Here is a 55,155-nt window from a genome sequence, read left to right as displayed (position 1 = left end):
GCGGTCGGTCGCGCCGCAGGCCGCGATCGGGCTTCTCCGGTATCGCTTCCGGGGCTGGAACGAGGACGGCGACGCGGCCGCTGATCTGCGGACCGTTCTGGACGAGCTGCCGCCGGTGATCTCGCGGGTGTTGCTGATCGGGCACTCGATGGGCGGGCGAGCGGTGGTTGCCGCGGGCGATCATCCGCGGGTCGCGGGCGTGCTCGGGCTGGCGCCGTGGCTGCCGCCGGACGAGCCGCTCGTCATGCTGCGCCCGCCCGTCACGTTCGTCCACGGGACCGATGAAACGATCACCTCGCCTGCGGGTACGGCGGCGTACGCGCAGCGGCTGCGGGCGGCTGGGGTGGACGTGACGACGTACTCCCTTGCCGGGGAAGGGCATGCGATGCTCCGGCGGGCGAAGGACCGGGACCGGCTGGTGACCGAGTTCGTCGAAGGGAAGCCTGCCGGTGGCGGCGACGAGCACTGGCCGGCAGTGCGCGATCAGGCGGCGCGCGATCGGGCGGTGCGTGGTCAGGTGGTGTCGGCGGTCGGCGATATCTTGTCGGCTCGGCTCCAGCTGCTAGTGAAGGAACGCTTCCGGGCAGAGTGAGGTTAGTGGCGGGCCTCCGGGGAGTCGCGGCAGCAGACGCAGCACCTCGTCCACCGGCTTGTCACCCGAAGACCCGCTCGCGAGATCGATCATATGTTCGAATGTACGTCGAGCGCAAGTCCGGGTTGTTCCGCGCGATGGCGGCCGGGGGTGGTGCCGACGACGGCGGCGAAGGCTGCGATGAAACCGCTCGGGTTCGCCCACCCGCAGGCATGCGCGACGTACGTGGTGTCGTGGCCGTCCGCGAGCAGGACGAGGGCGTGGTAGATCCGGAGCTGCGTGCGCCATTCGTAGTACGTCATGCCGAGCTCGGTGCGGATCAGGCGGCTCAGCGTACGGGCGCCGGCTCCGGCCTGGCGCCCCAGCTCGGCGAGTGGAGTGTTGTCGGCGGGGTCCTCGCGGAGGCGCTTCGCGATGCTGCGCAGGCGGTCGTCGTGCGGTTCTGGTAGCTGCAGTGGCTGCTCTGCGGCTTCGTGGAGCTCGTCGACGAGAACGTGTTGGAGACGGGCGCGGGCGGCGGGCTCGAGCTCGCGGCTCGTCAGGGCGAGGACGACCTCGCGGGCGAGACCGGAGGCCAGGAACACTGCCGGGCGGTCCGGGATGCGTTCGGCCAGTTCTGCGGGCAGGAACACGATCCGCATGTCGGTATCGCCGTGAGCGCGGTGCTGGTGGGTGAACCCGGCAGGCGTCCAGGCGATGCGGTTGGCGGGCACGATCGACGTACCCCGATCGGTTTGCACAGCCAGGACGCCGCGTGCGGCGTACACCAGATGTCCCTCTTCGTGGGTCTGGATCGTGCTGATACCGCCTGAGGCCCAGTGATGGGCGCCGGCGGACGGGAAGAGCTCCGAGCGGAGAGGTTGGCGGCCAACGGGCATAGTCTGGCATTTTATCGGTGGTCGGCCACACCGGTCTGCGGCGAGGGTGGACGCATGACGATGCGTGCGGCGGTGTGTGCCCGGGCGGGCGGTCCGGAAGTGCTGGAGATTCGCGAGGTGCCGGTGCCGGCGGTGCGGGACGGCTGGAGTCTGGTGCGGGTGCACGCGGCCGGCCTGAACCGGTCGGAGCTGCGGACCCGGCAGGGGCATTCGCCCACGGTGCGGTTCCCGCGGGTGCTCGGGATCGAGTGTGTCGGCGTCGTGGCCGAGTCGACCGATCCCGCCGTACCGGAAGGGACGACCGTCGCGGCGGTGATGGGGGAGATGGGGCGGGCGTACGACGGCGGCTATGCGGAGTACGCGTTGTTGCCTAACGCAACGTTGATGCCGATCGCCACGACCCTTCCGTGGGACGTGCTCGGCGCGCTGCCCGAGACGTACCTGACGGCGCAGGGCGCGCTGGACGCGCTGGGCATCGAGAAGGGCGGTCGCCTGCTGATCCGGGGCGGTACGTCGTCGGTCGGGATGGCGGCTGCGGCGATCGCGGCCGGGTACGGGGTCGAGACCGCGGTGACGACGCGCCAGGCGGGCAAGGCCGACGCGCTGACCGCGGACCATGTGCTGGTCGACGACGGCGGGTCGCTGCGGGAGATCTGGCCGGACGGACCGGAGTACGTTCTGGACCTGATCGGCGCGCGGACGGCGGTGGACTCGCTACGGCTCGTCCGCCGGGGTGGCACGGTCTGCGTCGCGGGATCGCTCAGCGGATGGTTGATCCAGGACTTCGAGCCGATCGCGATGATCCCGTCCGGGACCCGGCTCACGGCGTTCCACAGCGAGACGATGCAGGGTCGCGCGGACGTGCTGCAGCGGATCGTCGGCGAGGTCGAGCGCGGCGTCTACCGGCCGAACGTCGACCGCGTCTTCGAGCTGGACGAGATCGTCGCGGCGCACCGGTACATGGAGGGCGATCAGGCGACCGGGAAGCTGGTCGTCACCCTGCGGCACGAATAGGCGACGGCGTCGCGGCCGATGCGCGTGACGATCAGGGTCGCCGACGTCGAGCCCTTCGGTGCGAGCTTCTTGCGCAGCTGGGCCGGATCGAGGTCGACGCCGCGCTTCTTGATCTCCAGCGTCCCGATGCCCTCGGTGCGGACCCAGGAGCGCAACGCCTTCTCCTTGTAGGGCAGCTCTTCCAGCACTTCGTACGCCGAGGCCAGCACTGTCGGGACGTACGTCGACGCGGTGACGTAGGCGATGCGGGGATCCAGCAGCCAGCCGTCGACCGTTGCGGCGACCGCCGTGACCAGACCGGCCCGGACGACCGCTCCATCGGGTTCGTAGATGTACTTGCCGACCGGACCGCTGTCCGCCTCAGGTGCATCGGCAACGCTCGCGCCACCGGGCAGCAGCGTGGCCCGTCGCGGCGTACCGCCGTACAGCGCACCGGACCAGAGCGCGGCCTCTTTGACCTCACCGGAGTCACTGATCCACTCCGCTTCCACACCTTCGGGGATCGCATCGTGCGGGATGCCCGGCGCGACCTTCACACAGGCGGTCCGCTCCAGCAGCCCGGTCACGAACGACCACGGCGGTGAGTACGCGTTGTGGTCGAACACGCGCCGCCCGTCCGCCCGGCGCGCGGGGTCGGCGAAGACCATGTCGTACGGCGTGACGTCGGTAGCCTCCGCGTCTCCGACCAGGACCTCGCCCGGAAGCTCGAACGCGGCGAGGTTCGCACGGGCGACCGCCGCGGTCTCGGGGTCCCGCTCGACGCCGGTGACTCGCAGGCCGGCACGGGCCATCGTGATGAGGTCGCCACCGATCCCGCAGCCTAGGTCGACCACGGTGTCGATCTGTGTTGCTGCGACACGTGCGGCGCGGTGGGTGCTCACCGTGGTGCGGGTGGCTTGCTCCAGGCCGTCCGGGGTGAAGTACATGCGCTCGGCATCCGGACCGAACTTGGCGACGGCGCGGTGCCGCAGCGCGGCCTGGGTCACCGCAATCGTCACAAGCGTTGCGTCGTACCGGCGTCTGAGCTTCTCAACCAGCTGGAGCTCTTTGCCGGGGCGGTACTCGGCGCAGGCAGCTGCCAGTACCTCAGCGCCCGGTCCGTCGAGCAGCGCGGTGACACTCACCCCGCAACCTTAGAGGGGACTCGAACAGCTCCTGCTCCAGCTGCGGGTTGCCATCGAGTACAGCCGCCAGTTCATCGCGGAGCGCGTCTTCGGGCCGTAGATGCCGTCCACGACCAGGTGGTGCCTGCGCTGGACGGCCCTGACGACCGCGCGGGTGTTGCTGCCGTAGATGCCGTCGACGGCGAGCTTGGTGCCGTAGCAGAAGTTCAGGTTGCGCTGGAGGACCTGGATCGCGGTCTCCGGATCGCCTGTCCGGCTGGAGCCGCGGTACGGGTCGTCGCCGTACATCAGGTTGCAGGTGGTGCTGGTGCTGCCCAGGATCGACGGCATCGGGATGCCCCAGCTGCGGTTGACCGGAACGAGGCGGGCGGACCTGCACTGCGGCAGCGCGGCTGCTGCCTTCAGCTCGGCGGCCGTGGCCTCGTGGGACACCGGCTCGTCGACCGGCACGTCGGCCACCGGTGTCTCGGACGCCGGCGTTGCTGCCGGCGGTGACGGGTGCTTCGACGCGTTGGCGGCGACGGCTCCGACCGCGACCGCGGCGACGGCGGCCAGCAGCGCGACAGTCCGGCCGGACAGCTTGGGAAGCGCCATGAGCACATTCTGTACCTGAGCGGTCACCGGAACTACGTCTCACGCTGAGAATCCTTTGGCACTCGAGTTGACCGAGTGCTAATCGCGGCCTAGATTCGGTGTTGGCACTCTCGACACGAGGGTGCCAGCGGTCCGGCCTCTGACCCCCGCGACGGCAGGGGAGCGCGACCACATGCCACAGACAAGCGAATTCGACCGTGGAGGTCAGCAAGTGTCGGTCACGATCAAGCCGCTCGAGGACCGCGTCCTCGTCGCGCCGCTCGAAGCCGAGCAGACCACGAAGTCCGGCCTGGTGATCCCGGACACCGCCAAGGAGAAGCCGCAGGAGGGCGAGATCCTCGCCGTCGGCCCGGGCCGGATCGACGACAACGGCAACCGCGTCCCGCTGGACGTCGCCGTCGGCGACAAGGTCATCTACTCCAAGTACGGCGGCACCGAGGTCAAGTACGACGGTCAGGACTACCTGATCCTGGGCGCCCGCGACATCCTCGCAGTCGTCAGCAAGTGACGAACGCCCGCTGTTCCTGACTGACACCGCCCCGGAGCCCTTGGCGCCGGGCGGAGTGGGTCCGGGACAGCGGGTTTCGCTCCTGCAACGAGACATACGGAAAAGGACTGGTTTTCTTCATGCCGAAGATCCTCGAGTTCGACGAGAACGCGCGGCGCGCGCTGGAGCGTGGCGTCGACAAGCTCGCGAACACGGTGAAGGTGACGCTGGGCCCGAAGGGCCGCTACGTCGTCCTGGACAAGAAGTGGGGCGCCCCGACCATCACCAACGACGGTGTGACCGTCGCCCGTGAGGTCGAGCTGGACGACCCGTTCGAGAACCTTGGTGCGCAGCTCACCAAGGAGGTCGCCACCAAGACCAACGACATCGCCGGTGACGGCACCACCACCGCGACGGTGCTGGCGCAGGCGCTGGTGCACGAGGGCCTCCGGGCGGTCGCCGCCGGCGCCAACCCGATGGGCCTCAAGCGCGGTATCGAGGCGGCCGTCGAGGCCGTGTCGGCCAAGCTGGTCGAGACCGCGCGGCCGGTCGACGACAAGGGCGACATGGCCCACGTCGCGACCATCTCCGCCCGGGACGCCGAGATCGGCGGCCTGATCGCGGACGCGTTCGACAAGGTCGGCAAGGACGGTGTGATCACCGTCGAGGAGTCGAACACCTTCGGGACCGAGCTCGAGTTCACCGAGGGAATGCAGTTCGACAAGGGCTACATCTCGCCGTACTTCATCACCGACGCCGAGGCCGGCGAAGCGGTGCTGGAGGACCCGTACATCCTGATCCACCAGGGCAAGATCTCCGCGATCGCGGACCTGCTGCCGCTGCTGGAGAAGGTCGTGCAGTCCGGCAAGACGCTGCTGATCATCGCCGAGGACGTCGAGGCCGAGGCGCTGTCCACCCTCGTGGTGAACAAGATCCGCGGCAACTTCACCTCCGTCGCCGTCAAGGCGCCGGGCTTCGGTGACCGCCGCAAGGCGATGCTGGAGGACCTGGCCGCGCTCACCGGCGCGCAGGTCGTCGCCCCCGAGGTCGGGCTGAAGCTCGACCAGGTCGGCCTCGAGGTGCTCGGTTCGGCGCGCCGGATCGTGGTCTCGAAGGACAACACGACCGTCGTCGAGGGTTCCGGCAAGGGCGAGGACATCGAGGGCCGGGTCAGCCAGATCAAGTCCGAGATCGAGCGCACCGACTCCGACTGGGACCGCGAGAAGCTGCAGGAGCGGCTGGCCAAGCTGGCCGGCGGCGTCTGCGTCATCAAGGTCGGCGCGGCCACCGAGGTCGAGCTCAAGGAGAAGAAGCACCGGATCGAGGACGCGGTGTCCGCGACCCGGGCCGCGATCGAGGAGGGCATCGTCGCGGGTGGCGGTTCCGCTCTCGTGCACGCGTCCACCGTGCTGGACAAGGACCTCGAGCTCGACGGTGACGAGGCCACCGGTGTCCGGATCGTCCGCAAGGCGGTCGTCGAGCCGCTGCGCTGGATCGCCGAGAACGGCGGCTACGAGGGCTACGTCGTGACGTCGAAGGTTGCCGAGCTCGAGTCCGGCAGCGGCTTCAACGCCGCCACCGGTGAGTACGGCGACCTGCTGGCGCAGGGCGTCCTGGACCCGGTCAAGGTGACCCGGTCCGCGCTCGCCAACGCCGGCTCGATCGCCGCACTGCTGCTGACCACCGAAACCCTGGTGGTCGACAAGCCCGAGGAAGAAGAGCCCGCCGCAGCCGGCCACGGCCACGGCCACGGCCACTGACCCTCAGCACCACCAGCACGACAGCACAGCACACCAGCACCGCCCGGCAGCCCAACTGCCGGGCGGTGCTCTGCTATCTGGAGACACCCCGCCCGCCACACCCGCCGACCGCACGCCCACCACAGCCCGGCCGACTGCACGCCCACCACAGCCCGGCCGACTGCACGCCCACCACAGCCCGGCCGACTGCACGCCCACCACAGCCCGGCCGACCGCACGCCCACCACAGCCCGGCCGACCGCACGCCCACCACAGCTCCGTCGGCCCTCCCCTCATTTGCCTGGCTGACCCACGAATTTGCCTGGTCTGCCAGGCAAATGAGGGGTTCTACACCGTGGACGTGGGTGTGGAACCCCCGAATTGGTGGGTGGACCAGGCAAATGCGGCCGGGGAGGGGCGACCTCCCAGGGACATGCACCGGTGTTCGGTGATCGCGGGCCGCGGGCCGCGGGCCGGGGGTCGGCGGCGGTCTGGGGAGGTTTGCTTCCCGGATCGGGCAGGGAATCCTCCCCAACCCTCCGGTTGTCGAGAGGGGATGTCGCGAGGGGGGAGGGCTGGTTGGTGGGACGGGGTGGTGGGATGGGTGGGTGTTGATTCGGGTGCGGGGTGACGGGGATCTGGGTGTTTGTGTGGAGTTGTTGCGGGGTGTGCATGAGCGGGCGGGGTATCCGATCAACTGGCCGGCGGAACCGGCGCGGTGGTTGACGCCCGAGGCGGCTCTGGGGTGTTGGGTTGCGGTGAGTGGTGGGCGGGTTGTGGGGCATGTGGTGTTGACGGGGGTGGGGGACGGCGCCGAGGTGGAGCGGTTGTTCGTGGATCCGGAGGCGATGGGGCAGGGGATCGGGCGGCGGTTGCTGGAGCACTGTGTGACAACGGCTGCCGGGCTCGGGCGGGCGCTGGCGCTCGAGGTGGTCGACAACCGCGGCGCCGCCGTACATCTGTACCGGCGGGCGGGGTGGCGCGAGGTCCGGCGTACGGCGATCGATTGGGGCGGGGAACACGCTTCCGAGCTGATCCGTTTCGTGGCGCCGGGGAGTGAACTCGCCGGTAGTGACAGATCGTGATGAAAACATGCGCTTGACCACGAACTGCCACTAGGCAACGAGAGTTGAGCGCCGTACCATCTTTCAGGCTGACCGGTCCGAACACGAGGGGGCGAGGGGTGACAGAGGTCCGAGTACCTGACACCCACGACCGGGTCGAGCTCAGGGATCTTGCCGCGCTGGCCGGCGACGGGGACCGCACAGCTCTCAACGACCTGCTCACCAGGGTGCGCGCAGTCGCGCATCGTTACGTACGGTCCCGTTTGTGGACCTATCCCGGCGGCGCCGACATGGTCGACGACGTCGCACAGGAAGTTTGTGTCGCGGTGTTCGGCGCGCTGAGCCGGTACCGTGACGAGGGGAGGCCTTTCGAGGCTTTCGTCTACGGCATCGCGGCCCGCAAGGTCGCCGATGCCCAGCGTGCGTTCGCGGTCGCCGACGTCTCGACGCCGGACCTGCCGGACGGCGCGGACGAGTCACCGACGCCGGAGGAGCGCGCGGTTCGGCAGTCCGAGGTCCAGCACATCATGGGCCTGCTGGACAAGTTGCCGGAGAAACTGCGGGAGATCCTGCGCCTTCGCGTCGTTGCGGGGTTGTCAGCCGAGGAGACCGGCCGGGCACTGGGGATGACACCGGGGGCGGTGAGGGTCGCACAGCATCGGGCGTTGAACACGCTCAGGGGGTTTGTGGGGCATGAAACACAGCTGGAACGAGGACGAGTGGGGGAGGGGCATCATGGCTGACCGTTTCGACCTGGACGCGATCGAGGCCGATGACGCACTACTCGATCTGCTCGCTGCCGGTGGGGAGTCCGCCCGTACGGCGGGCGACCACGACCCGGCCGTCGCACTGCTGGCCGATCTACGGCTAGCGGTCGAGGTCGAGGACGAGCTGCCGGTGGAAACCATCGACGATCCGGAGAGCTTCCTGGCGCGATGCGCCGCGCTGAACCCGATCACCGACCCGTTCGCCCGCAAGGTGGCGACCCGCGGTCTGGCGTTCGGTGTCGCCGCGGTGGCCGCGCTGTCGGTGTCCGGTGTGGCCGCGGCCGTCACCGGTGACCCGTTGTCGCCGTACGAGAAGGTCATCGAGAAGATGGTCGACGCGGTCCGCCCGCAGACCAGCTTCCCGAAGGAAGAGCTCGACGGGCTGCCGATCGTGGATCGCAGCACGATCGTCAAGGTGGGCAAGGACTTCAAGGAGAAGGCCAAGGCCCAGCGCGCCGCCGAGAACGGCAAGGACGGCTCGGCCGGCGACGACCCGCAGGCGCAGGAGATCAAGGGAACGCCGGAAGTGGTCGTGCCGCCGGGCGACAAGCCGGTGGCGGCTCGGGAGTGGGGCTACCCGCTGCCGACCGACAAGCAGAAGACGATGGATCCGGTCAAGCCGACGACGACCGAGGTGACGCCGGAGCCGACCGACACCACGACGACGAAGCCGGCCGATCCCGAGACGTCCGAGCCGACCGACACCACGACGACCGAAGTGCCGCCGGACACGCCTCCGGACACCCCGCCGTCGACCCCGACGGACCAGCCGACCGACACGCCGACTCCGACGCCGACGGACACCACGACGCCGCCGACCGTCGACAACGGCACGGGCGACAGCACCGGTGACAACAACACGTCGACCGGGGAGCCGACGGCCACGCCGACGTCGACGCCGAGCGCGGGATCCGGCGAGGGGCAGTCGAGCGACGGGGACACCTCGGGCTCGGACAGCACCACGACGCCGGGCGGCGACACCGGCGGCGCCGGTGGCTCGGACACCAGCGGTTCGGACACGTCCGGCTCGGATTCGAGCGGTGACGGCGACACGCCGAGCAGCGAGATCACGCAGGTTCCGGCCGAGGTCAAGGAACTGGTGGACGCGGTCGAGTCGATCGTGTCGCCGGTGCTGCCGACGCCGAGCGGTGACCCGGTCACGAACCAGACCGCCGAGCGTTTCTTCGGCGTGCCCGACGCGACGGCGAAGTCGATCACGACCAGCAAGGCGACGGCCAAGAAGGCGACGCCGAAGAAGGCAGCGGCCAAGTCGACCGGGAAGCACGCGGGCGGCAACGTCAGCACGGGCTCGGTCCGCAAGACCTACCCGAAGGGCAAGCACTCCAGCGGCGCGTACCCCGAGGGTAAGCACGCCGCCATCGCCCGGACGTACGGTTCCACCACCGACGCCAGCCTGCTGCAGATCCTGGACGTCGTGAACAAGCCGATCAGGTAACCGGCCGATCACCGACCGCCCGCCGCGCAACCGCGGCGGGCGGTTGCCTGTGCGGTGGCCGGTGTGGGGCCTGTGGACGGCGGATTCGGGGCCTGCGGGCGGCGCGGATAGGATGGGGTTCCGTTGTCGCCGTACAAAAGGTGCTCGTTTTCCCCATGGACATCACCCCAGCTGGAGTTCCCGACAAGTTCGCCGTCCTCGGCCTCACCTTCGACGACGTACTGCTGCAGCCGAACGAGTCCGACGTCATCCCGTCCGAGGCCGTCACCCGGTCCCGGCTGAGCCGCAACGTCGAGGTGAACATCCCGCTGGTGTCCAGCGCGATGGACACCGTCACCGAGGCCCGGATGGCGATCGCGATGGCACGCCAGGGCGGTCTCGGCGTCCTGCACCGCAATCTCTCGCTCGAGGACCAGGCCCAGCAGGTCGACCTGGTCAAGCGCTCCGAGTCCGGCATGATCGCGCAGCCGATCACCATCGGCCCGGACGCCTCCATCGGCGAGGCCGACGCGCTCTGCGCGCAGTACCGGATCTCCGGCGTCCCGGTGGTGGACGGCGCGGGCGTCCTGGTCGGCATCGTCACCAACCGCGACATGCGCTTCGAGACCGACCTCTCCCGGCCGGTCCGCGAGGTGATGACCAAGCAGCCGCTGATCACCGGCCGGCAGGGCATCGCCGCCGACGACGCGATGGCGCTGCTCAGCAAGCACAAGGTGGAGAAGCTGCCGCTGGTCGACGACGCCGGCAAGCTGACCGGCCTGATCACGCTGAAGGACTTCGTCAAGCGCGACAAGTTCCCGCTGTCCACCAAGGACGGCTCCGGCCGGCTGATGGTCGGCGCGGCGATCGGCTTCTTCGGCGAGGCGTACAAGCGGGCCATGACGCTGGTCGAGGCCGGTGTCGACGTGCTCGTGGTGGACACCGCGCACGGTCACTCGCGGGCCCAGATCGAGATCATCCGCAAGCTCAAGGCCGACCCAGCCACCCGTGGCGTCGATGTCGTCGGCGGCAACGTCGGCACCCGCGCGGGCGCGCAGGCGTTGGTCGAGGCTGGCGCGGACGGCGTGAAGGTCGGCGTCGGCCCGGGTTCGATCTGTACGACGCGAGTGGTGTCCGGTGTCGGCGTGCCGCAGGTGACCGCGATCTACGAGGCGTCGCTGGCGTGCAAGCCGGCCGGTGTCCCGGTGATCGGCGACGGCGGCCTGCAGTACTCGGGCGATATCGCGAAGGCGCTGGTCGCGGGTGCGGACACGGTCATGCTGGGCTCGCTGCTCGCCGGGTGCGAGGAGTCGCCGGGCGACCTGGTGTTCATCAACGGCAAGCAGTTCAAGGCGTACCGCGGGATGGGTTCGCTCGGTGCGATGCAGTCCGGCGGGCTGCGCAAGTCGTACTCCAAGGACCGCTACTTCCAGCACGACGGCGGCTCCGACGAGAAGCTGATCGCCGAGGGCGTCGAGGGCCAGGTGCCGTACCGGGGCCCGCTGGCGGCCGTCGCGCACCAGCTGATCGGCGGCCTGCGGCAGTCGATGTGGTACACGGGCGCCCGGACCGTGCCGGAGCTGCAGGAGAAGGGCCGCTTCGTCCGGATCACCTCGGCCGGCCTGCAGGAGTCCCACCCGCACGACATCCAGATGACGGTCGAAGCGCCGAACTACTCCGGCCGCTGACCTACGCCTGCGGCCGCCCGCCACCCGAGCAAGCAGGTGGAAACCCTTTCACATGACAAGGGTTTCCACCGTGGCATGTGACAAGGTGGTTATTACCGCCTATTGCAACAGGTGGTAATAACAGGTGGTGCTGACCGGTGGAGGCTCAGGTGACCGACGAGGTGCCGTTGCGGTGGATCGAGGTGCGTGGTCTCACCTCGATCGGTCACGCCCACCTGGACCTGTCGAGCCCTGTGACGTTGCTGGTCGGACCCAACGGAGCCGGTAAGAGCAACGTGGTGGATGCCTTCGAGATGCTGGGCCGGGTGATCGACCGCCAGCTCAACGAACACCTGATCAGGAGCGGTGGGTTCGCCGCGATCCTGCGCCGGCCCAGCGATCCGGCCCTGACTCCCGAGGCGATCGAGCTCGAGGTCTGGGGCGACTGGCAAGGGAGCACCTGCAACGGATACAAGGTAGTGATCGAGCCCACGCCTGACGACTCCGCCCTGGTCCGTGAGACCACGATGTTCCATGACCGGTCGAAGTATGCGCGCCCGCACGAGAGCGCGCTTGCAGCGGCGCGGGAGAGCCGCCTGCGCGCCGAGGCAGCCGGCGACGCGAAGGCCTCCTACGTACTTCGCGTCGTGGCCGGCTGCCGGGTCTTTCACTTCGACGACACCAGCGCCGACGCTCCCCCGAAGCGGCGCGTCGACTCTGCCGACAACCTCACGCTGGCGCCCGATGCCCACAACATCGCTGCCGTCCTACTGCGGCTGCGGTCCGACGACCCGTCGCGTTACCGGCGCATCGTCCGGGCTGTGCGCACGGTCGCGCCGTACTTCGACGACTTTGTTCTGGAGCACGAAGGCGGCGCGATCAGGCTGCGTTGGCGTGAGCGCGGCCTGGATTCTGTGTTTTCGGCGGAGAACCTCAGCGACGGCACGCTGCGCTTCGTCTGCCTGGCGGTCCTCCTCCTGCAGGACAACCTACCCGGGACGATAGTTCTCGACGAGCCCGAGCTCGGGCTGCACCCGTTCGCCATCCATCAACTCGCGGCGCTCCTGCGGCGGGCGGCCAAGGGTCGCCGCGTTGTCGCCGCGACCCAGTCGGTCACGCTGCTGGAGCAGTTCAGTGTCGAGGAGGTCGCGATCGTGGAACGTTCCTCGACCGGTACGACGATCCAGCGGCCGGATCCGCGCGCGCTGGAGGAGTGGTTGTCGGAGTACACCCTGGGCGAGCTCTGGGAGAAGAACATCCTGGGTGGACGCCCGCGCCCGGACGATTCGCCGCGGGTGGTCCGCGGCTGATGGAGTTTCGCCAGATGGCGGTGCTGGTCGAAGGGCAGACCGAGGCGGCGTTCGTACAAGAGATCCTGGCCCCGTACCTGCAGTCGTACGGCGCCTATCTGACGCCCGTGATCGTCAAGACCTCTCGCCTCGCGGACGGGACCACCTTCAAGGGTGGCGGGATGGTGTGGAAACACTACGAAAGAGACCTTCGCAAGCTGCTGGCTGCTACTCACTACCGCTGTGTCTCGATTCTGGTCGATTTCTACGCCTATCCGCGGAACGGTCCCGGCGCCGCCTGTTGCGATCGGCCGCACCAGCCTCGGCAGTGTGCCGAGACCCGCGTCCGGGAGATGGAGAGGGCGATTGCGGACCCGCGGTTCGTCCCGTACGTGGTGCTGCACGAATTCGAGACCTGGGTGATCGCCGCGGCATCAGAGTCCGGTTCTGTTCTCGGCGACGTCGCGGTCGCGGAGAAGTTGCAGGCCGAGGCGGACGCGGTGGCCGGCGACGTCGAGCTGCTGAATGACTCCCGGCAGACTGCGCCATCCAAGCGCGTCCAGCGGTGCTGGCCCGACTACGACAAGGTCACCGACGGGATCGAAGCCATTCGGGAAGCAGGGCTGGAGGCGGTGATCGCGCGGTGTCCGGGCCTCAGGTCCTGGATCGATCAACTGCTGGCCCGCTGAGATCCCACCCGCCCCAAGGTCGGTAGGCTGCTCCTATGACCGAGATCGAGATCGGCCGCGCGAAGCGTGGGCGGCAGGCGTACGCGTTCGACGACATCGCGATCGTGCCGTCGCGCCGGACGCGGGACCCCGAGGAGGTCTCGGTCGCCTGGCAGATCGACGCGTACCGGTTCGAGCTGCCGATCCTGGCCGCGCCGATGGACTCGGTGATGTCGCCGGCCACCGCGATCGCGATCGGGAAGGCCGGCGGTCTGGGCGTCCTGAACCTCGAAGGTCTCTGGACGCGGTACGAGGACCCGACCAGCCTGCTCGAGGAGATCACCAGTCTCGAGACGCAGCAGGCCACGCACCGGCTGCAGGAGATCTACGCGGCGCCGATCAAGCCCGAGCTGATCTCCCAGCGGGTCCAGGAGATCCGCGACTCCGGTGTGACGGTGGCCGGCGCGCTGTCGCCGCAGCGCACGAAGCAGTTCGCGAAGCATGTCGTGGATGCGGGGGTCGACCTGTTCGTCATCCGCGGTACGACGGTGTCCGCCGAGCACGTGTCCGGGCAGGCGGAGCCGCTGAACCTGAAGCAGTTCATCTACGACCTCGACGTACCGGTGATCGTCGGAGGTTGTGCGACGCACCAGGCGGCGTTGCACCTGATGCGGACCGGTGCGGCCGGCGTACTCGTCGGCTTCGGCGGCGGCGCGGCGCACACCACGCGGAAGGTGCTCGGGGTCGCGGTGCCGATGGCGTCGGCGGTCGCCGATGTGGCCGCGGCGCGGCGGGACTACATGGACGAGTCCGGCGGCCGGTACGTGCACGTCATCGCGGACGGCTCGGTCGGGCGGTCCGGTGACGTGGCGAAGGCGATCGCCTGCGGCGCGGACGCCGTGATGGTCGGTTCGCCGCTGGCCCGCGCGAGCGACGCGCCGGGTGGCGGGTACCACTGGGGTGCCGAGGCCTGGCACCAGGACCTGCCCCGCGGCGAGCGGGTCGAGGTCGGCGTCACCGGCACGATGGAGCAGATCCTGTTCGGCCCGTCCTGGGTCCCGGACGGCACGATGAACCTCGTCGGCGCGCTCAAGCGCGCGATGGCGACCACCGGCTACACGGAAGTCAAGGAGTTCCAGCGGGTCGAGGTCGTCGTCGGTTGAGCACCGGGGTCCTGCTCCTGCACGGTTCCAGCGGTACGCCGGACCTGGATCGCGCTCGGCTGCTCGAGGCCGAGGGGTACGACGTACTCGCGCCGCGCTGGACAGTCACGCATGAGGTCCCGCTGGAGTCGTTTCCGCTGGACCCGCTCGCCCATAACGACAGGCTGGTCGTGATGGGCACGTCATGGGGCGCCGAGGCGGCGTTGCTGCTCGGCGCGCTCGACCACCGCGTGGACGCGGTGGTCGCGTTCGCGCCGAGCGCCTACGTCTGGGGCCGGAACCTCGAAGACGGTAGCCAGCGGTCGGCGTGGACCTGGCAGGGCGAGCCGCTGCCGTTCGTACCGTTCGACCGCGACTGGAAGCCCGACAGCGATCCGCCGAGCTACACCGGCCTGTATCGGCAGAGTGCGGAAAAGGCGACGGAGCAGGCGCGGATCCCGGTCGAGCGGATCCGGGGCGAGGTCTTGCTGGTGGCCGGTGGTGACGACCAGGTCTGGCCGGCGGTCGAGTTCGCCGAGGAGATCACGCGCCGCCGCGGCGACCGCCCGACGCGGACCGTGACGGTCGAAGAAGCCGGGCACCGTGCGGTGCTGCCGGGGGAGGACCCGAAGACCGCGGGGCAGCGGATGGCGCGCGGCGGGACGGACGAGGCGGACCGCGACCTTGGCGTCCTGGCCTGGTCCGAGATCCGACGGCTGCTCGCGGACTAGGCCCTGAGACGACGTGCTTCGAGTTCACCCGGTTTGACGGGTTCTGGAAGGATTGCCGCATGGGATTGTTCAGCCGTCGAAGCAGCCAGGACACGGACAATGTTGCCCTCGCCGCGGCGCGAGGCCGGCTGTCCCCGGACGACGTCGATCAGGTGCGGTTCCTGATCACCACGAAGAAGGCGGTGCACGCGGTCAAGCTGATCCGCGACCGCACCGGCCTCGACCTCAAGCAGTCGAAGGAGCTGGTCGACGACATCCGCCTCGGGCGGTACGTGCCGCCGACGACCGGTACGCCGCTGGTCCGGCGCCCGGGCACCAACCTGGCCGAGCGCACCCGCGCCCTGAAGGCCGCGGGCGAACTCCACCAGGCGACCGCCCTGGTCGTCTCCGAGACCGGCATGACCGAGACCGAAGCCGGCCTGTTCGTCGGCGCCCTCCGCGCCGATCTCCAGGACTAACGCGTCCATCCCGGGTCGCGGCCGAAGGCGGCGAGCAGAGCCTCGGTGGGCTCGGTGAAACCGTCGAGGTGATCGCCGACCATCCCGGCCGAGCGGTACAGCTCCTCGCGTTTCGCGAACCAGTCCGCGACCTCCTCGACGAGGTCGCGGTCCATCCGCGGCGGTACGTCGATCGCGACGGCCAGGTCCCACCCGTGGATCAGGTGGTCCGCGGCGAGTTGCCGCAGGTACTCGTGCGGATCCTCGTCGCCGTACGACAGATGCACCTTGTCGATCGTCCAGGTCGCCGCGACCTCCGCCTCGCGGGCCGCGTACGACGCAGCGCCGACCGGATCGTCCGCGAGCAGGTCGCCGTCGAGGCTGTCGCCGACCTCGGCGATCGTCTTGCCCGCCATCAGCGGCACGGTCCAGCGCTCCTCGCCGACGACATGGTTGACCAGCGCCCGGACGTCCCAGTCCGAGCACGGCGTCGGCGCCGACCACCGATCGGGCGGCACCTCCGAGACCAGGTCCGCGAAGTTCGCGACCGTGCGATTGTGCATGTCCACAACGTCCATGAGCCTCCCCCTCTCAGCGCCAGCGTCCGTCCGAGAGGGAGGCGCGTCAAGCAGACGCCCTCTTACCAGCCGTCAACGGCCGAGCTGGAGTTGCTCCGCGGCCTCGTGGGCGTGGTACGACGCGGTCAGGTCGCCGGTGGCGGCCAAGAGGTTGCCGTGGTGCCGGTAGCAGGCCCCGGCCAGCTCCTTCATCAGCTCATTGTCGTCGGCGTACGGGATCAGCGCGGTCGCCACCTCCGCGCACCAGCCGCCGAGGTCGAGTGCGATGTCGGTCCGCCCGGCCTGGAAGTACGCCTCGGAGATGTCGAGCAGGAGCTGCGCCCAGATCGGCACGTACGTCGCCGTCTGGAATCGCATCCGGTGCGACTCCCGCTCGGACGAGATCGCGAACAGGTAGTGCGCCTCCAGCCCCAGCGTCAGCGCGGCGTTGCCGTCCTGAGACAGCAGCGGCTTCACCAGTTCGGCCAGCTCGGTCGCGCGTTGCGCCGCGGACTCAGGGTCCGTCCGGCCCGACACGGTCGCCAGCGTCATCCCGGGCGCGGGCTCGCTCAGCGCGACGAGCCGGTGGTACTGCTCGAACGGCCCGAGCTTGATCTCCGCGTTCTCCAGCGCCGCGACCAGCGTCAGCGGCAACCCGCGGTCCAGCTCCTCGACCACGCGGGCCGCCGTCTCGGCGTCGGTGTCGTACGCCGTTCGCAGGCAGGCCTCGCCCTCCAGGCGGCCGACGATGCCGAGGTGCTTGCCCTTGCGGACCAGGGCGGCGACCAGCGTGCGCATGTCGGTCGCCGAGTCCGAGTCGGCGAGCGTGTCGGCCGTGGTCAGCCCGATCTCGTCGGCCTCCAGCGCGAGGTCCAGCCGTCCCTCGGCCGCGTGGACATCGGCCGACACCGCGGTCGCCGTACACAGGTAGCGGGCGTACGACAGCGACTGCGGGCTCTCGTTGATCTGGTCCGCGAGTTGCAGGAACAGCTGGGTCGCCGCGTCCGCGGACGCGACCGCCAGCGCGGGGTCGCCGTACCGTCGCAGGATCAGCGCGTTCATCGCGAGCACCCGGGCGAAGTCCGGCTGGTGCTTGAGACCGTCCTCGCCGCCGACGAGCTGGCCGTACGCGATCACCGCGCCGTCCATCTCCAGTACGGCGGTGGCGCCGTGACCGCGGTGCGCCTGGGTCATCGCGCGCCGGGCGCGGACGTCGGCCAGGAAGCAGGTGGCGTCCAGTACGCCGGCGTCCTGGAGCTCGGTGTACCCGAGTTGCGCCTCGTGCAGTGCGGCGAGCGCCTCCTCGTGCCGTCCGGACGCGTTCAGCGATCCGGCCAGCTCGTACTGGGTCGCGGCCATCAGATGCTTGGCCTCGTAGTGGTTCGGGTGCCCTTCGGCCCGCTCCCTGGCCAGTTCGATGACCCGCTGCTGGTACGGCCCCGCCTCGTCGGCCCGGCCCTCCTCGATCAGCACCTGGGCTGTCTGCAGCGCCTCACCGAGCTCGTCCTCAGGAGGCGTCCAGAGCCCCCCGCTGTCCACCATCTTGACGTTCCACCCCTTCGCAGGTTTCAGCGGATCAGCTTAACCATTCTCTGATACTGACAGCCGCTATTACCGGCAGGTAGCCTTTGGATATGAGTGAGCAGACGTCGATTCCCGCGGATCCGGAGCTCGACCCGACTGCGTCGTACGCGACAGATCAGTCGGTGATCCGCCGGTTGTCGGGGCTGCTGCGCGCGACGGCCGGCACCCGTACGTCGTACGCGCCGGCCACCGGGCAGCCGATCGCGGACCTGCCGGTGTCGAGCGAGGACGACGTCACGGCGGCGGTGCGGGCCGCGCGGCGGACCCAGCAGACCTGGCGGCGGGTGCCGCTCGCGGAGCGCGCGGCGATCCTGCTGCGGTACCACGATCTCGTCCTCGATCACCGCCACGAGCTGGTCGACCTGATCATCCGCGAGTCCGGCAAGGCCCGGAAGCAGGCGTTCGAGGAGCTCGCGCACGTCGCGCTGACGGCGCGGTACTACGGCCGCAAGGCGTTCGAGCTGCTCGAGCCGCAGCGCAAGCTCGGGATCTTCCCGGTGCTCACGCGCGCCGAGACCCGGTTCGTCCCGAAGGGCGTCGTCGGCATCATCTCGCCGTGGAACTACCCGCTGACGATGGCGATCTCCGACGGCCTGCCCGCGATCCTGGCCGGCAACACGGTGGTCCACAAACCCGACAGCCAGACCCCGCTGACCGCGCTCCGCGGCATCGAGCTGCTGTACGAGGCCGGCCTGCCGCGGGAGGCATGGCTCGCGGTGAACGGCGACGGCCCGACGGTCGGCGGCGCGCTGATCCAGAACGCCGACTACATCTGCTTCACCGGATCGACCAAGACCGGCCGGCTGGTGGCGAAGCAGGCCGGTGAGCGGCTGATCGGCTGCAGCCTGGAGCTCGGCGGCAAGAACCCGATGCTGGTACTGCGGGACGCCGACATCAACCGAGCCGCCGAGGGCGCCATCCGGGCGTGCTTCGCGAACGCCGGCCAGCTGTGCGTCTCGATGGAGCGGCTGTACGTCGCCGATCAGGTGTACGACGCGTTCGTCACGGCGTTCGTGGACCGGGTCAAGAAGCTTCGCCTGAGCGCCGGCACCGGCTGGGACGTCGACATGGGCTCGCTGATCTCGAAGGCGCAGCTGGAGACGGTCACCCGGCATGTCGAGGACGCTCGCGCGCAAGGTGCGACCGTACTTGCGGGTGGGAAGCCACGACCCGACATCGGTCCGCTGTTCTACGAGCCGACCGTCCTGTCCGGCGTCACGCCGGCGATGGAGTGCTTCGACAACGAGACCTTCGGCCCGGTCGTCTCGATCTACCGCTTCTCCGACGAGGCCGAGGCGATCCAGCGCGCGAACGAGGGCGAGTACGGCCTGAACGCGAGCGTCTGGACCCGGGACGGCCGCCGCGGTCGCGCGGTCGCCGCGCAACTGATGGCCGGCACGGTCAACGTCAACGAGGGGTACGGCGCGACGTTCGGGTCGATCGACACCCCGATGGGCGGGATGCGGTCGTCCGGTCTCGGCCGGCGGCAGGGCGTCGAGGGCATCCGCCGGTACGTCGAACCGCAGGCGATCGCCACCCAGCGGCTGATCCCGGTCGCCGCCTCGCACGGACTGTCCGACGAGAAGTTCGCCGAGCTGATGACCGGCGCGCTGCGGATCCTGAAGAAGATCGGCCGTCCATGACGTTCGACTACGACGTCCTGATCATCGGGTCGGGCTTCGGCGGGTCGGTGAGTGCGCTGCGGCTGACCGAGAAGGGCTATCGGGTCGCGGTCCTGGAGGCCGGGGCGCGGTTCGACGACGCGGGGTTCGCGAAGAACTCGTGGGACAAGAAGCGGTTCCTGTTCGCGCCGAAGCTCGGGTGGTACGGCATCCAGCGGATCAGCGCGCTGCGCGACGTGATCATCCTGTCCGGCGCCGGGGTCGGCGGCGGCAGCCTGGTCTACGCGAACACGCTGTACGAACCGTTGCCCGCGTTCTACACCGACCGCCAGTGGGCGCACATCACCGACTGGCAGTCCGAGCTGGCGCCGTACTACGACCAGGCGAAGCGGATGCTCGGCGTCACGACGTACCCGGGGTTCACGCCGGCCGACAAGGTGATGAAGCAGGTCGCCGAGGACATGGGCGTCGGGGAGACGTTCCACCCGACACCGGTCGGTGTCTTCTTCGGGGAGCCGGGCGTCGAGGTCGACGACCCGTACTTCGGCGGCGCGGGCCCCCGGCGTACCGGCTGTATCGACTGCGGCGAGTGCATGACGGGCTGCCGGCACAACGCGAAGAACACGCTGACGAAGAACTACCTCTACCTGGCCGAGAAGGCCGGCGCGGAGGTCTACTCGCTGACCACGGTCACCTCGGTCGAGCCGCTCCCTGAAGGCGGGTACGCGATCGACACCTGCCGTACGTCGCATCGCAAGGTGACCCGGCGCTTCACCGCGGGACAGGTGGTCTTCGCCGCGTCGGCGCTCGGTACGGCGAAGCTCCTGCACCGGTTGCGCGACGAGGGCAAGCTGCCCCGGCTGTCGGACCGGCTCGGCGTGCTGACCCGGACGAACTCGGAGTCGCTGCTCGGCGCCATCTCCCGCGACACCGACGTCGACTACACCCGCGGGGTGGCGATCACGTCGTCGTTCCACCCCGACGACATCACGCACATCGAGCCGGTGCGGTACGGGAAGGGCAGCAACGCGATGTCGCTGCTGCAGACCGTGCTGACCGACGGCGACGGGGACAGGCCGCGCTGGCGGACCTGGCTCCGCGAACTCGGCGTGCAGCGGAAGAACATCCGCAAGCTGTACGACCTGAAGCACTGGTCCGAGCGGACCGTGATCGCGCTGGTGATGCAGACCGCGGACAACTCGATCACGACGTACGGCAAGCGCGACCGGCTGGGCCGGTGGAAGCTCACGTCGAAACAGGGTCACGGCGCCCCGAACCCGTCCTGGATCCCGGTCGCGAACCAGGTGGTCCGGCGGATGGCGAAGCTGATGAACGGTACGCCGGGCGGCACGATCGGCGAGCCGTTCAACGTGCCGATGACCGCGCACTTCATCGGCGGCTGCGCGATCGGCTCCAGTGCCGAGACCGGCGTCGTGGATCCGTACCACCGCGTCTACGGGTACGACGGTCTGCACATCGTCGACGGCTCGACCATCTCCGCGAACCTCGGCGTCAACCCGTCCTTGACGATCACCGCGCAGGCCGAGCGGGCGCTCTCGTTCTGGCCGAACAAGGGTGCGGACGACCCGCGGCCGGCGATCGGCACGGCGTACCAGCGGATCCAGCCGGTGAAGCCCGAGCATCCGGTCGTCCCGGCGGATGCGCCCGGTGCGCTGCGGCTCCCGATCATCCCGAAACAGGCTGTGACGGAGTCGTAACAGAACAGCGAGAAATTGCGCACATGAAAAAGCCTCAGCAGTAAGTTGCTGAGGCTTTTGCTAAAAGGTCCGGAAAAGGGAGCAGGTCCCTCGGGAACGTTTCCGCCCAAATCGTTTCCCGAGGGACCCACTCAAGCCGGGGTGAGGCGCCCGGCGCTTGGGATCGGGTCACCAACCATGGCTGGCGACCCGAGCTCTTGGTTACTACCTTACATCCGATTTCCAGGGGCTTCAGGCCTTGTGACCACTCTGCGTGCTGATCGTAATGATCGGCCTTTGTAGCTCTTGGTAATCAGGTGGCGGTCTTCCTTGCGGTAACCGCCTTCGTACACATCAACGAGCCCGTCTACGGGGGGTTACGAGGTTCCGGAGAAAATCCAGAAATCTTTTCCCCGGGGAGTGCGGAGAGTGGCGGTGAGTCACAACGCCTCGATGTGTTCCACGTGACGCCCGCCGCAGCCCCGGCGTACCTGCCTGACCTACTGTGAGGCCGACCGCTGAGCTGAGGCAGGAGAATGATGAGCGACATCCTGGATGTGGCACGTGTGCAGGTTCTGGAGCAGGGCATCGGGCTGAGCCAGGAGCAACTGGTCGAGGTTCTCACCGTGCCGGACGACCGCCTGCCCGAACTTCTCGCGCTCGCCCACGACGTCCGGGTGAAGTGGTGCGGCGAGGAGGTCGAGGTCGAGGGGATCATCTCGCTGAAGACCGGCGGCTGCCCCGAGGACTGCCACTTCTGCTCCCAGTCCGGCCAGTTCACGTCGCCGGTGCGCGCGGTCTGGCTGAACATCCCCGAACTCGTCGAGGCCGCCAAGGAGACCGCGAAGACCGGCGCCACCGAGTTCTGCATCGTCGCCGCGGTCCGCGGGCCCGACCCGCGGCTGATGAGCCAGGTGAAGGCCGGGATCGACGCGATCAACGCCGAGGTCGACATCAACATCGCGTGCTCGCTCGGCATGCTGACGCAGGACCAGGTCGACGAACTGAAGTCGTGGGGCGTGCACCGCTACAACCACAACCTCGAGTCCGCCCGGTCGTACTTCGGCGACGTCGTCACGACGCACTCGTTCGAGGAGCGCTGGGACACCTGCCTGATGGTGAAAGAGTCCGGCATGGAGCTGTGCTGCGGCGGCCTGGTCGGGATGGGTGAGTCGCTCGAGCAGCGCGCCGAGCTCGCCGCCCAACTGGCCGAGCTCGACCCGCACGAGGTCCCGCTGAACTTCCTCAACCCACGTCCCGGTACGCCGTTCGGCGACCTGGAGATCATGGACGGCAAGGACGCGCTGCGCACCATCGCCGCGTTCCGCCTCGCGATGCCGCGGACGGTCCTGCGCTACGCCGGCGGCCGCGAACTCACCCTCGGCGACCTGGGCACCCGCGAGGGCCTGCTCGGCGGGATCAACGCGGTCATCGTCGGCAACTACCTGACCACCCTCGGCCGCCCCGCCACCGCCGACCTCGACCTGCTCGCCGAACTGAAGATGCCGGTCAAGGAACTCCAGAAGACGCTATGACGTACTGCGGCAGATGCGGGCGGGACCTGGCCGACGGAGGCCACGAGGACTGCGCCCGGGCGCTGGCCCTCGAACCGCCGAGGTACTGCGGCACGTGCCGTCGCCGGATGGTCGTCCAGGTCCACCCGATGGGCTGGTCGGCCCGCTGCTCGGTCCACGGAGAGGTCACCGCCGACTGAGTCGGCTCCGCGCCGCGGTCGGCTAGGGTTGGGGTATGCCCGACGTGCCCCGGCTCCTGGTCGCTCTCTACGGGCCGACGTCGGCAGGTAAGACCGCGGTGTCGGTCGATCTCTGTCTGCGGATCCGGGACGAGCTCGGGCTGCCGCCGATGGTCGTCTCGGCGGACTCGCGGCAGGTGTACCGGTACATGGACATCGGCACCAGCAAGACCACGCCCGAGGAGATGCGGGGCATCCCGCACACGATGATCGACGTCGCCGAGCCGGTCCGGAAGCTGGAGCTGGAGACGTTCGTCGCCGAGGCTCGCCGGGAGATGGAAGCGAGCTGGGCGGCTGGCGGCGTGCCGGTGATCGTCGGCGGCACGAGTGTCTACGTCCGCTCGTTGCTCGAGGGCTGGGAGGTCGACGCGATCGCCGAGGCGCGGAACGCGATCCGCCGCGACTTTCCGCGCAGCATGGCCGAGGACGCGTACGCCGTACTCACCCGGCTCGACCCGAAGGGCGCCGGGAAGATCCACGAAAACAACTACGACGCGATCGTGAACGCGTTGGCACGGGCCATGGGCAACGATCCGGAGCGGGCCGTGACGGCGGCCACCCGGCAGGTCGTGTTCTCCGTCGACCGCCCCGCCGCCGACATCGACCAGCGGGTCGCCGCGACGTACGACCGGCAGGTCGAGCTCGGCCTCCGCGACGAGGTCCTCGGCCTCGACGAGCGGTACGACGTGCTCGCGCAGTATCGGCGCCTCGGACAGAAGTCGCCGAACCAGGTCGTCCACACGCACGGCTACACCGAATGGTTCGACGTCGCCCTGGACCGCGGCAAGCCGGTGGAGAACCTGACCGGCGCGGACCTCGACGAGATCCGCACCCGCGTCGTCGACCGCATCCAGGTCCACACCCGCCGCCAGCGCGCAGCCATCCCCAAACTCACCGGCGTCCGCCCCGCCCGCAACGTCAACGACGCGTTCAACGCGGTCAGGAAAGCCCTCGAAGGCCCAGTCGAACCATCCCGCCCGACGCGGACCAAGTCCGGCAACTCCGGCGGCAAGCGCACCGGCGGCCGCCCGGCCCGCAGCGGTCAGCCCACCTCCAGACGCGGCTCCCGCCGCCGCTGAACATGAGCGAGCCGGGGCACACCGTTTCCACGGTCGCCCCGGCCGGGTGTCGCGGGGGTGCTACCTACTCTGGCCGCCCCGCTTGTTCTGATTGCCGGTACGGCGCTGGTCACCCCTCTCGCCGCCCTTGTCGACGCCGCGGCGTTTGTCCCCTGCCTCGTGCCCCTCACGGTTTGACTCCCGCTGGTTGCCGCGATGGCCCTTGGCCGGCTCGGGCTTGTCAGCGCGCTTCTCCTGGTTCTTGCGACCCTTCTGGTTGTAATGCGCCACGTGTGCCTCCTGTTAACGCCGCTCGCGGCGGCTCGTGATCGTTGGTGTGTGATTCAGCGCGTGTGGATCAGCGGCTAGCGGCCCTGGCCTTGGCCCTTGCCGCCGCTCTTGCCCGGCCGGTGTGTGGTCGGGTAGAGGACCGGCATGTCGCCCTTGCCCTTCGACCCCGAGCCCTTGTCGGTCTTGCCGCTGCCCTTGCCCTTGCTGTCCTTGCTGCCGTAGTTCGGCATGCTGTGACCCCTCCTGGCTGCGAGCCGCGGGCGGCTCGGCGCTGTCGTTGTGCAGAAGCAGACGCCGCGATCCGGCAACTGGTTCCCCTCCGGTTCGGCGTTTTGGAAACATAACCGCGGCCGGGGTTCACGTGCCGTTCAGTCGGATGTGCGTGCGGGCGGATGTGACCTAGAACGTCGGATAAAGTTCGTGTGTGGTCAACGTCGCTGTCAACGTTCTCGCCGAACTCGGTCAGGCGACCTGGACGACGCCGCGGGCGATCGGGTACGAGACCGTGCTCGAGGGGGTTCGGCAGTCGATCGGCTTCTACTCGCAGTCGATCGCGACCGAGGAACAGTCCGACGAGCCGGACACCGGCGCCATCGAGCTCGGGCGATCGGAGCAACTGTCCTGGGCGACGCGAGCGCAGGAACTCATCCCGCTGGACACCCGCGCGACCGAGAGCCTCCTCGAGGATGCCGAAAAGCTCCTCGAGGACGACGACGATGACGACGAGGACGAGTCGGACGATGAGGACTCGGACGACGAGGACGAGTCGGACGACGAGGCGTAGGGGGATCGTGACCGCACCATGGGGGCCGGGGGCAACCACTGAGAACCAGCACCAGCTCGACGAAGCCGAGAACGCGCGGATCTTCCGCGAGCGGATCGTTCCCGACCAGCTGAGCGGCGTACCGCAGGAGCAGCCGATCGTCGTGTTCGTCGGCGGGCAGCCGGGTGACGGCAAGGCCTCGATCACCGCCCTGGTGAAGGCGGTCCTGCGGCGCCGCGGACGTCCGCTCGTGCTCAGCGCGCTGACCTACGAGCCGTACCACCCGAAGTTCTACGAGCCGATCACCGACGTCCCCCCGGCGGCCGGGCGGTACGTCGCCGCCGACGGCCGGCGCTGGCTCGCCCAGGCCGAAGAGCTGGTCATCCGGGAGCGGTACGACGTGATCGTCGAGACCGAGCTTGCCGACCCGGACGCGTTCGCCGAGTCCGCGGAGCGGTTCAAGGCGGCTGGGTACCAGGTCGAGGTCGCCCTGCTCGCGGTGCACGAGGCCCGCAGCCGGCTGGGCATCCTGGAGCGGCACATCCGGTCGCTGGAGAAGTTCGGCTTCGGCCGGTTCGTCGAGCAGAGCGCCCACGACGCCGGCTACACGGGCGTACTGCGGGCGGCCGAGCTGGTCGACGCGGGGCAGTGGGCCGATCGCGTCGGCGTACTGCGTGCGGACGGCGAGCTGGTGTACGGCAACCAGCGCGAGGCCGGTGCGGACTGGCAGCAGCCGGCCCGGACCGCCGACGCGATCACCTGGGAGCGGGACCGTGCATGGACCATCCTGGAATCGCGCTACTTCCTGGAGTCGGTGGCACAGGTCGAGCCCCTGGGGATGGCTGCACCGGTGCAGTGGATCCGCGACGAGGCAGTCGAGGGTGTTCGAGCCGTCACCGCCATGGGCCGCCCCCGGGTGCACCCCGACGCCGTTACGTTGCATATCGCAAAGGCTGGTACCGCGTTCTAGCGATTGGTGGGGCGATGGCGAAGTACGGCAAGAAAGAATCCAAACCGGTGAAGAGGGCTGCTACCGCGGCGAACGGCGGCACATTGAAGGGCCGCGACGCCAGGAAGGCCGCCCGGCAAGGCGGCGTCGACAACGGCGTGGTCAACGATTCGCAGGGGAACATCGTGGCCAGCTTCAAGGGGCGGACGCGCCGCCCGACCAACGAGCACGGGGTCTGAGAGGCGCTGGTCACATCTGGCCTACCTGCGGCGGCGGCCGGCGGGGGGAGCGATTACCGTGGTGAATCCTCAGGATGGAGGAGCGCGGTGTCACAGTCGGTCAGTGAGTGGATACAGCGGGACGCGGAGTTGCTCTGGCATCCGTACTCGTCGCTGACCGACCCTTCGCCGGTGCGGCTGGTTCGGGGTGCGGACGGCGTACGGCTTCAGCTGGACGACGGTGCGGGCGGGACGGTCGAGGCGATCGACGCGATGGCCTCCTGGTGGTGCATGATCCACGGCTACCGGAACCCGGTGCTGGACGCCGCGCTGAAGCGTCAGGTGGACGAGTTCAGTCACGTGATGTTCGGTGGGCTCACCCACGAACCCGCGGTCCGGCTGGGCGAGCGGCTGGTGGAGATCACGCCGGATCCGCTGCGGCACGTGTTCTTCTGCGACTCGGGGTCCGTCTCGGTCGAGGTGGCGATCAAGCTCGCGCTGCAGTACCAGGTTGCGCGCGGCAACCATGGGCGGACGCGGATGCTGACCGTTCGTGGCGGGTACCACGGCGACACGTTCGCGCCGATGAGCGTGTGCGACCCGGTCAACGGAATGCATTCGCTGTTCACCGGCGCGCTCAAGGAGCAGGTGTTCGGCCCGCAACCGCCCGCCGGCTTCGACAGGCCGGCCGACGACCCCGAGCTGCAGTCCTGGGCCGACGAGTTGGCAGTACTGGCCGAGCGGCACGCGGGTGAGATCGCGGGCATCATCGTCGAACCGGTCCTGCAGGGCGCGGGCGGCATGTACCCGTACAGCCCCGCCTGCCTGCGCGTGCTCCGCGAGCTCGCCGACCGGCACGGGTTCCTGCTGATCTTCGACGAGATCGCCACCGGCTTCGGCCGCACCGGCACGCTGTTCGCGTCCGAGCACGCGGGCGTCGACCCCGACATCCTGTGCGTCGGCAAGGCGCTGACCGGTGGGTACCTGACGCTGGCGGCGATGTTGTGTACGACGGACGTCGCGCACACCGTCTCGAACGGGCCGGGCGGTGCGTTGATGCACGGTCCTACCTTCATGGCGAACCCTCTCGCCTGCACGGTCGCGCTGGCTTCGATCGACCTGCTGTTGTCCCAGGACTGGGCTTCTCGGGTGGCTGCACTCTCCGCGGGGCTCTCGTCGGGGCTAGCTCCGGCGCGGGAGTTGCCGGGCGTGAAAGACGTACGGGTGCTCGGCGCGGTCGGCGTCGTACAGCTCGGTGGACCGGTGGATCTGCCCCGGCTGACCGAGGCCGCGTTGGGCCGTGGGGTCTGGGTGCGGCCGTTCCGCGATCTCGTCTACACGATGCCGCCGTACGTCTGCACCGACGAGGACATCGCCGCCATCGGCGCCGCGATCACCGGCGCGGTCGAGGAGGCAGGTTGATGTTCGAGGACTGGCTCGCCCTCAAGGCGGCCGCGCTGGAGGCGCGGGGCCTGACCCGGCGGCTGAACGCGCGTGCCGCGGACGGTGACCTCATCGACCTCGCGGGCAACGACTACCTCGGTCTCGCCCGTGATCCGCGGGTCGTGGCGGCGGCCGCCGACGCCGTACGGACCTGGGGCACCGGCTCGACCGCGTCCCGCCTCGTCACCGGTACGACGGAACTTCACGAGGAGCTCGAATCCGCGCTGGCGGCGTACGCCGGGCAGGAGTCCGCGCTCGCGTTCTCGTCCGGGTACCTCGCCAACCTCGGCGTCGTCACCGCGCTCGGCGGACCGGGAACGCTGCTGGTCTCCGACGAACACGTACACGCCTCGCTGGTGGACGCCTGCCGCCTGGCCCGGTCCCGGGTCGAGGTCGTCCCGCACAACGACGTGGACACCGTCGAGAAAGTACTTGCCGAGCGCAACGAACCGCATGCGGTGGTGATGACCGAGTCGGTGTTCAGCGTGCTCAGCGACGAGGCGCCGCTGCTCGAGCTGGCCGCGGTCGCCGGCGCGCACAACGCCGTACTGCTGGTCGACGAGGCGCACGGGCTGGGCGTTACCGGCGGTGGGCACGGCTCGGTCCACGCGTCGGGTCTCGCGGGCCTCGACCACGTCATCGTGACCATGACGCTGTCCAAAGCCATGGCCTCCCAGGGCGGCGTCGTCCTCGGACCGTCGGTGCTGCGGGACCACCTGATCAATCGTTCCCGCCCCTTCATCTACGACACCGGGCTCAACCCGGCCGCCTGCGCCGCTGCCCTCGCGGCCCTCCAGGTCCTTCAGGCGGACCCTGACCGTCCCGCCGCGATCCACGCGGCGACAGCCCAGTTGGCGGCGGCCTGCGAGGTGCCACCGGCTTCCGGGCCGGTCGTCTCGGTGCCGATGCCGGGTCCGCGCGAGACCGTTCGCGCGGCCGAGCTGTGTCTGCGGAACGGCGTACGGGTGGGAAGTTTCCGGCCGCCGTCCGTCCCCGACGGCATCTCGCGGTTGCGGCTCACCGCGCACGCCGGGTTGTCGGCCGCCGATCTCGATCACGCGTGCGGCGTGATCGTCGACGCGATCGGGGCGGTCTCGTGATCACCTTCGTCACCGGGACCGACACCGAGATCGGCAAGACGATCGTCACGGCCGCGCTCGCGGTGCGGGCGGGCGAGTCGGTCGCGGTGGTCAAGCCGGCCCAGACCGGCGTCGGCCCCGACGAGCCGGGCGACCTGGCCGACGTGGTCCGGCTCACCGGCGTGACCGCACTGCACGAGGGCGTCCGGCTGCCCGAGCCGCTCGCACCGACCACCGCCGGCCGGCGCGCCGGGATCACGCTGCCGTCGGTGGAGGAGTACGCCGCATCTGTCGACGAGCTTGCTCGCGAGTACGACACGGTGCTGGTGGAGGGCGCCGGCGGGCTCCTCGTCGGGCTCGATGCCGATGGCAACAACTTGGCGGATCTCGCGGAGCATCTGACGTCGCCGTTCCGATTCGTGGTGGTGACCCGCGCCGGACTCGGCACCCTGAACCACACCGGCCTGACCGTCGAGGCCCTGCGTGCGCGGGAGCTGCCGGTCGAGGGCCTGGTGATCGGCTCCTGGCCGGCCGAGCCTGACCTCGCCGAACGCTGCAACCTGGAGGACCTCCCGGCAACAACCGGCGTCCCGGTGATCGGCCGCATCCCGGCCGGAGCCGGCACCTGGACCCAAGAGACCTTCCGAGCCGCCGCCCCGGGCTGGTTCGTGTGAGTGGGTGCCCGGCCCGGTACGACGACGCGTTGGGGTACTGGGTTGTGGACGACCCGGCGCTGGTTCGGGAGGTGCTGCTCGACCCGCAGACGTTCCGGCCGGACAACGCCGTACTCGCGCACACGCCGCTGTCCGTGAAGGCGCTCCGGGTCCTGTCCGGGGTCGGGTTCGCGCTGCCGCCGACGCTGGCGAACAACGCGGGTGAGTCGCACCGCCCGATCCGCGCCGCCGTAGCCCGTTTCTTCAGTCCCGCCCGCGTCGCCGCCGTCGAACCGCTGACCCGGGAGCTCAACGCCGCACGCGTCACGGCCGCCTCGAAAGCCCTTGCTGACGGTCAAGAGGTCGACCTGGTCCAGGCGATCGCCGCAGAGCCGCCCGCCCTCGTCGTACTGCACCTGCTCGGTCTGACCAACGTCGACGTACCCGCGCTGAAGGCCTGGAGCCTGGACTCGCTGGAACTGTTCTGGGGCTGGCCAGACGAGGACCGCCAGCTGGAGCTGGCGCACAGCGCGGCCGAGTTCTACGCCTGGCTCCGCGCCCGCACCACAGCCGCCCGCAAGGCACCGGGCGACGACCTGTTCGGAGTGCTCGTCGGCCTGGGCCTCACCGACGAAGAGGTCTGCGCCGTCGGCTACTTCCTCCTGATCGCCGGCCAGGAGACCACCACCCAACTCATCTCCACCGCCTTCCAGCGATCCCTCACCGCGAGCGCGCCACCCGCCGACCCAACCCGCTCGGTCGAGCAGGTCCTGCGAGAGGCGTCGTCCGTCCCGACCTGGCGCCGAGTCACCGCCCACCGAACAACGATCGGCACCACCGAGCTACCCGCCCGAGCCCCGGTCCTCCTCGGCCTGACCGGCCACAACGGTCCCGCCGACCTAGCCTTCGGCCTAGGAATCCACCGCTGCCTAGGCGCCGGCCTCGCCCGCCTGGAAACGCGAGTAGCCCTGGAATCCACCACCGACCTGCTGATCAGCGCACGCTTGGTGGAGGACCCACCAATGATCGACCTACTCTCGTTCCGCGCCCCGGCGCGCTTGGTGGTGACTTCGACAGCGGTCTGAGCGTCCGAGTCCTACGGCTTGGTCTTCAGAATCGCGGTGACGCGCTGCCGCGAGACGAACCACATCTCGAGGGCCGGCTCGATCGCCAGCAGAACGGTCCTCATCCGGGCCAGCCGGTCCGCAACCATGCTGGAGTTGAGCAGTGGTTCAAGATGAGCGACCCGGTTGCGCAGTTTGTAGATGTGGTCGACGTGATCCACGAGGTCCGACGGTGCGCCGGTAAGGCTCGGGAACGCCGCGGCGAGCGCCTTGTTCCACAGGTGCTGCCTGCCGGGATCGTTGTCGGGTAGCAAGAAGCGCCAGGTGCCGAAGCTCAGCTGGGCGAGTACGTCGGGATGCCCGGGTGCCCTGGCGGCACCACGTAAGGCGGTCTGCGCTCGCCGACCGGCTTTGCGGATGTCGTCGCCGGCCAGTCGTCGGAGCAAGCGGGCCGGGTCCATGAGCCAATCCGACGAGTGTGATCGGCCGGTCTGCCGATCGCGCTGAACGGCGTTCCATCTGCAGAGTTGTTCGTCGAGCGCGTTGCGCAGGATCACCTCGAATCGATGCAGACACTCGTACACGGCACCGGACAGTTCGACGCTCCATTGGTACAGCGTCAGAGCCCGGCGGACGTTGCCTTCCGTCGCCGCCAGGTACGGCGCGAGGCGCGGCCCGCTGATCTTGGCGGCGACCACGGCGTGATAGTCGGTTTGATTCGCAGGAGGCATGATCCTAAACTTCTTCGTGAAGGCGGAGGCAGGTCTCTCCGTTACATGAACACCTGAGGGCCCGTCGGTCTACACCGACGGGCCCTCAGCTTGTCTGCGGAGCGTCTTCAGACTGTAACTTTCGGTAACACAGCGGGCAACTGGCACCGCTAGCGTCCGCGTTTGTGAGCTTTCCGACTCGGTGTCGTGTGCGGTTGTGGTTCGGGTCGCATCTGATCTCTGACTACATCGGTGAACCGGCTGGTGCGGCGCGGTACGAGGCTGCGATGCGGCGGCGGTTTCCGGGGCTGGAGGTCACCAGGGACCTGCTGCCGGTGATCGGTCGAGCCGCGGATTACAGCCCTGCTGACCTGCACCGATAGGCTTTGGTGGTGGCTGAGCATGAGTTGGTTCTGGTTGTTGATTTCGGGGCGCAGTATGCGCAGTTGATCGCGCGGCGGGTGCGTGAGGCGAAGGTGTACTCCGAGATCGTGCCGCACTCGATGCCGGTCGAGGAGATGCTGGCCAAGGGGCCGAAGGCGATCATCCTGTCGGGCGGGCCGCAGTCGGTGTACGCCGAGGGTGCGCCGCGGGTCGACTCCGGGCTGTTCGAGGCCGGCGTTCCGGCGTTCGGGATCTGCTACGGCTTCCAGGCGATGGCGCAGACGCTCGGCGGCGAGGTCCGGCGTACCGGACTGCGCGAGTTCGGCCGTACGCCGGTCACGGTGAGCGAGCCCGGGACGTTGCTGGCCGACATCCCCGAGGACCTGAACGTGTGGATGTCGCACGGTGACGCGGTGCACGCGCCGCCCGCCGGGTTCGCCGTACTCGCGGCGTCCGAGGGCGCGCCGGTGGCGGCCTTCGAGAACCTGGACCGGCGGCTGGCCGGCGTGCAGTGGCACCCGGAGGTCCTGCACTCGCAGGCCGGGCAGGCCGTGCTGGAGCACTTCCTGTACGAGATCGCCGGCTGCAAGGGCGACTGGACCACGAGCAACGTCGTCGAGGAGCAGGTGGCGCTGATCCGCGAGCAGGTCGGCGACAAGCAGGTGCTGTGCGCGTTGTCCGGCGGTGTCGACTCCGCGGTCGCGGCGGCCCTGGTGCACAAGGCGATCGGCGACCAGCTGACCTGCGTGTACGTCGACCACGGTCTGCAGCGCGCCGGTGAGTCGGAGCAGATCGAGAAGGACTTCGTCGCCGCGATCGGGATCCGGCTGGAGGCGATCGACGCCGAGGAGCAGTTCCTGACCGCGCTGGCGGGCGTGACCGACCCGGAGCAGAAGCGCAAGATCGTCGGCCGCGAGTTCATCCGGACCTTCGAGGCGACCGCCCGCAAGGTGGACGCCGAGCGGCACATCGAGTTCCTGGTCCAGGGCACGCTGTACCCGGACGTGGTCGAGTCCGGCGGCGGTGCCGGTGCCGCGAACATCAAGTCGCACCACAACGTCGGCGGGCTGCCCGACGACCTGCAGTTCAGCCTGATCGAGCCGCTGCGGACGCTGTTCAAGGACGAGGTCCGCGAGCTCGGCCTGACGCTCGGCCTGCCGGAGACGATGGTCTACCGGCACCCGTTCCCGGGCCCCGGCCTGAGCATCCGGATCATCGGCGAGGTCACCCGCGAGCGGCTGGACATCCTGCGCGCCGCGGACCTGATCGCCCGCACCGAGCTCACCGCGGCCGGCCTCGACCGCGACATCTGGCAGTTCCCGGTGGTCCTGCTGGCCGACGTACGGTCGGTCGGCGTCCAGGGCGACGGCCGGACGTACGGCCACCCCGTCGTACTGCGCCCTGTGACCAGCGAGGACGCGATGACCGCCGACTGGGCCCGGCTGCCGTACGACGTGATCGAACGCATCTCGACCCGGATCACCAACGAGGTCGACGAGATCAACCGCGTCACCGTCGACGTCACCAGCAAGCCCCCGGGCACCATCGAGTGGGAGTAATACGTCACGGTCGGTGACCCTGAGGGCTGTTACGGTCATCATGTTGCCCGTTGACCACGGCGGGTGACTTTCCTCGGGGGAGGAGACCGTGGTGTTCCGCGTCCATTTCGAGTGTGCGGATCTGGCCAGGACGACGATCGCGCAGGAGCCCGATCCGTTGTGGGAGGTCCTGCTGGGTCTCCACGTCCTGCAGACCGATGACGAGCCGGAGACGTTCGGCACCTGGCGGGAACGGGCGAGGGCCCGGCTGAGCGCGCAGGAGCAGGAGCTGCTCGCGCTGGCGCCGCCAGTGGGGTACTCGCCGGATTTCCTGACACCGCTCGCCGCGGGTCAAGGGCTCGAGGCCGGGCTGGCGGCGGTCGCCGCCACGCCGCCCGGCCGGCTGAGATCCGAGCTGGGCAGGCTGTCGGACAGTGTTCGGCTGCCGGCCTGGACCCGGCGGCTCGCGGCCGGCGAGAACGGCGTGATGACCCGGCTGGTGCACGGGTTGCGTTCGTTCCACCGGACCAAGATCGCGCCGCAGATGCCGATGATCACGCCGGCCGTCGAGACGACAGTTGCCAAGCACAACGACACTGTCGCCAGCGACGGGTTCGAGTCGCTGATCCCGCAGCTGCACCCGGCGCTGCGGTGGGAGGCACCGGTGCTGTCGGTCGACCTGCCGCACATCGACCGGGATCTGCACCTGAACGGCCGCGGGCTCCGGCTGGTGCCGTCGTTCTTCTGCTGGAAGTACCCGATGATGCTGCTCGATCCCGCGCTCCCGCCGGTGCTGGTGTACCCGGTCCGGCCCGCCGGCCGGCCCGAGGCCGTCGTACGCCACGCGGACCGCGATCGCGCCGTGGCCGACCTGCTCGGGAAGACCCGGGCACGGGTGCTGAAGAGCATCTCGAGCGGTGCATGCTCGACGAGCGAACTGGCGGCCCGAGCCGGGATCTCCTTGGCCTCGGCCAGCGAACACGCCCGGATCCTGCACAACACCGGCCTGGTCACCACCCACCGCATCGGCAGCTCGGTCCGGCACATGCTCAACCCGGTCGGCGCCGACGTCCTGTCCGGCGCCCGCAGTTGATCGTCGGGAACCGTTCGCTTCGAGTTCGTGACCGCGAGTAGTAGCCGGCGTACCTTCTCGGTAAGGGGAGGTAGGGACATGGAACTCACGGTGGGGACGTTCAATCTCAACAACCTGTTCGACCGCTGGAACTTCACGGGGGCACTCGAGGCCCTCGCGAGTGGCAGCAGTTCGGTACCGGCGACGTACGAGTTCGACAACGAGCACCGTCGGCGGTTGCAGCTCGACGGGCATGGAAAGCTGCTCACCGCCAAGAAGCCCGAGGACACCACCCGGGTCGCCGAGCGGTTGCTCGCCGCGGACGTCGACGTCTGGATCGTCCAGGAGATCGAGAACGTCGACGTACTGCGGGAGTTCAACCGCGAGCACCTGAACGGCGCCTACGAGCACGTGATGGTGATCGACGGCAACGACTCGGCGCGGTTCATCGATATCGGAGTGCTGTCCCGGCGCCCGATCGGCGGGGTGACGAGCTACCAGCGGACGTTCCATCCCGACGTACCGGACCGGCCGATCTTCTCGCGGGACCTGGTGGAGGCGGAGATCCTGGACGCCCGCGGCCGGCGACTGCTGACCGTCTTCGGCACGCACCTGAAGTCGAAGTTCGTCGACTTCACCGTGGCGGATCCGGTAGCGGCCGCCGCGGCCGCGCAACTGTTGCGGACCCAGCAGGCCGAGACGATCGTCCGGATCATGGGTTCGCGGATGAGCAGCCGCCAACGGTACCTGCTCTGCGGCGACATGAACGACACCCCGGACTCGTCCGCGCTGGTCGCGTATGCGCAGGCCGGTCTCGTCAACGCGCTCACGGCACCGACCGAGATCGGAGCCGTGCAGACGACGGTCGATCTGCCGGCCAGTCCGGCGTGGACGTCGACGTTCAAGGAGTCGAAGCAACCGCGGACGTTCGACCTGATCGACCAGATCTGGTTGTCGCCGGCGCTCGCGCCCCGGCTCCGGCAGGCCTTCATCGGCCGGCGGCGGAAGCTCGCGCGGGATGGGACCGATCACGATCCGGCCTGGATCTCGCTCGATCTATAGGGCGGTGTTCTCGATGCCGTCGAGGAGACGGTCGAGGCCGTAGCGGTAGGAGTCGGCGGCGGCTTCCCGGGTGCTCGACTGGTAGCCGTCCGCATGCCAGATCGTGGTCATCGCGGGATGCCGGTCGACATCGAAGTACGTCTCCCAGAGGTCGTTGCGCTCGTACCACCAGGCGTCGTTGCTCTGCCCGGTCGCGCGCTCGACCAGTTGACTCTCCGCCTCGAGGCTCGCGGCGGAGTCGACGTACGTCGTGATTGCGAGCGCAGCCGTGTTGGTCTCGAGCGCTCCGAGTCCGAGACCGAGCAACGCGGACAGGAGGTACTCGCGGCCCGCCAGCATGCCCGGCCCTACCGGCGGGCGGATCGTCGAGACCTGTGACAACCACAGGTGCCGCTGGAACATCGCACGGGTTTGCCGCGAGTAGAGCTCGACCTGCTCGCGCCAGTCCTCCGGCCGCGGCTCACCAGGGCCGGGGAGCTCGCGCTCGCCGAGCACCTGGTCGACCATCAGGTCGAGCAGTTCGTCCTTGGACGGCACGTACGTGTACAGCGTCATCGTGCCGACGCCGAGCTCCTTGGCGAGCCCGCCCATCGATGCCGCCGCCAGACCCTGGTCGTCGGCGAGCTGGATGCCTGCCTGGACGACCTCGTCCACGTTCAGCGACGGACGCCGGCCCGCGCCGCGCTTCCGGTCGACGGACTCGTCAGCCATGGGGTGGCGGTGGTTGCGCCACAGCAACGCCAGCGTCTTGTCCGGCTGCCCCTCGCCACTCCGCCGCTCACTCACGGGCCAACGATAGGCGCTTTCTCGAATTCTCGTATACCCTACGAGAATTCTGATCGAGAGGGGATTTTCGATGACGATCCTGGTGACGGGCGCGACGGCGAGTGTGGGGCGGCTCCTGGTCGACGAGTTGGTGGCGGCGGGCGCCCCGGTGCGCGCGCTGACCAACAAGCCGGCCCGGGCGGCCCTGCCGGAGGGCGTGGAGGTCGCGCGCGGGTACCTCGGTAAGCCGGAGACGTTGCCCGCGGCGCTCGCCGGTGTCGACACGGTGTACCTCGCGCCGCTTCCGGCGTACGTCGACGACTTCGTCCGCTGTGCGCGGGACGCCGGCGTGCGGCGGGTCGTCGTACTGTCAGGGGAGCCCGCGGACTACGAGGCGCAAGGGGATCCGTCGACGTGGCACTACTACCGGATCGAGCGTGCGATCGAGGCGGCCGGCTTCGACTGGACGTTCCTGCGGCCGGGGCAGTTCATGAACAACACGCTCGACTGGGCGCCGTCGATCAAGGCCGACGGGGTGGTGCGGGCGCCGTACGCCGGTGCGGTGCAGACGCCGATCGACCTCGCGGACATCGCGGCGGTGGCGCGGGTGGTGCTGCTGTCCGAGGAGTACGGCGGGCAGAAGATCACCATGAGCGGACCGGAAGGGCTCACGCCGCCTGAGCAGGTCGCGTACATCGCGGAGGCGATCGGGCGGGAGGTGCGGTTCGAGGAGCTGACCCCGGACGAGTACGTCGACGGGCTCGCACCGGTGATCGGGCGCGAGACGTCGCAGTGGCTGCTCGACGGGTTCCGGATGATGGCCGAGTACCCGATGAAGCCGGAGCCGGCCGTGCGCGACCTCACCGGCCGGCCGGGGACGACGTACCGCGAATGGGCGCGGGCCAACGCGGCGGTCTTCAGCTGAGGCATGATCCGGGGTGTGAAAGAAACCCTGCACGACTATCTCCGTAAGGCCCGCGAGGCGATGGTCTGGAAGCTCGACGGGCTCGGCGAGTACGACATCCGCCGGCCGCTGACGCCCAGCGGGACCAACCTGCTCGGCCTGGTCAAGCACCTGTCGATCGTCGAGGCCTGGTACTTCGGGAAGACCTTCGATCGGCCGTTCGCCGAGGAACTGCCGTGGTGGGACGACGACGCCGAGCCGAACGTCGAGATGTGGGCGACCGCCGACGAGACGCGCGCGTCGATCGTCGACCGGTACCAGCGGGCGTGTGCGCACGCTGACGCGACGATCGAGGCGCTCGACCTGGACGCGTCGGGCCTGGTGCCGTGGTGGCGCAAGTCGTCGGTGACGCTGCACGGCATCCTCGTCCACGTCCTCGCCGAGACCAACCGCCACGCCGGCCACGCCGACATCCTCCGCGAACAACTGGACGGCGCCGCCGGCATGAGCTCAACCAACTCGAACCTCCCCGAGCAGGACGCGGAGTGGTGGGCGGCGTACCGCGCCCGCGTCGAGGAGGCTGCCCGAGCCGCCGTTTGACGTTCATGGGAACATGTGTTCGACTGTGAGGCATGAGGTGGGCCGGGCAGCGGGTTGATGCCGAGGCTCCGGGGACGTTGCCGGGGCTTGGGTCGATCGCCGGGCTGGTCCGGTCGGTGACGACGCCGGAGTTCCAGGGGATCACGTTTCATGAGGTGCTGGCGCGGTCGGCGCTGAACTCGGTGCCTGGTACGGCGCTGCCGTTCAACTGGACCGTGAATCCGTACCGCGGGTGTTCGCACGCCTGCCGGTACTGCTTCGCACGGCCCACCCATCAGTACCTCGAACTCGACGCGGGCCGGGACTTCGACCAGCAGATCGTCGTGAAGACGAACGTGGCCGACGTCCTGCGCCGCGAACTCGCCCGCCCGTCGTGGCGCCGCGAACAAGTTGCTCTCGGCACCAACACGGATCCGTATCAGCGCGCTGAGGGCCGCTACCGGTTGATGCCCGGCATCATCGAGGCGCTCGCGGGGTCCGGCACACCGCTGTCCATTCTCACCAAAGGCACCCTGCTCCGACGCGATCTGGGGTTGCTGTCCGCGGCTTCCGCCGAGGTGTCCGTCGGCATCGGTCTCTCGCTCGCCCTGGGGGACGAGGACCTCCGCCGCCGTCTGGAGCCGGGCGTCCCATCCGTCCGCGGCCGTCTGGAACTCATCCGCGCAATCCGCGAGGCGGGCCTCGCGTGTGGCGTGATGGTCGCTCCGGTCCTCCCTTGGCTGACCGACTCGACGGAGCAGCTGGACCAGCTGATGAGCGACCTGTCCGCAGCCGGCGCCACCGGCGTCACCCCACTCCTCCTCCACCTACGCCCCGGCGTCAAGGAGTGGTTCATGCAATGGCTGGCCCACGACCACCCCAACCTGGTCGGCCGCTACACGTCCTTGTACGCCCACGGCTCCAACGCATCCCCCAGCTACCGAAAGTCCTTCGACCAGAAGCTCCGCCCGCTCTTGTCCAAGCACGGCTTCGCCCGCCCCTCAACCCACCGCACGCACCCCGTGAACGGCATGCACCGCGCTGAGCCGTCCCAGGAGCCACTGTTCTGAAGGAAAGATGTCGGTTGTTACGGGAGGGTGAGGATCTGGGGGCCTTCGGGGGTGATGGCTACGGTGTGTTCGGCGTGGGCGCCTCGGGTTCGGTCGGCGGAGCGGAGGGTCCAACCGTCCTCGTCGATCCTGTAGGTGGAGCCGGGGCCGGACCAGAACCAGGGTTCGATCGCGACGACGTGGCCGGCGCGGAGTCTGAGGCCGCGGCCGGGGCGGCCGCCGTTGGGGATGTGGGGTTCCTCGTGCATGCGGCGGCCGACGCCGTGGCCGCCGAAGTCCAGGTTGGTGCCGACGCCGGCCCGGTCCCCGACCGCTCCGATAGCGGCGCCGATGTCGCCGATCCGGTTGCCCTCGACGGCGGCCGCGATTCCCGCGGCCAGTGCCTCCTCGGTCGTCGCGATCAGTTCCAGGTCCTCGGCCCGCGGTGTACCGATGCAGAAGCTGATCGCCGAGTCCGCGCACCACCCGTCGATCGAGGCGCCGCAGTCCACGTTGAGCAGGTCGCCGTCGGCGAGCCGCTGGTCGGACGGCAGCCCGTGCAGTACGGCGTCGTTCACCGACGTACAGATCACGCCGCTGAATGGCGAGGTCGCGAACCCGGGCTGGTACCCATCGAACAACGACACCGCCCCGGCGGAACGCAGTACGTCGCGGGCCACCTCGTCGAGTTCGCGCAACGAGACGCCGACCGCGGCTTCCTTCCTCACCGTCGCGAGCGCGGTGCCGACGACCCGCCCGGCCGCGCGCATCTGCTCGATCTGCGTCGGCGTCTTCAACTCGACCATGATTCCTCCGGGATAGTTATACCGGTACTTCCTACCACAACCCGCTCAACCGATCGGTCGCCTGCAGCGTCCTACCCTGTGAGAGAGAACTCGGGGGCGGGGATGTTGGTACGACGACGTGCAGTGCTCGGAGGCCTACTCGCCGGAGTCGCGGTGGCGGCAACCGGATGCGCCGACGAGATCAGCCCGAACACGGCCGGTGGCAAGCCCACGAAGACCCCGGCATCGGGGCCGGGAAAGCAGCCGGAGCGGCTGACCGTGGTCGCGACGGGCGACGTACTGCTGCACGAGCGGCTCTGGACCACCGCGAGGCGCGACGGCAAAGACGGCCGCTGGGACTTCGCGCCGCTGATGAGCAGCGTGAAACCCCTTGTCCAGAAGGCGGATCTCGCGATCGCGCACCTGGAGACACCGCTGGCCCGTGCAGGCGGGCCGTACCACGGGTACCCGCTCTTCCAGGGCCCGCCGCAGATTGCCACCGCGCTCAAGCAGACCGGCTACGACCTCTGCACGACCGCGAGCAACCACAGCTTCGACGGCGGCGCGGCCGGCGTCGACCGGACCCTCGACACGCTGGACAGGGTCGGGCTGAAGCACGCCGGTACGGCGCGGTCGCGGGCCGAGGCCGAGCAGATCACGATCGTCGACGTCGGGGGAGTGAAGGTCGCGTCGCTCAGTTTCACGTTCGGGTTCAACGGGCTGCCGTACCCGAACGGCGAGACCTGGCGGGCCGGCACCATCAGCGCGAAGACGATCAAGCTGAAGGCCCAGGAGGCCCGCGACCGCGGCGCCGAGCTGGTGCTGGTCAGCTGCCACTGGGGTACGGAGTACTCGAACAAGCTCAACGACCAGCAGCGCGAGATCGGTCCGCAACTGCTTGCCGATAGCAACATCGACCTGGTGATCGGCCACCATGCGCACGTCGTGCAGCCGATGCAGGAGATCGACGGCAAGTGGATCGCCTACGGGCACGGGAACCTGGTCGCCGCGCACCGGGAACCTGCGAGCCGCAAGGCCGAAGGACTGCTGACCCGCTTCACCTTCATCCGCAACGGAAACGGCTGGCAGACCGAGGCCGAGTACGCGCCGCTGCTGATGATCGACGACCTGCCGGTCCGAGTTCTCGATGTACGGCGGGAACTCGCGAAGGACACCGCCCGGCACAGTCGGCTCGAGCTGGCGCAGCGCCGTACGACGGAGACCGTGACGGCACTGGGTGCGACGCCGAAAATGCTTTGAGTCAAGGTGTCGCGGCGGTTTAGGGTCGGCGCATGATTACGTACTTCGTGATGGTCCGTCGTGCCCGCCTCCGGGCAGGCGAGGGGTGCCTGGGGATGGCATCCGCTCGATAGCCGTTGGGCCCAACGGGTTGTGGACGCGGCCGGGATCACTCCCGGTGAGCTCGTCCTCGACGTCGGGGCCGGACTCGGCGCGCTGACCGCGCCGCTGGTCCGGGCCGGCGCCCGGGTGGTCGCCGTCGAACTCCATCCAGGTCGTGCCGATCGGTTGCGCCGGCGGTTCGCGGACGCGCCGGTGACGGTCGTCCGGGCCGATGCCGGTGATCTGCGACTGCCGTCGCGGCCGTTCCGGGTGGTGTCCAGTCCGCCGTACAACATCTCCACTCTGTTGCTGAAGCGTTTGCTGTCGCCGGGTTCACGCCTGGTGTCGGCGGATCTGGTGCTGCAGCGGCAGGTGGCGAATCGGTGGGTTCGCGGTGACGCGCCCGGAGCCAATCGGTGGTTCCGCCACTACGACCCGTCCATCGGTCTTCGCCTTCCCCGCAAGGCTTTCACCCCACCGCCGCATGTCGACTCAGCAGTCCTGCTACTGCGCAAACGTTAGAAGGGGCGGCCCCCGCAAGGTCAGAGGTGATCTTGCGGGGTCAGCCGTGCCAGGAGTTCCACAAGGCGGCGTACGAGCCTTCGCGGGCGACCAGTTCGTCGTGACTGCCGAGCTCCGAGATGCGGCCGTCCTCCACCACTGCGACGCGGTCGGCGTCGTGGGCGGTGTAGAGGCGGTGGGCGATGGCTATGACTGTTCGGCCTTCCAGTACGGCGGCCAGTGAGCGCTCCATGTGTCGTGCGGCCCGCGGGTCGATCAGCGAGGTTGCCTCGTCGAGGACCAGCGTGTGCGGGTCGGCGAGCACCAGCCGTGCCAGAGCCAGCTGCTGCGCCTGGGCCGGCGTCAACGCCAGCTGTCCGGAACCGACCCGAGTGTCGAGCCCGTCCGGCAGCGCCACGGCCCACTCGCGCGCGTCCACTGCACCGAGCGCGTCGAGCAGCTCCGCATCCGTTGCAGAAGGACGCGCCATCGAGAGGTTGTCCCGCAGCGTTCCGACGAAGACGTGGTGCTCCTGCGTGACCAGGGCGACCTGTTTGCGCAGCTCGTCCAGCGGCAGCTCCGTCATGCCCACCCCGCCGACCGTCACCGAACCGGTCCGCGGCGGGTGGATACCCGCGACCAACCGCCCCAGCGTCGATTTGCCCGCACCGGACGGCCCGACCATCGCGATCCGCTCGCCCGGCTGGATCGTCAGGTCGACGCCGTGCAGTACGTCGCGACCCTCGACGTACGAGAACCGCACGTCACGCGCCTCGACGAGCTCACCGGAAGGCTCCCGCCCCGACGGCGTCCGGTCGTCCGGTACGTCGCTGATACCGAGCAGTCGCGCGAACGCGGCGCCGCCGGACTGGAGCTCGTCCAGCCAGGACAGCAACCGGTCGACTGGGTCGATCAGCTGGTTCACGTACAGCACGGCGGCCGTCACGGCGCCGAGCGAGGCATGCCCGTTGAGGTGCATCCAGCCGCCGAACAGCAGTGTGCCGACCACCGGCACGAGGTACCCGAGCTCGGCGGCCGGGAAGTACACGGTCCGCAGGAACAGCGTGTACCGCTCAGCCAGGTAGCTCCCTCGGATGTCGACATCACCGCGCCGCACGCGATCGTCGTACCGCCGCAGCGCCTCAACCGTCCGCGCGCCTTCGACCGTCTCCGCGAGCGAGCTGGTCATCTGCGCGTACGCCGCGTTCTCGCGCAGGTACCCGTCCTTTGCACGCCGCAGGTACCACTTCGTGCTCAGCCACAGCAGGGGGACCATCGCGGCCAGTGGCACCAGGACCCAGACACCCACCAGCGCCGTCGCGACCACGGTGAAGATCACGGTCACGAACGCGATGATCGTCTCCGGTACGGCGAACCGCACCGTCCGGGACAGCGTGTCGACGTCGCGCGACGTCCGCGACAGCAGGTCGCCGGTACCGGCCCGCTCGACCGTGCCGATCGGGAGCGCGAGCGCGTTGTCGACGAACTCCTCACGCAGCTCGGCCAGCACCTGCTCGCCCAGCGCGAACGACCGGTACCGCGCCCAACGGGTCAGCAGCGACTGCGCGACGATGAAGCCGGCGATCACGATGATCACCACGTTGACCTTGGCGGCGGTCGTGCCGTGCTGCACGTCCTCCACCAGGCTGCCGATCAGCCGCGGGGCCGCGAGTCCGCTGACTGCCGCGAGCCCATGCAGCCCGAGCGCGATCAACAGCGCCCGCGGGTGCCGCCGGGCCAGCCGTCGCGCGTGCCGCCGGATCTCGGCCGGCCCGGCCACGGGCAGGATCTGCCTCATCGGAGGGCCTCCTCTTCTTCGGTCTGGCGGGTCACGGTCCTGCGGTACAGCGGAGTGCTCTCGAGCAGCTCGCGGTGCTTGCCGGTGGCAACGACTCGGCCGGCGGCGACGAAGATCACCTCGTCGACGCGGTCCAGCAGCAGTGGGCTCGCGGTCAGTACGACGGTGCTGCGGCCGGACCGGTGGTCGCGCAGCCGGTCCGCGATCCGCGCCTCGGTGTGCGCGTCCACGGCCGAGGTCGGCTCGACCAGGACCAGCACCGACGGGTCGGCGAGCAAGGCGCGGACGAGGACCAGCCGCTGACGCTGTCCACCGGAGAACGAGCGGCCCTTCTCTTCCACCTCGGAGTCGAGCCCGTCCGGTAGCGCGACGAGTACGTCGTCCGCAGACGCCGTACGCAGCGCTGCCCTCAGCTCGTCGTCCGTACGGCGACCTGCTGGGTCCAGCTCCGTGCGCAACACACCGGTGAACAGCTGGGAGCCCGTGTCGCTCACCAGGATGCGCTCGCGAACGTCTGCCCGCGTAGCGCTGGCCAGCGTCACACCGCCGTACCTGACCTCGCTGGCCTCGTCGTACCGACCTAGGCGGTCTGCGAGCTTGTCGTAGGTGTCCGGCTCCGCGGAGACGACCGCGGTGAGCAGTCCGTCGCGGGCGCGGACGCCCGAGACCGGATCGACCAGGTCGCCGTGGTCCGGAAGCCGCACCGGAGTCTCCGGGTCGGTGACGTCGGTCTCCAGCTTCAGCACCCGGATGACCCGGCCCGCTGCGACCAGTCCGCGCATCAGCTGGTTCGCGAACTCGGTCGCCGTCCGCAGTGGCAGCACCAGGAACGTCGCATATCCGTAGAACGCGACCAGCGAGCCGGCACTGAGGTCACCGCGCAGGGCGAAGTGCGCACCCAGGCCGACCACCAGCACGACGAAGACGCCAGGCAGCAGCACCTGGGCCGCGTCCAGCACCGACTGGATGCCGGCCACGCGTACGCCGGCCTTCCGCACCTGCTGTGACTCGCTCCGGTAGCGCTGGGAGAACGACTCCTCGCCGCCGATCCCGCGCAGCACCCGCAGGCCGGCCACGATGTCCGAGCCCAGCGAGTTCAGCTCACCGACCGCCTCGCGCTGCGCGGACTGCCGCTTGTGCAGCGGCCGCAGCATCGGACCGAGGCAGAACAGCATGATCGGTACGCCGATGAGTACCACCAGACCGAGCACGGTCGAGGACGACAGCAGGATCGACGCGACCACTACGAACGCGACGATCGCGCCGGCGAACCGGGCCGAGATCTCCATCAGGTTCCCGATGTAGGACAGGTCGCCCGCGCCGATGCTGACCACCTCGCCGGTGGCCAGCTGCTTGGGCAGGGTCGCGCCGAGGTCGGCCGACTTCCGCGTGACCACCTGGACCGTCCGGTACGCCGCGGTCAGCCAGTTGGTGACCGCGAACCGGTGCCGCATGATGCCCGCCGTCGCCTGCACCACGCCGACCGCGAACAGCAGCGCCGTCCAGTACAGCAGGCGCTCGCCGTCGCGGGCCGCGATGCCCTCGTCGATCGCTCGCCCGAGGATCGCCGGGATGAACGCCTGCGCCGCCATCCACAGGATGCCGAACGCCATCCCGCCCGCGAGCGTGCGCGCTTGACCGCCCGCGACCCACCACAGGTAGCGGGCCGGCGATCGATGATTCGGGACGCCGGGATCGGCGAGCGGCAGTTGTCTCATAGCCTTCTCAGGCTAGGTGCCGCCTCCGACAGCCGCATGCGAATTACTCGCACCTGTGGACCCTCCGACCGGCACCATCTAGGGCATGACGAGGGGACAGGGCTGGCTGCTCGCGTACGGCATACTGACGGTGGCGCATCTGGTCACGATCGGGATCGGCGAGACCTGGTCCCAGGCGATCACCAAGGTGCTGCTGATGCCGACGCTGGCCGTCTGGGCGCGGCTGAACGGCGGTCCGGTCACGTTGCTGGTCGCACTGGGCGCCTCACTCGCCGGTGACTTCCTGCTGCAGATCGATCAGCTGCTACCGGGCATGCTGGCGTTCGGCGTGGCACATGTCTGCTACGCGGTGCTGTTCGCACGCAGAGCCCGCCGACGGTCGCTGGTCGTGCTGGCGGCGTACGGCGTGGTCTGGGCCGGCGCACTGGTGCTGCTGTGGCCCGGTCTGGGGGACAACCGGATCCCGGTGGCGGCGTACTCGCTGCTGGTCACCGCGACGGCTGTCACCAGTGGGTGGAACGGCTGGCAGGCCGGACTGGGCGGTGCACTGTTCCTGATCTCGGACGGGCTCATCGGCGCGGGCCTGGCCGGACATGACTTCGCAGCACGCGACTATCTGGTGATGGCGACGTACTGCGTTGCGCAGTATCTATTGGCCGCCAATCTGCTGCCGGGGGCCAAGCACACGCGGTGACGGTGACGGTCGGTAGACCTTCACCTTGCGTTGGGCAACGGGTTCCCACCGGGTCATGTCCGGCCCCTGTCCTGGATCCATGTTGGTGATCGCGCATCGGGGAGCGAGTGGCTACCGCCCGGAACACACGCCGGCGGCCTACCGGCTGGCGGCGTTGCAGGGCGCGGACTATCTGGAACCCGACCTGGTCGCCACTCTCGACGGCGTCCTGGTCTGCCGGCACGAGAACGAGATCTCCGGTACGACGGACGTCGCGGAGCACCCGGTGTTCGCGGACCGGAGGATCACCAAGATCGTCGACGGGACCGCGGTCACCGGCTGGTTCGTCGAGGACTTCACGTTCGCGGAGCTCCGGACGCTGCGGGCCCGGGAGCGGATGCCCGCGCTCCGGGCGAACAACACGGCGTACGACGGGCTGGAGGAGATCCCCAGCTTCGACGAGGTGGTCGCGCTGGCGCGCCGGGAGTCGGTGCGGCTGGGACGGCCGATCGGGGTGCTGCCGGAGATCAAGCACCCGACGTACTTCCGGCGGCTCGGCCTGCCGCTCGAGGAGCTGCTCACCGAGCGGATCCTGGCGCTCGGGCTGCGTCCGGACGAGATCATGATCCAGTCGTTCGAGCCGACGAGCCTGCGGCGGCTGTCGGTGATGACACGGGTGCCGCTGGTGCAGCTGATCGACTCCGAGAGCGCACCGAACGACTTCCTACGGACCGGCGACGGGCGCACGTACGCCGAGCTGATCGAGCCGCGTGGCCTCCGGGAGATCGCGACGTACGCGCAGGTGCTGGCGCCGTCCAAGGACCTGGTCCTGCCACGCACCGCGGACGGTTGCCTCGGCGAACCCACCCGCCTGGTCGACCACGCCCACCGCGCCGGCCTGAACGTCCAGGTCTGGACGTTCCGCGCCGAACGCCGCTTCCTCCCGACCGCCACCGACTTCCCCACCGAACTGACCCGCTTCGCCGCCCTGGGCCTCCAAGGCATCTTCGCTGACCACCCGGACCAGGCAGTCGCCGCACTCCGCACACCGGCTGTGAACGTCTAAAGAGAGGCGCCTAGCTCGGCCAGTGCCTTGGCGGCTGTCGGCTGGAGCTCCTGGTCGATGACGCGGTTGCGGTCGATCCCCAGAACCAGACGAGCCGTGGTGGCGGGGCGGGTGCGGATCAGCTTCGTGCGGAGGTACGTCGGGGGATGCGTCGCGTCGGTACGGGCCTCCCGGAGGCGGCTGACCCGCAGCTGGCGCTCGATCTCCCGTGCCGGGACCTCGCTCACCTCTCGCCGGACCGCCTCCAGCGGGTCGATCTCGGTCGGGAAGCGAAGGGCGCGCTCCATGGCACGGTACGACGCGTCGGCCAACCCCAGCCGTTCGAGCGCCTGGGCGGTCGCCTCGGAACCCGCGATCTCGCCCGCCTGACGATCCGCGAGGTACTCCGCTCGCTGGTCGCCGCGCAGTTGGAGCCGCTCGAGCAGCCAGGCGACCCCGCGCACCAGGGTGCCGATGGTGGCGTTGAGCATCCGGCTGACCATCGTGGCACCGGTGTAGTCGTCGTACCCGTGTTCTCGCCTGACCCGGTCGCCGTACTGCTCACTGAACGTGGCGTTCAGTTCTTGCAGAACGGACCAGGCAGCGCTGACCAGCCAGCCACTCCTGGCGTCGCCGTGCCGGCCGTGGCCGAGCTCGTGCGCCAGGATGGCGATCCGTTCCTGTGGCCGCAGTCCTGCCCAGAGCGGCAGCCCGATGCAGACGACCGGGTGAAAGCGCCAGCCGATCTGCTGGTACCAGAGGTTCGCGTCTGTGTTGACGACGACGGCTGCCACTCTCCGGGTGCCGATGGTGTCGGCGAGTTCGTCGAGTACGGCGTACAGGGTGGGGGCCTGGTCGCGTGGCACCGGGTGCACGTCCTCCGGCAGGCTCGCGGCGCGTGGACGTAGCAGGAACACCACCGCGAAGGCGAGCAGCGCGAGCAGTGCGCTGAGCCACAGCGGCCGGTAGAAGACAAGCAGGGCGATGCCGACCAAGAGGGCCAGCAGCGGTAGCACGAGGATCAGAGCGGACAGGACGTGCGCACTGATCCTGGCGGCGTCCCAGCCGGGGCGGCGGACGTGCCCGGTCTCCAGTTCACGGTAGAGCGCTTCGGCGAGCCGCTGCTCGAGCCGAAGCCGCCAGGGCGGTGTCCGGTCCTCGTTGGGGGTCGGGTCGACGTTCCAATCGCACTTGTCACACCAGGTGACGTAGCGCCGGTCAACCCTGATCTGGTGCCCGCACTCGGGGCAGTTGGAGATCTCGTCGGTGCGCTGCACTACGGCAGTGTGGCAGCGCGGTGGCGGGGTGGCGAGTACTCGTCACCCCGCCTGGGGCTCTGCGCCTCCTGCGGGCGCAGTCGTGCTCACGCCGCCGGGGGCTTGTTGTTGGTGTCGTCGTAGAGGCGGGAAGCGATGTCCTGCTCGGTCGTGTCCTGGTTCTGGTTGACCGACTGCTGCACGTTCTGCCAGACCGCCTTGCCGTCGGACTCGGGGATCACGATCCAGGCGACCGCGTAGCCGATCAGTGCGGCGCCGCCGGTGATCAGGGTGAGGCCGACCCAGCCGAGGCGGACCAGGGTGACGTCGACGTTCAGGTACTCGGCGATACCGCCGGAAACGCCGGACAGCATCTTCTGGTTCGCGGACCGGCGGAGGACCTTGCCGGACAGGTTCTGGAACGGTGCGTTGGAGTTCGTCATGGCTCTACTCTCCCGTCCGGACGCCTTCCACCACATCCGGATCGGTACCGACCGACCCCTGAGCCGACCCCGACGACTTTCGTGGAACCCACCGCGTCCCCCAGCCTGTCTCTAAGGGTGAGGAGGGGTATGGACGAGTTCACTGAGTACGTCACCGCACGCTGGCCGACGCTGGTGCGGTCCGCGGTTTTGCTTGGCTGTACGCCGTCCGAGGCTGAAGACCTCGTCCAGTCGGCGTTGGAGCGCTGCCTGGTCAAGTGGAACCGGGTACGGGTCGCGGAGGACCGTGACGCGTACGTGCACCGCGTACTGGTCAACTGCTTCCGCTCCTCCCGCAGACGTCGCTGGCACGGCGAGTTGCCGTCCGCATCGCTCCCGGAGTCCCCGGGCGGCGACCAGACGGCAGGTGTCGACGACACGGACGCCGTGATGCGCGCACTCGACCGCTTGCCGGGCGACCAGCGCACAGCCGTCGTACTGCGGTACTACGCACACCTGAGCGAGCAGCAGATGGCTTCCGTACTGGGCGTCGCCGCCGGCACCGTCAAGAGCCGACTGTCCCGAGCGGTGAAGGCCCTGGCGCAGGACCCACACCTGGCAGAACTGCGAGAACCCCGATGACCGACCTGACAGACCTCCTGGCACGTACCGCCGACCAGACTCCCGTTGGACCGCCTCCGCTGGACGCCCTCCACGCCGGCGCGACCCGCCGACGCCGCCGCCGTACGGCGGGACTCACAGCCACCGCTGCGGTCGCTGTGGCGGCGGTGATCGGCGGGAGCACCCTGCTGACCTCCCACGACCAGACCGCCCCCGTGACGTCACCGTCCCCGACGCCAACCCCGGTCGCCCCCGCGACCCGGCTGATCGGCTTCGGCCACGCCGCCATCGCCGTCCCCGCGGCCTGGCCGATCAACAAGAGCAGATGTGGTACACCGCAGCAGGACACGGTCCTGCTCGATGACCCGACCACTGTGCTCTTCTGCCTGGCCTTTCGCCCCGCCGGGGTCGAGAGCGTGGGCTTGTACTACGGGAGACCGAGAGGCGACTTCCACGCCGATGAGACATTCGAGATCGACGGCGTGCGCGCAGAGCGGCAGCGGACGACCTGCGTCATGTCCAAGTACCCCAAGGCCAACACACCGAACTGTGGCGGCATCGTGAGCATTCCGTCGCTCAAGTTGTGGTTCCAGGCGGACTCGTCGACGAGCGCCGAGGAGGTCGAGCGGATGCTCGGCCAGATCCGGATCGTGCCCGACCAGTCCGGGGTGCCCAGCTACTGGATGGGGGCCGGCCCGCCGACAGGCCCGCTCGTGGCCGACTACCTGCCTCTGCTCGCGGCCGCAGGACTGAAGGCGCAGTACAAGCGGGTGCAGTCGCCCAACGCTCCGGCCGGCACCATCCTCGGCGTCTCGCCCGCTGTCGGCACGATGCTGTCGGTCGGCTCGACCGTGACGGTCACTGTTGTCAAGTGAAAGTGTCGGTGGGGGTGCCTAGCGTGCTGGGTATGGATGTCCAGGCGGTGGTGAAGGTGATGGCGGCGTTGCCGGGCGCCGAGGAGCAGGAGGGGTGGGCGGGCCAGCCGGTCTTCAAGGTCCGCAACAAGAGCTTCGCGTACCTGTCCGAGGACCAGACCCGCCTGCACCTCAAGGCGCTCCGCGAGGAGCAGGAGGCCCTCGTCGCGGAGAACCCGGAGGTCTACACGCCGTCCTGGGAGGGCGGCCGCTTCGCCTGGATCCTGATCCAGGTGGACCTCGCCGACGACGAGGAGCTGACCGAGCTGGTCACCGAAGCCTGGCGCCTCACCGCCCCGAAGTACCTGATCGCCCAGCTGGACGGCTAGGGGCCGGCTTGCACTCGTTTGGGTCGAGTGCTAATACTTGGTTAGCACTCCATGGGTGAGAGTGATAAGTGCTCGCGCCCGGTGGAGTGTGCAAGAAAGACGGCTTCGATGAGGTGCTGGAGCGCGGCGGGACATGAGCGTCGCGGGCCGGTGCCGTCCGTCGCGGGCATCGGGCCGGCTGGACCACAAAGACTCGACGCGGGAGGACTCGCGGAGAATGCCCAAGCTGATTGCTTTCGATGAAGAGGCGCGCCGCGGCCTCGAGCGGGGAATGAACACCCTCGCCGACGCCGTCAAGGTGACGCTCGGCCCGAAGGGCCGCAACGTCGTGCTGGAGAAGAAGTGGGGCGCCCCCACGATCACCAACGACGGCGTCTCCATCGCCAAGGAGATCGAGCTCGAGGACCCGTACGAGAAGATCGGGGCCGAGCTCGTCAAGGAAGTTGCCAAGAAGACCGACGACGTCGCGGGTGACGGTACGACCACCGCCACCGTGCTGGCCCAGGCCCTCGTCCGCGAGGGGCTGCGCAACGTCGCCGCCGGCGCCAACCCGATGGGCCTGAAGAAGGGCATCGAGAAGGCGACCGAGGCCGTCAGCGAGCAGCTGCTGGCGCTGGCCAAGCCGGTCGAGACCCGCGAGCAGATCGCGGCGACCGCGTCCATCTCGGCCGCGGACACCCAGGTCGGCTCGATCATCGCCGAGGCGATGGACAAGGTCGGCAAGGAAGGTGTCATCACCGTCGAGGAGAGCAACACCTTCGGTCTCGAGCTCGAGCTCACCGAGGGTATGCGCTTCGACAAGGGCTACATCTCGCCGTACTTCGTGACCGACACGGACCGGATGGAGGCCGTCCTCGACGACCCCTACATCCTGGTCGTGAACAGCAAGATCGGCAGCATCAAGGACCTGGTCCCGGTGCTGGAGAAGGTCATGCAGACCGGCAAGCCGCTGGCCATCATCGCCGAGGACGTCGAGGGCGAGGCCCTGGCGACCCTGGTCGTGAACAAGATCAAGGGCACCTTCAAGGCCGTCGCCGTCAAGGCGCCGGGCTTCGGTGACCGCCGCAAGGCCATGCTGGTCGACATCGCCGTCCTCACCGGCGGCGAGGTGATCTCCGAGGAGGTCGGCCTCAAGCTCGACACCGTCGACCTGGAGCTGCTCGGCCAGGCCCGCAAGATCGTCGTCACCAAGGACGAGACGACCATCGTCGAGGGCTCGGGCGACGCCGACCAGATCACCGGCCGGGTGAACCAGATCCGCGCCGAGATCGAGAAGTCGGACTCCGACTACGACCGCGAGAAGCTGCAGGAGCGGCTGGCCAAGCTGGCCGGCGGCGTTGCGGTGATCAAGGTCGGCGCGGCCACCGAGGTCGAGCTGAAGGAGCGCAAGCACCGCATCGAGGACGCCGTTCGCAACGCGAAGGCAGCCGTCGAGGAGGGCATCGTCGCCGGTGGTGGCGTCGCGCTGCTGCAGGCGTCGGTGATCGCGTTCGAGAAGCTGGAACTCGACGGCGACGAGGCGACCGGTGCGGAGATCGTCCGCAAGGCCGTCGAGGCGCCGCTGAAGCAGATCGCCGTGAACGCCGGCCTCGAGGGCGGCGTCGTGGTGGAGAAGGTCCGCAACCTCGAGCCGGGCTGGGGCCTCAACGCCGCGACCGGTGAGTACATGGACCTGATCAAGACCGGCATCATCGACCCGGCCAAGGTGACGCGCTCGGCGCTGCAGAACGCGGCGTCCATCGCGGCCCTGTTCCTCACCACCGAGGCCGTCATCGCCGACAAGCCGGAGAAGGCAGCAGCCGCTCCGGGCGGCGCGCCCGACATGGGCGGCATGGACTTCTGATCCAGAAGTAGTTACACCAAGAGGTCCCGGGCCGAGCCCGGGACCTCTTGCGTTGCGGGCATTGCACAGGAACTGGGGGCGGTGCACCGGTTATTACCTGTTCACCGGCCCCGGCGCGCGGGCGTTGCCCCGACTCTTGGCAGTTAGGTGCCGTTGATGAGGTGGTGGGCCAGTACGGGGGAGAACGTGCGCGTGGGGAGGTCTGGGGTGAGGCCGCAGGGGCCATCGGATTCGCCGGGGGTGCGGAGCCAGAGGTGGAGGTCTACCGGGGCCGCGGTTCGCGCCGGGGGTGTGCCGAGTTTGCGGGCGGGTGGGTTGCAGGAGCTGCCGTCGGAGCCGTTGCCGTTGCGGCTGGTGTCGATGACGAAGTGAGAGCCGCCGCCCAGGGCCTGCAGGATCTCGGTGCCGCGGGTGACGGACTGTTCGGTGGTGAAGTAGTTCGCGGTGTTCAGCGCGAACCCGCGGACCTTGCCGACATCCGCGAGCCGCAGCCGCCGCGCCATCTCCTTCGCGTCACCGGACGTCACGTTCCCGGCGTCGAGGTACGTCCACGTATTCGGGTTCTTCACCGCCAGCACGCCCACGGCGTACTTCAGCAGCGCTATCCGCGCGTCCCACTCCGACGTCGGGTAGCAGTCGAGCCGCGCCAGCGCGTCCGGCTCGAGAACCACCACCGCAGGCCGTGTCCCGATCCCGGCCGACACCGCCGCGATCCACGTCCGGTACGCCGCGTCCGACGCGGCACCGCCGCCGATCCCGCACTGCCGGCCCGGAAGGTTGTCCGTCACCAGCACCGGCAGCTTGCCCGCCTTGTCCGCCGCGGTCATGTACGCCGTGACGCCCGCCTGCACGTCCCCGCTCCACGCGCCGACCCACCGCGCGGACGCCTGCGCGGCGATCTTCGACGCGAGCTCGGTGTCCTCCGGATGCCGCCGTACGTAGGCGGCCGCGGGCGAGGCCGGGTCGACGTAGAACCCGGTGGTGAGCTTCAACGGGTCGCCGGTCGCTTCGGCCAGCCCGGGTTCGGGCCGGCCGAAGGCGAGGAGCGCGGCGGTCAGCAGCAGACCGGCAACGGTAGGACGCAGAGTCGGCATCGCAGAAGATCCTCCTGATCACTCAACGTGCCGACGACATTACTCGCAGCCAGATCAGCTGTTCTCGTCGACCTCGCAGAAGGAGCTGTAGTGGTCGCTCGTGTAGTAGACGTGTTCGGGTGTGGTCATGGCGCCGCCGCCGACGAGCCGGCGGGCGCCGCGGTCGGGGGAGCCTGGCGTGATCACGGTGTACTCGTGGTAGTACCCGCTGGACTCGTCCGGGAGGATGCCCTCCCGGTTCGAGAAGACGGTGCCGTCCTGGTCGTACGGGAACGGTCCGCCGGAGTGGATGAGGTCGAGGGTGTCCGAGGCCTCCGGAGGCAACGAACTGAGCGCGCAGGTGTCGATCGCGGCCGGGGCGGTCACGACAGACGTGATGGTGGTCGGGGCGGGATGTGGGGCGGCGTAGGCCGTGGGGCCCAGGGCTGTGCTGACAGCGAGGGTCGCGGCGGCGATGAGGGTTCTCATGCCCGGAGGCTTCCCGCCCGGAACGGCCCCGGTACATCCCAGCTGTGAATAACAGGTGGACTATGACCCCGTCGGACACCTAGGCTCTGGCGCGGCGAGAGAGATCCCGGAGCGGAAGGAGCCACCGATGAACACACTGACTTGTTTCCCGGCGCGCCCGATCCGCTCGCACAGCTCGCACTGAGCGGAGCAGCGCGCCTCCTGCTGGAGGATCTGTGACCATCCGCAACACCGTCGAGGCCGACCTCGACACCGTCTTCGCTCTGATCGAGCAGAAGTCCGTCAACACCGTGACTCTCGAGCGGTACCGCGAGTACGTTGCCGCCGGCTACTACAAGCACGAGTGGAACTGGGTCGTCGAGGAGAACGGCGCGATCCAGGCCCTCGTGATCTGGTGGGGCGGCCCGGGCGAGCCCCACCCGTACAGCATCGACGGCCTGTACTACGCCGGCGACGGCGATCCGGTCCCGGTGTGGACCGAGCTGCTGAAGTACGCCGTCGCGTCCCGGCCGGCCGACGCCGATCCGCCGGAGTACCACTTCTTCCTGGACAGCGACTGGCAGGACGATCCCGAGGTCGTGACCGCACTGCAGTCGCGGAGCGAGGCGGCCGCGGCGGTCGGGCTGACCGGCATCACCGATCGGCTGCGCTACGAGTGGAAGCCGGAGTACGGGCTGCCGGAGCGGTCCACCCGGCTGAAGTTCGAGCCGGCCGATGACGAGGCCTTCGTCGACGTGTTCGTGCGGGTCAGCGAGGGCAGCCTGGACGCCGCCACCGCGCGGGAGATCGCGCGCCTCGGCGCCGTGGAGGCGGCCCGCGAAGAGGTGGCGATGTACAAGTCGATGCCGGGCGACCGGGACTGGTGGCGGCTGGCGTACGACGGTGATGGGGAGCTGATCGGGTTCCATGTGCCGTCGGCGAACGCGGGCGGGCCGGTCGTCGGGTACCTCGGCGTCGTGCCGGAGCACCGCGGCCGCGGGCTGATCAACGACCTGCTGGCCGACCTCACGCATCAGTTGGCGGAGACCGGCGCCGAGCAGATCCGGGCCGACACGGACTTCGGCAACGTCCCGATGGCGAAGAGTTTCGAGCGTCAGGGGTACCGGAAGTTCGCGGTCCGCCGGGTGCTGGCCTTCCCGGAGAACTGAGGCGTGAGGTAGAGACGCGCACGCCCCGAATCCCTATGCTCCCTGACATGTCAGAGAGTTCTGGGGGAGCGGGGCGATGCGTGACATCGCCCTGATCCTGCATGTCCTGGCCGGTGTCGTCGCGGTCGTGTTCGGCCCGGTGGCGATCGTGCTCACGCTGCGCCGCCGCGGGCTGAACTGGGCCGGCGAGATCTACCACTGGGCGATCGCGCTGGTCTGCCTGACCGCGCTGGTCATGGTCCCGTACGACTGGGGCCGGCTCTGGTACTTCTGGCCGATCACGATCGCGTCGTACCTGTTCGTGTACGTCGGCCAGCGCGCCGCCGAGGCACCGGGCGGGCTCTGGTACCGCGGTGTCCTGCGCGGGTACGGCGGCGGCTGGGTCGCACTGTGGACCGCGATCGCCGTCGTCTCCCTGCCGCACCAGTGGTGGGCGTGGGCGCTCCCGATCGTGGTGGGCTCGGCCGTGATCGAATGGCTGTGCTTCAACCCGCTACCGGGCTGGACCCAACAGACCCAGCCCGGCTAGGCCTGTCCGGCCTGCTCTTCCGGGGTTGCCTTGCGGACCACGAGGCGGGTCCAGGCGCCGACGTACACACGGTCGTCCGGGTTCAGCTCCTGGCGCTGGCCCGGGATGATCGGAGTCTCCGGGAGCGGTCCGGCGGCAGAGGCGACGTACGTGCCGTTGGAGGACTGCAGGTCCTCCACCCACCAGCGCTGGCCGTCGGTGGTCAGCTGGGCCTGGCGGCGGCTCACGCCGGTGTCGTCGCCGCAGTC

58 protein-coding genes (2 of these 58 running past the window's edge) are annotated in these 55,155 nt (G+C 69.3%); 41 read left to right on the top strand and 17 right to left on the bottom strand.

Annotated elements, in window-relative coordinates:
• Window positions 1-592, top strand: partial view of a dienelactone hydrolase family protein gene (locus E0H50_RS09520; RefSeq protein WP_131286265.1) — the 3' portion only. It extends 149 nt beyond the left edge of the window; 592 of the gene's 741 nt are visible here — the last part of the coding sequence; its start codon lies off the left edge, out of view; it ends in the stop codon at window positions 590-592.
• Window positions 593-681: 89 nt separating this feature from the next.
• Here E0H50_RS09520 and E0H50_RS09515 read toward each other — a convergent pair whose 3' ends face one another.
• Window positions 682-1,470 carry an AraC family transcriptional regulator gene (locus E0H50_RS09515; RefSeq protein WP_131286264.1) on the bottom strand — a complete coding sequence of 263 codons (789 nt, stop codon included), beginning with the start codon at window positions 1,468-1,470 and terminating at the stop codon, window positions 682-684.
• Between the two features lie 54 nt (window positions 1,471-1,524).
• Between E0H50_RS09515 and E0H50_RS09510 the strand changes: the two genes are divergently transcribed.
• Entirely contained in the window at window positions 1,525-2,484 is a 960-nt protein-coding gene (locus E0H50_RS09510) for a zinc-binding dehydrogenase (protein ID WP_131286263.1), read from the top strand.
• Here the strand turns inward: E0H50_RS09510 and E0H50_RS09505 are convergent.
• Together E0H50_RS09505 and E0H50_RS09500 are read right to left on the bottom strand one after the other, a co-directional pair.
• A complete protein-coding gene (locus E0H50_RS09505; protein ID WP_131286262.1) occupies window positions 2,442-3,608 on the bottom strand; it encodes a class I SAM-dependent methyltransferase in 1,167 nt (388 codons plus the stop codon). The genes E0H50_RS09510 and E0H50_RS09505 overlap by 43 nt on opposite strands.
• A gap of 9 nt (window positions 3,609-3,617) precedes the next feature.
• Window positions 3,618-4,202 carry a peptidoglycan-binding domain-containing protein gene (locus tag E0H50_RS09500; protein ID WP_131286261.1) on the bottom strand — a complete coding sequence of 195 codons (585 nt, stop codon included), beginning with the start codon at window positions 4,200-4,202 and terminating at the stop codon, window positions 3,618-3,620.
• 211 nt (window positions 4,203-4,413) lie between these two features.
• Here E0H50_RS09500 and groES point away from each other — a divergent pair, with 211 nt between their 5' ends.
• The 11 genes from groES to E0H50_RS09445 all read left to right on the top strand — a co-directional run bounded on the left by groES (window position 4,414) and on the right by E0H50_RS09445 (window position 15,649).
• Window positions 4,414-4,710 carry a co-chaperone GroES gene (gene groES / locus E0H50_RS09495; RefSeq protein WP_130384566.1) on the top strand — a complete coding sequence of 99 codons (297 nt, stop codon included), beginning with the start codon at window positions 4,414-4,416 and terminating at the stop codon, window positions 4,708-4,710.
• 119 nt (window positions 4,711-4,829) lie between these two features.
• Window positions 4,830-6,449: a chaperonin GroEL gene (gene groL, locus E0H50_RS09490; protein WP_131286260.1), complete on the top strand. Its 1,620-nt coding sequence runs from the start codon at window positions 4,830-4,832 to the stop codon at window positions 6,447-6,449.
• Window positions 6,450-7,036: 587 nt separating this feature from the next.
• Window positions 7,037-7,513, top strand: a complete 477-nt coding sequence (locus tag E0H50_RS43740) for a GNAT family N-acetyltransferase (RefSeq protein WP_337590369.1) — start codon at window positions 7,037-7,039, stop codon at window positions 7,511-7,513.
• A gap of 98 nt (window positions 7,514-7,611) precedes the next feature.
• Window positions 7,612-8,235, top strand: coding sequence for an RNA polymerase sigma factor ShbA (gene shbA, locus E0H50_RS09480; RefSeq protein WP_131286259.1), 624 nt, complete (start codon window positions 7,612-7,614; stop codon window positions 8,233-8,235).
• The gene (locus E0H50_RS09475) at window positions 8,228-9,715 is read left to right on the top strand and encodes a hypothetical protein (RefSeq protein ID WP_131286258.1); all 1,488 of its coding nucleotides are present in this window, start codon (window positions 8,228-8,230) and stop codon (window positions 9,713-9,715) included. The genes shbA and E0H50_RS09475 overlap by 8 nt, the downstream gene beginning before the upstream one ends.
• A gap of 155 nt (window positions 9,716-9,870) precedes the next feature.
• Window positions 9,871-11,382, top strand: coding sequence for an IMP dehydrogenase (gene guaB / locus E0H50_RS09470; RefSeq protein ID WP_131286257.1), 1,512 nt, complete (start codon window positions 9,871-9,873; stop codon window positions 11,380-11,382).
• A 149-nt stretch (window positions 11,383-11,531) separates the two neighbouring features.
• Window positions 11,532-12,671, top strand: a complete 1,140-nt coding sequence (locus E0H50_RS09465; RefSeq protein ID WP_131286256.1) for an AAA family ATPase — start codon at window positions 11,532-11,534, stop codon at window positions 12,669-12,671.
• A complete protein-coding gene (locus E0H50_RS09460; RefSeq protein ID WP_131286255.1) occupies window positions 12,671-13,339 on the top strand; it encodes a DUF4276 family protein in 669 nt (222 codons plus the stop codon). Before E0H50_RS09465 ends, E0H50_RS09460 begins: the two co-directional genes overlap by 1 nt.
• Window positions 13,340-13,374: 35 nt before the next feature.
• On the top strand, window positions 13,375-14,481 hold the full coding sequence (locus E0H50_RS09455) for a GuaB3 family IMP dehydrogenase-related protein (protein ID WP_131286254.1): 1,107 nt from the start codon (window positions 13,375-13,377) through the stop codon (window positions 14,479-14,481).
• Complete coding sequence (locus E0H50_RS09450; protein ID WP_131286253.1) at window positions 14,478-15,191, top strand: acyl-CoA thioester hydrolase/BAAT C-terminal domain-containing protein; 714 nt, start codon at window positions 14,478-14,480, stop codon at window positions 15,189-15,191. The genes E0H50_RS09455 and E0H50_RS09450 overlap by 4 nt, the downstream gene beginning before the upstream one ends.
• Window positions 15,192-15,250: 59 nt before the next feature.
• Window positions 15,251-15,649, top strand: coding sequence for a hypothetical protein (locus E0H50_RS09445; RefSeq protein ID WP_131286252.1), 399 nt, complete (start codon window positions 15,251-15,253; stop codon window positions 15,647-15,649).
• On the opposite strand, the gene E0H50_RS09440 is transcribed toward E0H50_RS09445, so the two are convergent.
• A complete protein-coding gene (locus E0H50_RS09440) occupies window positions 15,646-16,206 on the bottom strand; it encodes a TIGR03086 family metal-binding protein (protein WP_131286251.1) in 561 nt (186 codons plus the stop codon). The two genes, E0H50_RS09445 and E0H50_RS09440, sit on opposite strands and share 4 nt — an antisense overlap.
• A gap of 72 nt (window positions 16,207-16,278) precedes the next feature.
• The gene (locus E0H50_RS09435; RefSeq protein ID WP_131286250.1) at window positions 16,279-17,727 is read right to left on the bottom strand and encodes a hypothetical protein; all 1,449 of its coding nucleotides are present in this window, start codon (window positions 17,725-17,727) and stop codon (window positions 16,279-16,281) included.
• 92 nt (window positions 17,728-17,819) lie between these two features.
• Between E0H50_RS09435 and E0H50_RS09430 the strand changes: the two genes are divergently transcribed.
• The 5 genes from E0H50_RS09430 (at window position 17,820) to E0H50_RS09410 (ending at window position 23,920) form a co-directional block, all read left to right on the top strand.
• Window positions 17,820-19,412: a succinic semialdehyde dehydrogenase gene (locus E0H50_RS09430; RefSeq protein ID WP_131286249.1), complete on the top strand. Its 1,593-nt coding sequence runs from the start codon at window positions 17,820-17,822 to the stop codon at window positions 19,410-19,412.
• Window positions 19,409-21,109, top strand: a complete 1,701-nt coding sequence (locus tag E0H50_RS09425; RefSeq protein ID WP_131286248.1) for a GMC oxidoreductase — start codon at window positions 19,409-19,411, stop codon at window positions 21,107-21,109. Before E0H50_RS09430 ends, E0H50_RS09425 begins: the two co-directional genes overlap by 4 nt.
• Before the next feature lie 518 nt (window positions 21,110-21,627).
• Entirely contained in the window at window positions 21,628-22,623 is a 996-nt protein-coding gene (gene bioB / locus E0H50_RS09420) for a biotin synthase BioB (protein WP_131286247.1), read from the top strand.
• Window positions 22,620-22,802, top strand: coding sequence for a biotin synthase auxiliary protein BsaP (gene bsaP, locus E0H50_RS09415; RefSeq protein WP_131286246.1), 183 nt, complete (start codon window positions 22,620-22,622; stop codon window positions 22,800-22,802). The genes bioB and bsaP overlap by 4 nt, the downstream gene beginning before the upstream one ends.
• Before the next feature lie 35 nt (window positions 22,803-22,837).
• Window positions 22,838-23,920 carry a tRNA (adenosine(37)-N6)-dimethylallyltransferase gene (locus E0H50_RS09410; RefSeq protein ID WP_131286245.1) on the top strand — a complete coding sequence of 361 codons (1,083 nt, stop codon included), beginning with the start codon at window positions 22,838-22,840 and terminating at the stop codon, window positions 23,918-23,920.
• A gap of 60 nt (window positions 23,921-23,980) precedes the next feature.
• Here the strand turns inward: E0H50_RS09410 and E0H50_RS09405 are convergent, their stop codons facing one another.
• Both E0H50_RS09405 and E0H50_RS42820 read right to left on the bottom strand, forming a co-directional pair.
• On the bottom strand, window positions 23,981-24,190 hold the full coding sequence (locus E0H50_RS09405; RefSeq protein ID WP_131286244.1) for a hypothetical protein: 210 nt from the start codon (window positions 24,188-24,190) through the stop codon (window positions 23,981-23,983).
• Window positions 24,191-24,264: 74 nt separating this feature from the next.
• Complete coding sequence (locus E0H50_RS42820; protein WP_165547048.1) at window positions 24,265-24,420, bottom strand: hypothetical protein; 156 nt, start codon at window positions 24,418-24,420, stop codon at window positions 24,265-24,267.
• Between the two features lie 194 nt (window positions 24,421-24,614).
• On the opposite strand from E0H50_RS42820, the gene E0H50_RS43400 reads away from it, so the two are divergent.
• The 7 genes from E0H50_RS43400 (at window position 24,615) to E0H50_RS09375 (ending at window position 30,380) form a co-directional block, all read left to right on the top strand.
• Entirely contained in the window at window positions 24,615-24,974 is a 360-nt protein-coding gene (locus tag E0H50_RS43400) for a hypothetical protein (protein ID WP_202868078.1), read from the top strand.
• A 7-nt stretch (window positions 24,975-24,981) separates the two neighbouring features.
• Window positions 24,982-25,923, top strand: coding sequence for a zeta toxin family protein (locus tag E0H50_RS42815; RefSeq protein WP_165547047.1), 942 nt, complete (start codon window positions 24,982-24,984; stop codon window positions 25,921-25,923).
• A gap of 14 nt (window positions 25,924-25,937) precedes the next feature.
• Window positions 25,938-26,141, top strand: coding sequence for a hypothetical protein (locus E0H50_RS09395; protein WP_131286243.1), 204 nt, complete (start codon window positions 25,938-25,940; stop codon window positions 26,139-26,141).
• A gap of 111 nt (window positions 26,142-26,252) precedes the next feature.
• A complete protein-coding gene (locus tag E0H50_RS09390; protein WP_475009215.1) occupies window positions 26,253-27,542 on the top strand; it encodes an adenosylmethionine--8-amino-7-oxononanoate transaminase in 1,290 nt (429 codons plus the stop codon).
• Window positions 27,542-28,663, top strand: a complete 1,122-nt coding sequence (locus tag E0H50_RS09385; protein ID WP_131286241.1) for an 8-amino-7-oxononanoate synthase — start codon at window positions 27,542-27,544, stop codon at window positions 28,661-28,663. The genes E0H50_RS09390 and E0H50_RS09385 overlap by 1 nt, the downstream gene beginning before the upstream one ends.
• Window positions 28,624-29,316, top strand: coding sequence for a dethiobiotin synthase (gene bioD, locus E0H50_RS09380; RefSeq protein ID WP_131286240.1), 693 nt, complete (start codon window positions 28,624-28,626; stop codon window positions 29,314-29,316). Before E0H50_RS09385 ends, bioD begins: the two co-directional genes overlap by 40 nt.
• On the top strand, window positions 29,313-30,380 hold the full coding sequence (locus E0H50_RS09375) for a cytochrome P450 (protein ID WP_202868077.1): 1,068 nt from the start codon (window positions 29,313-29,315) through the stop codon (window positions 30,378-30,380). Before bioD ends, E0H50_RS09375 begins: the two co-directional genes overlap by 4 nt.
• 11 nt (window positions 30,381-30,391) lie before the next feature.
• Here E0H50_RS09375 and E0H50_RS09370 read toward each other — a convergent pair whose 3' ends face one another.
• Complete coding sequence (locus E0H50_RS09370) at window positions 30,392-31,090, bottom strand: hypothetical protein (RefSeq protein WP_131286239.1); 699 nt, start codon at window positions 31,088-31,090, stop codon at window positions 30,392-30,394.
• 368 nt (window positions 31,091-31,458) lie between these two features.
• Here E0H50_RS09370 and guaA point away from each other — a divergent pair, with 368 nt between their 5' ends.
• The 3 genes from guaA (at window position 31,459) to E0H50_RS09350 (ending at window position 35,125) form a co-directional block, all read left to right on the top strand.
• Complete coding sequence (gene guaA / locus E0H50_RS09360; RefSeq protein ID WP_165547046.1) at window positions 31,459-33,012, top strand: glutamine-hydrolyzing GMP synthase; 1,554 nt, start codon at window positions 31,459-31,461, stop codon at window positions 33,010-33,012.
• A gap of 91 nt (window positions 33,013-33,103) precedes the next feature.
• On the top strand, window positions 33,104-34,084 hold the full coding sequence (locus E0H50_RS09355) for an ArsR/SmtB family transcription factor (protein ID WP_131286236.1): 981 nt from the start codon (window positions 33,104-33,106) through the stop codon (window positions 34,082-34,084).
• 78 nt (window positions 34,085-34,162) lie between these two features.
• Window positions 34,163-35,125, top strand: a complete 963-nt coding sequence (locus E0H50_RS09350; protein ID WP_131286235.1) for an endonuclease/exonuclease/phosphatase family protein — start codon at window positions 34,163-34,165, stop codon at window positions 35,123-35,125.
• Here E0H50_RS09350 and E0H50_RS09345 read toward each other — a convergent pair.
• Window positions 35,120-35,911, bottom strand: coding sequence for a TetR/AcrR family transcriptional regulator (locus E0H50_RS09345; RefSeq protein ID WP_131286234.1), 792 nt, complete (start codon window positions 35,909-35,911; stop codon window positions 35,120-35,122). The genes E0H50_RS09350 and E0H50_RS09345 overlap by 6 nt on opposite strands.
• A 70-nt stretch (window positions 35,912-35,981) precedes the next feature.
• Between E0H50_RS09345 and E0H50_RS09340 the strand changes: the two genes are divergently transcribed.
• From E0H50_RS09340 to E0H50_RS09330, 3 genes are read left to right on the top strand one after another with little or no spacing between them, the layout of a single operon-like run.
• Window positions 35,982-36,815 carry an SDR family oxidoreductase gene (locus E0H50_RS09340; protein ID WP_131286233.1) on the top strand — a complete coding sequence of 278 codons (834 nt, stop codon included), beginning with the start codon at window positions 35,982-35,984 and terminating at the stop codon, window positions 36,813-36,815.
• 15 nt (window positions 36,816-36,830) lie between these two features.
• Window positions 36,831-37,394: a DinB family protein gene (locus E0H50_RS09335; RefSeq protein ID WP_238150864.1), complete on the top strand. Its 564-nt coding sequence runs from the start codon at window positions 36,831-36,833 to the stop codon at window positions 37,392-37,394.
• A gap of 32 nt (window positions 37,395-37,426) precedes the next feature.
• Window positions 37,427-38,443, top strand: a complete 1,017-nt coding sequence (locus E0H50_RS09330; RefSeq protein WP_131286231.1) for an Rv2578c family radical SAM protein — start codon at window positions 37,427-37,429, stop codon at window positions 38,441-38,443.
• A 17-nt stretch (window positions 38,444-38,460) separates the two neighbouring features.
• On the opposite strand, the gene map is transcribed toward E0H50_RS09330, so the two are convergent.
• Window positions 38,461-39,228: a type I methionyl aminopeptidase gene (map, locus tag E0H50_RS09325; RefSeq protein ID WP_131286230.1), complete on the bottom strand. Its 768-nt coding sequence runs from the start codon at window positions 39,226-39,228 to the stop codon at window positions 38,461-38,463.
• Window positions 39,229-39,381: 153 nt separating this feature from the next.
• Between map and E0H50_RS09320 the strand changes: the two genes are divergently transcribed.
• Both E0H50_RS09320 and E0H50_RS09315 read left to right on the top strand, forming a co-directional pair.
• The gene (locus E0H50_RS09320) at window positions 39,382-40,467 is read left to right on the top strand and encodes a CapA family protein (protein WP_238150863.1); all 1,086 of its coding nucleotides are present in this window, start codon (window positions 39,382-39,384) and stop codon (window positions 40,465-40,467) included.
• A gap of 60 nt (window positions 40,468-40,527) precedes the next feature.
• The gene (locus tag E0H50_RS09315; RefSeq protein ID WP_131286229.1) at window positions 40,528-41,070 is read left to right on the top strand and encodes a 23S rRNA (adenine(2058)-N(6))-methyltransferase Erm(C); all 543 of its coding nucleotides are present in this window, start codon (window positions 40,528-40,530) and stop codon (window positions 41,068-41,070) included.
• 40 nt (window positions 41,071-41,110) lie between these two features.
• On the opposite strand, the gene E0H50_RS09310 is transcribed toward E0H50_RS09315, so the two are convergent.
• Both E0H50_RS09310 and E0H50_RS09305 read right to left on the bottom strand, forming a co-directional pair.
• Window positions 41,111-42,847: an ABC transporter ATP-binding protein gene (locus tag E0H50_RS09310; RefSeq protein ID WP_131286228.1), complete on the bottom strand. Its 1,737-nt coding sequence runs from the start codon at window positions 42,845-42,847 to the stop codon at window positions 41,111-41,113.
• Complete coding sequence (locus tag E0H50_RS09305; protein WP_131286227.1) at window positions 42,844-44,565, bottom strand: ABC transporter ATP-binding protein; 1,722 nt, start codon at window positions 44,563-44,565, stop codon at window positions 42,844-42,846. The genes E0H50_RS09310 and E0H50_RS09305 overlap by 4 nt, the downstream gene beginning before the upstream one ends.
• Before the next feature lie 85 nt (window positions 44,566-44,650).
• On the opposite strand from E0H50_RS09305, the gene E0H50_RS09300 reads away from it, so the two are divergent.
• Entirely contained in the window at window positions 44,651-45,259 is a 609-nt protein-coding gene (locus tag E0H50_RS09300; RefSeq protein ID WP_131286226.1) for a lysoplasmalogenase, read from the top strand.
• 79 nt (window positions 45,260-45,338) lie between these two features.
• The gene (locus E0H50_RS09295) at window positions 45,339-46,304 is read left to right on the top strand and encodes a glycerophosphodiester phosphodiesterase (protein ID WP_131286225.1); all 966 of its coding nucleotides are present in this window, start codon (window positions 45,339-45,341) and stop codon (window positions 46,302-46,304) included.
• Here the strand turns inward: E0H50_RS09295 and E0H50_RS09290 are convergent.
• Entirely contained in the window at window positions 46,301-47,560 is a 1,260-nt protein-coding gene (locus E0H50_RS09290) for a M48 family metalloprotease (RefSeq protein WP_131286224.1), read from the bottom strand. The genes E0H50_RS09295 and E0H50_RS09290 overlap by 4 nt on opposite strands.
• An 86-nt stretch (window positions 47,561-47,646) precedes the next feature.
• The gene (locus tag E0H50_RS09285; RefSeq protein ID WP_202868076.1) at window positions 47,647-47,982 is read right to left on the bottom strand and encodes a PspC domain-containing protein; all 336 of its coding nucleotides are present in this window, start codon (window positions 47,980-47,982) and stop codon (window positions 47,647-47,649) included.
• A 129-nt stretch (window positions 47,983-48,111) separates the two neighbouring features.
• Here E0H50_RS09285 and E0H50_RS09280 point away from each other — a divergent pair, with 129 nt between their 5' ends.
• From E0H50_RS09280 to groL (E0H50_RS09265), 4 genes are all read left to right on the top strand, one after another.
• Complete coding sequence (locus tag E0H50_RS09280) at window positions 48,112-48,603, top strand: SigE family RNA polymerase sigma factor (RefSeq protein WP_131286223.1); 492 nt, start codon at window positions 48,112-48,114, stop codon at window positions 48,601-48,603.
• Complete coding sequence (locus E0H50_RS09275; protein WP_131286222.1) at window positions 48,600-49,457, top strand: PASTA domain-containing protein; 858 nt, start codon at window positions 48,600-48,602, stop codon at window positions 49,455-49,457. The genes E0H50_RS09280 and E0H50_RS09275 overlap by 4 nt, the downstream gene beginning before the upstream one ends.
• A 32-nt stretch (window positions 49,458-49,489) precedes the next feature.
• Window positions 49,490-49,825: an MmcQ/YjbR family DNA-binding protein gene (locus E0H50_RS09270; protein ID WP_131286221.1), complete on the top strand. Its 336-nt coding sequence runs from the start codon at window positions 49,490-49,492 to the stop codon at window positions 49,823-49,825.
• Between the two features lie 217 nt (window positions 49,826-50,042).
• Window positions 50,043-51,668 carry a chaperonin GroEL gene (gene groL / locus E0H50_RS09265; protein WP_131286220.1) on the top strand — a complete coding sequence of 542 codons (1,626 nt, stop codon included), beginning with the start codon at window positions 50,043-50,045 and terminating at the stop codon, window positions 51,666-51,668.
• A gap of 143 nt (window positions 51,669-51,811) precedes the next feature.
• Here the strand turns inward: groL (E0H50_RS09265) and E0H50_RS09260 are convergent, their stop codons facing one another.
• A complete protein-coding gene (locus tag E0H50_RS09260) occupies window positions 51,812-52,762 on the bottom strand; it encodes a glycoside hydrolase family 6 protein (RefSeq protein ID WP_131286219.1) in 951 nt (316 codons plus the stop codon).
• Between the two features lie 54 nt (window positions 52,763-52,816).
• The gene (locus E0H50_RS09255) at window positions 52,817-53,230 is read right to left on the bottom strand and encodes a guanyl-specific ribonuclease (RefSeq protein ID WP_131286218.1); all 414 of its coding nucleotides are present in this window, start codon (window positions 53,228-53,230) and stop codon (window positions 52,817-52,819) included.
• 215 nt (window positions 53,231-53,445) lie between these two features.
• Here E0H50_RS09255 and E0H50_RS09250 point away from each other — a divergent pair, with 215 nt between their 5' ends.
• Window positions 53,446-54,378 (top strand): GNAT family N-acetyltransferase, encoded by a 933-nt coding sequence (locus E0H50_RS09250; RefSeq protein WP_131286217.1) that lies wholly within the window; start codon window positions 53,446-53,448, stop codon window positions 54,376-54,378.
• A 76-nt stretch (window positions 54,379-54,454) separates the two neighbouring features.
• Window positions 54,455-54,907 (top strand): hypothetical protein, encoded by a 453-nt coding sequence (locus tag E0H50_RS09245; protein ID WP_131286216.1) that lies wholly within the window; start codon window positions 54,455-54,457, stop codon window positions 54,905-54,907.
• Here E0H50_RS09245 and E0H50_RS09240 read toward each other — a convergent pair.
• On the bottom strand, window positions 54,904-55,155 hold the 3' portion of the coding sequence (locus E0H50_RS09240; RefSeq protein WP_131286215.1) for an FHA domain-containing protein. 540 nt of this gene lie beyond the right edge of the window; only the last 252 of its 792 coding nucleotides appear in the window; the start codon falls outside the window, past its right edge — the gene reads right to left on this strand; it ends in the stop codon at window positions 54,904-54,906. The genes E0H50_RS09245 and E0H50_RS09240 overlap by 4 nt on opposite strands.

It is taken from the genome of Kribbella sindirgiensis (assembly GCF_004331435.1).
GTDB classification, from domain to species: Bacteria; Actinomycetota; Actinomycetes; order Propionibacteriales; family Kribbellaceae; genus Kribbella; species Kribbella sindirgiensis.
Note: the sequence above shows the minus strand (reverse complement) of the source record. Positions and strands in the feature narration are given on the sequence as shown.

What these genes read in the sequence shown, in the direction of transcription:
- E0H50_RS09515 (WP_131286264.1), bottom strand. Translation starts at nt 1,470, where the DNA reads ATGCCCGTTGGCCGCCAACCTCTCCGCTCGGAGCTCTTCCCGTCCGCC.
- E0H50_RS09510 (WP_131286263.1), top strand. Translation starts at nt 1,525, where the DNA reads ATGACGATGCGTGCGGCGGTGTGTGCCCGGGCGGGCGGTCCGGAAGTG.
- E0H50_RS09500 (WP_131286261.1), bottom strand. Translation starts at nt 4,202, where the DNA reads ATGGCGCTTCCCAAGCTGTCCGGCCGGACTGTCGCGCTGCTGGCCGCC.
- groL (WP_131286260.1), top strand. Translation starts at nt 4,830, where the DNA reads ATGCCGAAGATCCTCGAGTTCGACGAGAACGCGCGGCGCGCGCTGGAG.
- E0H50_RS09475 (WP_131286258.1), top strand. Translation starts at nt 8,228, where the DNA reads ATGGCTGACCGTTTCGACCTGGACGCGATCGAGGCCGATGACGCACTA.
- guaB (WP_131286257.1), top strand. Translation starts at nt 9,871, where the DNA reads ATGGACATCACCCCAGCTGGAGTTCCCGACAAGTTCGCCGTCCTCGGC.
- E0H50_RS09460 (WP_131286255.1), top strand. Translation starts at nt 12,671, where the DNA reads ATGGAGTTTCGCCAGATGGCGGTGCTGGTCGAAGGGCAGACCGAGGCG.
- E0H50_RS09455 (WP_131286254.1), top strand. Translation starts at nt 13,375, where the DNA reads ATGACCGAGATCGAGATCGGCCGCGCGAAGCGTGGGCGGCAGGCGTAC.
- E0H50_RS09445 (WP_131286252.1), top strand. Translation starts at nt 15,251, where the DNA reads ATGGGATTGTTCAGCCGTCGAAGCAGCCAGGACACGGACAATGTTGCC.
- E0H50_RS09440 (WP_131286251.1), bottom strand. Translation starts at nt 16,206, where the DNA reads ATGGACGTTGTGGACATGCACAATCGCACGGTCGCGAACTTCGCGGAC.
- E0H50_RS09435 (WP_131286250.1), bottom strand. Translation starts at nt 17,727, where the DNA reads ATGGTGGACAGCGGGGGGCTCTGGACGCCTCCTGAGGACGAGCTCGGT.
- E0H50_RS09430 (WP_131286249.1), top strand. Translation starts at nt 17,820, where the DNA reads ATGAGTGAGCAGACGTCGATTCCCGCGGATCCGGAGCTCGACCCGACT.
- E0H50_RS09425 (WP_131286248.1), top strand. Translation starts at nt 19,409, where the DNA reads ATGACGTTCGACTACGACGTCCTGATCATCGGGTCGGGCTTCGGCGGG.
- bioB (WP_131286247.1), top strand. Translation starts at nt 21,628, where the DNA reads ATGAGCGACATCCTGGATGTGGCACGTGTGCAGGTTCTGGAGCAGGGC.
- bsaP (WP_131286246.1), top strand. Translation starts at nt 22,620, where the DNA reads ATGACGTACTGCGGCAGATGCGGGCGGGACCTGGCCGACGGAGGCCAC.
- E0H50_RS09410 (WP_131286245.1), top strand. Translation starts at nt 22,838, where the DNA reads ATGCCCGACGTGCCCCGGCTCCTGGTCGCTCTCTACGGGCCGACGTCG.
- E0H50_RS42820 (WP_165547048.1), bottom strand. Translation starts at nt 24,420, where the DNA reads ATGCCGAACTACGGCAGCAAGGACAGCAAGGGCAAGGGCAGCGGCAAG.
- E0H50_RS09395 (WP_131286243.1), top strand. Translation starts at nt 25,938, where the DNA reads ATGGCGAAGTACGGCAAGAAAGAATCCAAACCGGTGAAGAGGGCTGCT.
- E0H50_RS09385 (WP_131286241.1), top strand. Translation starts at nt 27,542, where the DNA reads ATGTTCGAGGACTGGCTCGCCCTCAAGGCGGCCGCGCTGGAGGCGCGG.
- E0H50_RS09370 (WP_131286239.1), bottom strand. Translation starts at nt 31,090, where the DNA reads ATGCCTCCTGCGAATCAAACCGACTATCACGCCGTGGTCGCCGCCAAG.
- E0H50_RS09350 (WP_131286235.1), top strand. Translation starts at nt 34,163, where the DNA reads ATGGAACTCACGGTGGGGACGTTCAATCTCAACAACCTGTTCGACCGC.
- E0H50_RS09340 (WP_131286233.1), top strand. Translation starts at nt 35,982, where the DNA reads ATGACGATCCTGGTGACGGGCGCGACGGCGAGTGTGGGGCGGCTCCTG.
- E0H50_RS09330 (WP_131286231.1), top strand. Translation starts at nt 37,427, where the DNA reads ATGAGGTGGGCCGGGCAGCGGGTTGATGCCGAGGCTCCGGGGACGTTG.
- map (WP_131286230.1), bottom strand. Translation starts at nt 39,228, where the DNA reads ATGGTCGAGTTGAAGACGCCGACGCAGATCGAGCAGATGCGCGCGGCC.
- E0H50_RS09310 (WP_131286228.1), bottom strand. Translation starts at nt 42,847, where the DNA reads ATGAGGCAGATCCTGCCCGTGGCCGGGCCGGCCGAGATCCGGCGGCAC.
- E0H50_RS09305 (WP_131286227.1), bottom strand. Translation starts at nt 44,565, where the DNA reads ATGAGACAACTGCCGCTCGCCGATCCCGGCGTCCCGAATCATCGATCG.
- E0H50_RS09300 (WP_131286226.1), top strand. Translation starts at nt 44,651, where the DNA reads ATGACGAGGGGACAGGGCTGGCTGCTCGCGTACGGCATACTGACGGTG.
- E0H50_RS09295 (WP_131286225.1), top strand. Translation starts at nt 45,339, where the DNA reads ATGTTGGTGATCGCGCATCGGGGAGCGAGTGGCTACCGCCCGGAACAC.
- E0H50_RS09285 (WP_202868076.1), bottom strand. Translation starts at nt 47,982, where the DNA reads ATGACGAACTCCAACGCACCGTTCCAGAACCTGTCCGGCAAGGTCCTC.
- E0H50_RS09280 (WP_131286223.1), top strand. Translation starts at nt 48,112, where the DNA reads ATGGACGAGTTCACTGAGTACGTCACCGCACGCTGGCCGACGCTGGTG.
- E0H50_RS09275 (WP_131286222.1), top strand. Translation starts at nt 48,600, where the DNA reads ATGACCGACCTGACAGACCTCCTGGCACGTACCGCCGACCAGACTCCC.
- E0H50_RS09270 (WP_131286221.1), top strand. Translation starts at nt 49,490, where the DNA reads ATGGATGTCCAGGCGGTGGTGAAGGTGATGGCGGCGTTGCCGGGCGCC.
- groL (WP_131286220.1), top strand. Translation starts at nt 50,043, where the DNA reads ATGCCCAAGCTGATTGCTTTCGATGAAGAGGCGCGCCGCGGCCTCGAG.
- E0H50_RS09260 (WP_131286219.1), bottom strand. Translation starts at nt 52,762, where the DNA reads ATGCCGACTCTGCGTCCTACCGTTGCCGGTCTGCTGCTGACCGCCGCG.
- E0H50_RS09255 (WP_131286218.1), bottom strand. Translation starts at nt 53,230, where the DNA reads ATGAGAACCCTCATCGCCGCCGCGACCCTCGCTGTCAGCACAGCCCTG.
- E0H50_RS09245 (WP_131286216.1), top strand. Translation starts at nt 54,455, where the DNA reads ATGCGTGACATCGCCCTGATCCTGCATGTCCTGGCCGGTGTCGTCGCG.